Source organism: Streptomyces melanosporofaciens (assembly GCF_900105695.1).
GTDB lineage: Bacteria > Actinomycetota > Actinomycetes > Streptomycetales > Streptomycetaceae > Streptomyces > Streptomyces antimycoticus.
This window is the reverse complement of the sequence record NZ_FNST01000001.1, coordinates 1-56,952: the sequence shown is the minus strand read 5'-3', so window position 1 is coordinate 56,952 and position 56,952 is coordinate 1. Positions and strand designations below refer to the sequence as shown.

The following is a 56,952-nucleotide window of genomic DNA, read 5'->3' as shown; positions in this document are numbered from 1 at the left end:
ACGGGCTGATCGATCAGTGCCTGGACCAGGTCCATCGAGTCGGGGGCCTGTGCGTGGCCGCGCACCCTCATGCGCCCTATCCGTCGGGCGACTTCATGTTCCCCTTCCGGGGCTTCGACGTGGTGGAGGTCTGGAACGGCGCGTGGACTTCGGACCGACCATGGAACGCTGACAACGGGGCCGCCCTGGCGGAGTGGGGGCGGAGCCTCACAGCGGACATCCACACGGGCTCGTGGCGGCCTGCGATGGGCAACAGCGACACCCACTTGGAGGGACAGATCGGCATCCCTCACACCGTGGTCTTCGCCGAGGAGCTGAGCACCGAGGCGATCCTGGCCGGAATCCGTGCCGGCCGCAGCTGGATCGCCGAGTCGGCGGACGTGGACGTGTCGTTCACTGCCAATGCCGATGGTCGCGTTGCCGGGGTGGGAGAACAGCTCACAACTCATGGTGGGCAGGTCGAAGTACAGGCAACAGTGCGAGGTGCGCCGGTGGGGACCGTCAGCTTCCACACCGATCGAGGGAAGGTTCACCGGGCCTCTCTCCCCGGTGATGGGGCAGGTGTGGTGCAGTGGGACACAACGGCGGAGGACTCAGCGTTCGTCCGCATCGAGGTCCGCCACCCCAACGGGCACGTCGCCGCACTGACCAATCCGATTATCCTCGCCTGACCGCTCGTTTCACCGTACGGTGCGCAGGCGACGGAGGCAGATGAGGCTGCAGGCTAGCTCGAGCAGGCCCTGATGGAGGTCGGCGCGTCGTTCGTAGCGGATCCGGAGCCGTTTGAACTGGTGCAGCCAAGCGAAGGCCCGCTCTACCACCCAACGGACCTTGCCGAGCCCCGAGCCGTGGGCCACGCCACGTCGGGCGATCATCGGTTTGATGCCGCGCTTCCACAGCAGGCGGCGGTACTTGTCGAAGTCGTAGCCCCGGTCGGCATACAGGTGCCGCGGCTTGCGGCGAGGCCGTCCTCGCAGCCCCCGGATCGGCGGGACCGCGTCGAGCAGCGGCAGGAGCTGGGTGACGTCGTGGCGGTTGCCGCCGGTGAGCGTGACGGCAAGCGGGGTTCCGTGCCGGTCGACTATCAGGTGGTGCTTGGAACCGGGACGGGCGCGGTCGACCGGCGAGGGGCCGACGTGATCCCCCCTAATCCAGTGCGTAAGCAGACGGCCCCGGACCATGCAACGCCCCGGGGTAACTGCTCGCACAGGACAGCGAATGCCTGGATCCCCCCTGGCCTTCAAGGCCTCCTCAAAGAGCGGCATCGCTGTCCGTTGCGCGGCTCGCGGTGATGACGCGGGCGCCGGGCTGATGCCTCCGTTTCCCCGGGCCCTTGAGGCCTCTGTCAAGAGCGGCGCAGCCCGGCGCCTCCGTGGTCACCGCGAAACTCGCGGGGCCCGGTCGGACGTTGATCGTCACGGCGTGAGCCCGTTCCAGGGTCGACCTCTTGTTCATCCGCGAGCCCGTTAGCTCTGCAGAAAGATCGAGCCCCTGGAGTGCGCTGGTGTCGCGAACGGCTACTGAGATGGCGGACCGACGAGTCCTTGGATTAGGGCGCCGCGTGACCCGCATGTGCTCGTGACCTGCATAAACGGACGGATCTGGGAGGACAGCTTGACCGTGTTCTGTGGCATCGACTGGGCAGAGCGTCACCACGACGTCGCCCTCGTCGACGAAGCCGGCACTCTGCTCGCCAAAGCCCGTATCACCGACGACGCGGCCGGCTACCACCAGCTCCTGGACCTCCTTGCCGAGCACGGTGACAGCCCAGACGATCCGATACCGGTGGCCATCGAGACCAGCCACGGCCTCCTGGTCGCGAGCCTGCGCACCGGCAGCCGTCAGGTCTTCGCGATCAACCCGCTCGCCGCCGCCCGCTACCGCGACCGCCACGGCGTCAGCCGAAAGAAGTCCGACCGGGGCGACGCCCTGGTCCTGGCGAACATCCTGCGCACCGACATGCACGCCCACCGGCCCCTGCCGGCCGACTCCGAACTCGCCCAGGCCATCACGGTCCTGGCCCGAGCCCAGCAGGACGCTGTCTGGACTCGGCAGCAGGTCGCCAACCAGATCCGCTCGCTCCTGCGCGAGTACTACCCCGCTGCTCTGCTGGCCTTCCAGGGCAAGCAAGGCGGTCTGACCAGGGCTGACGCCCGCGTCATCCTCACTCTGGCCCCGACCACGGCCAAGGCCGCGAAGCTCACCCTCACCCAGCTGCGGAGCGCCCTCAAACGCAGTGGCCGCCTCCGCGGCTGCGACACGGAAGCCGAGCGGCTGCGGGCCGTCTTCCGCGCCGAGTACGCCCACCAGCTCCCCAGCGTCGAGAATGCCTTCGGCCACCAGCTCCTGGCCCTGCTCAAGCAGCTGGACGCCACCTGCCAGGCCGCGGACGATCTCGCGGAGGCGGCCACAGCCGCCTTTCACCAGCACGCCGACAGCGAGATCCTGCTCAGCTTCCCCGGCCTGGGGCCCATGCTCGGTGCCCGTGTGCTCGCAGAGCTGGGCGACGACCGGGCACGGTTCGCCGACGCCCGGGCGCTGAAGTCGTACGCCGGATCCGCACCCATCACCCGGGCCTCCGGCAAGAAGCGCTTCGTCGGCCGCCGGTTCGTCAAGAACAACCGCCTGATCAACGCCGGCTTCCTCTGGGCCTTCGCCGCCCTCACCGCCTCACCGGGAGCGAACGCGCACTACCGACGCCGACGCGAGCACGGAGACTGGCATGCCGCCGCACAACGGCACCTGCTGAACCGCTTCCTCGGACAGCTCCACCACTGTCTCAAGACCCAGCAGCCTTTCGACGAACAGCAGGCCTTCGCACCGCTCCTTCCAGCGCCTGCATGACCCGCCAACCCGACCGACTTCCTCGACGAGAACAACGGCACTTCGACAGAGCCACGCTGTCGAGCGCGAACTCAATCAGACGGCGTGACCGGAGCCCGCAGCCCGAGCCACTGATCAGCGTCCCAGGCCCGGAACCTCTCCGCTTCGGTGAACCCCAGCTTTGCCGCGAGGCGCATCGAACGGACGTTGGCGGTCTGGGTGGCGAGCACCACCGGCTCACCCGGAAGGACGTCTTCGAGCCAGCCCAGTGCCGCCGCGCACGCCTCGGCGGCATACCCGAATCCCCACGCCCGCGGCAGGAACAGGTAGCCGAGATCGACCTTCCCCACGGCAGTGGGGCAAAGGTGCTCCGTTGCTCTCCTGAGCAGGATCTGGCCGATCATCGCCCCTTCGAGATCGACGACGAAACTCCCGGGCCGCCGCCCGGGCACCTCGGGCATCTCGCGCTCAAGCTCATCACGCGGGCGGGGGCCACCGAGGTAGGTGTGCACCTCCGACGAGGCGTGCAGCTCGATGAACGCCGCACGGTCCCAGGCCTCGGGCTCACGCAGCACGAGCCTCTCGGTCTTGATCGGTGCAGGCGGCCACGCAACGGGTCCGAGATCATTCATGTTGGCCAGCCAATCAGCGGCCTCAGTGGTGATCAAGACTCGCGGTCCCTCTTGACTTCTTATCCCCCTGAGATGTCTTTGAGGGCCCGGACATGCGAGCCGTCAACAGCGCAGTGGTCAAGATCCAGCAGGTCGGCGCGGCGCAGCTCGGTCAGCAAGGCTGCGTGCAGGCGCGACCAGACGCCAGCCTCGGTCCAGTCCCGAAGCCGACGCCAGGCCGTCACCCCGGAGCAGCCGACCGTTTCGGCCGGGACATCGCGCCAGGCGACACCAGTGCGCAGCACGTACATGACCCCGGCGAGTGCCGCCCGGTCGGGAACGCACAGCCGCCCGGGGTAGCGGCGGCGGCGCTCAGGAGCGGGCGGCAGCAGCGGAGCCACGCGCTCCCACAGGTCATCCGGAACAAGATCAGCACGCACCCGGACACCCTGCCCACGAAGATCGCCGGACACAAAACTTACGACTCAACTCATTCTGAAACGATCAGTAAGCCGTGCTCCTTGCGGGTTCGGTGGAAGAACCCGCGGACGGCTGACGTTGCCTTGCCAGGGGCCGGGGCGGCATCGAACTCGGGGACGTAGTCCTTGCACCGACTCGTCTCGGCGTCCTGGGTTGGCGACGGCGCGCGGGCGAGAATCCCGCAAGCGACTATCTGAGAAGACCCAGCCCACCGACGTGAGGGTCAGCACTCTGAGGAGACCCTCATGTTCAGGCTTCTGGCAATCGGCGCCGAGATTCCCTGCCTCAGCCTCGTTGGCGGCGGCACTGTTGAGTGCAAGGTCATCGAACCAGCACCCCTTGTCGTGGCCGCCGGTTTCGTTCAAACGCTCGCGTCAGCATCCGTTTGAGGGGTCCGAGGCGGATCGTGCGGCAGCATCCCGGCCAGCCGCAGGATGATCACCTACGACGCAGTGTTTCTCAGCTGGTGGACCCGGTGGTCCTGCCTCTCGCTGCGGACTCCCATTCGCTGGATCCGGGGAAGGCGGTCGGCATTTCACTCCCCGAGTACAAGTGTGCCCGCTCGCCTTACGGGCGTCGGCCAGGAGGTGTCCTGGCTGCCTCCCTCGAGCCGGGGTTACCAGGGGCCAGAGACACCATCACCACTACCGAGGAGCACGGATGCACCTGATTCCGTCAGAGCAGGAAAAGCTGCTGTTGAGCGTGGCGGGGATGCTTGCCAGCTACCGCAAAGAACGCGGCATCAAGCTGAACTACCCCGAGGCCGTGGCATACATCAGCTGTTGGGTCATCGAGGAGGCCCGGGCGGGCAACTACACCGTCGACCAGATGATGAGCGACACGAGCCTTCCTCTGGAGGAGCGGAAGGGCGACACCCTGGGCGTGGGCGAGAGCGTCCTCACGACGGCCGACGTCATGGAGGGCGTCGCCGAGATGCTCGACACCCTCCAGATCGAGGCGACCTTCCCCGACGGCCGCAAGCTCGTCACCCTCTACGACCCGATCCGTGCCCCGAAGATCACCCCGAAGGCCACCCCGATCCGCTGAGGACGAACCCATGCCCTACTTCCAGCCGCTGGCAGCGAAGCCCACGCCGATCGTGTGTCCGGGCGCGCGGCCTGACGGCGCTGTTCCTCCCGAACTCCTGCCGCCCTCCGATCTGGATCCGGGCCAGGTCCACAGCTTCTCCCGGTACAAGGTGGGCGGAGTGTGGGTCAAGGACCCGAGCGCGGAGCACGTCCTCAACTCCGAAGCGGGCAGGGCCACTGTCTACGTGGTCAACGTCGGTGACCGCGACATCCAGATCGGTTCGCACATCCACCTGGCCGACGTCAACAAGGACCTGCTGTTCTTCACTGACATGGAGGCCGCCACCGCTGCCGAGGCCGCCCTGACCGACCCTGAGCGGACGCGGCCTGAACAGATCGCCGCTGCCCGCGAGTTGGCGCACAAGCGGTCCAAGACGCCGGGAGTGGCGCCCTGGGGCTACCGCCTTGATGTCGCTCCGGGGGACTCCATGCGGTTCAGCCCCGAGAACGCGCCCAGCGACGCGATCGAGGTCGTTCCGATCGGCGGGAGGCGACGTGTTCCGGGCCTGCGCAAGGACAAGCATGCCGGCGACGTCGATCTCGGCTGACAGGGCCCTCGAAAACCAGCTGGAGGAAAGCAATGGCGAACATCACCCGCGAGCAGTACGCGAAGTCCTATGGCCCGACCGTGGGCGACCAGGTCCGTCTGGGCGACACCAATCTCTGGATCGAGATCACCGAAGACCTGACCTTCGGTGGTGACGAGGCGATCTTCGGCGGTGGCAAAACCATCCGCGAGTCGATGCTGCAGGGCACCACCACCAGTTTGCAGGGCGCCCCCGACACCGTGATCACCAACGTGATCATCCTGGATGTCGCTCCCGCCCAGGAGCGGGGAAACAGTAACGCCGTCGTGCGTGCCGACATCGGAATCAAGGACGGCAGGGTCGTCGCGATCGGCAAGGCCGGCAACAGCGATGTCATGGACGGGGTCACGCCCGGGCTGGAGATCGGTCCCTCCACGGACGTGATCTCCGGCGCGGGCAAGATCCTCACCGCCGGTGCCGTCGACACCCATGTCCACATCATCTCCCCCTCGGCCGTCATGGAGGCCGTGGCCACCGGGACCACCACACTGATCGGCGGCGGTGTGGGCCCCTCCGAGGGGTCCAAGGCGACCACCGTGACCCCCGGCCCGCAGCACCTGGTGAACCTGCACCACAGTTTCGACGACCTGCCGGTCAACGTGATGCTGCTGGCCAAGGGCAACACTGTCAGCCAGGACGGCCTGGACGAGCAGGCGCTGGCGGGCGCCGGCGGTTACAAGATCCACGAGGACTGGGGAGCCACTCCAGCGGCTCTGGACGCCGCGCTGAAGGCCGGAGAGGAATGGGGCCTGCAGGTCACCCTGCACGCCGACTCCCTCAATGAGGCCGGCTTCGTCGAGACCACCCTCGATGCCATCGGGGGCGCAGCGTCCACGTCTTCCACGCCGAGGGCGCCGGCGGCGGGCACGCCCCCGACATCATGAAGGTGGCCGCCGAGGCAAACGTTCTGCCCGCCTCTACGAACCCGACGCTGCCGTACACCAGGAACACCGTGGCCGAGCACATCGACATGCTGGCCGCCGCCCACCACCTCGATCTCAGCAACAAGAACGACCAGGCGTTCGCCGACTCCCGCCTCCGCTCCACGACCATGTTCGCCGAGGACGTGCTGCACGACATGGGCGCGATGTCCATCACCTCCTCCGACGCCCAGGCCATGGGCCGCATCGGTGAGGTCGTGACCCGCACCTGGCAGGTCGCCCACGTCATGAAGGAGTGGAGTCACAAGACCTTCGAGGACGCGAACTTCTTCTACCGGACCGAGCAGGGGGCCGGCGACAACGCCCGTGCGCTGCGCTACGTGGCCAAGTACACGATCAACCCCGCCATCGCCCACGGTATCGACGAGTACGTCGGTTCGGTGAAGGTGGGCAAGCTGGCCGACCTGGTGCTGTGGGACCCGCGGTTCTTCGCAGTGCGGCCGGAGGTGGTCATCAAGGGCGGTGCCATGGTGCGAGGCAACCTGGGCGACCCCAACGGTTCGGTGTCGACGCCGCAGCCGACGTTCCTGCGCCCGGCGATGGCCGACGCGATCGCCTCCCAGCTGTCCTACTCGTTTGTTTCGGACAAGGTCCTCAACCCGCCCTCCGGCACCGACCCGTACAGCACGGTCAGCGGCCAGGGCGTGTTCAAGGACTCATTGAAGGCCACCCTTGGTCTGCGGCGTGAACTGAAGGGCGCCAAGCCCGTCAAGGACGTCAAGAAGGCGGACATGGTCTTCAACAGCGGGCAATACGGCATTGACATCGACCCGAGCACATTCAAGATCGCGGTGGAGATCCCGGATCTCGCCACGACGCGGAATCACCGCCTCACCAAGCACAGGAGCCGTGCCGGCTTCTGGTACCTCGACCAGTCGAATCCGCCCGAGAACCTGCCGCTCACCCAGCGTTACCTGCTGTTCTGAGGTGCCCGGTGAGTACCTCCTCGCTCCTGCTCGCCCTCCTGGGCGACGCCCGGCTCCCGTCCGGGGGACACACGCAGTCCGCCGGTCTGGAGCCGGCCCTGCGGGCCGGCACGACAGCAGCCCAGGTTCCCGCCTACCTGCGTGCCCGCCTCCGTACGGTCATCCGTGTCGAGGCGGGGACCGCTGTCGTTGCCCGTGCCGTGGCAGCGGGCGGCGGCGACCTGGCCGAGGTCGAGGCCGCCTGGGCCGCCCGGACCCCCAGCCAGGCACTCAGGGCTAACGGGCGGCGCCTGGGGCGCGGGTATCTGCGCATCCTGCAAACGCTCTGGCCCGGCCCCTCCGACGCCCGCGCACGCACCTGGTCGCGCCCGGTCGTGCTGGGCCTGCTCGCCCACCGCGCCGCGATGACCCCCGCCGACGTGGCCCGCCTGGTCGGGTACGACGACATCCAGAGCGTGACGGCGGCCCTGCTCAAACTCGAGCCGCAGGACCCGCTGCTCATCGCCGCGTGGGTGAAGGACCTGCTGCCCGACATCGACGAGATGGCCGCTCAGGTCGCCCACCTGCACACCCCCGAACAGATCCCGGCCCACGGCGCCCCTCTCATCGAGCGCTGGGCCGAGACCCACGACACCACCACAGAAAGACTCTTCAGTGCCTGAGAACACCACCGCCCCCACCCGTGCCATGCGTCTGGGCGTAGCCGGTCCCGTCGGCACCGGCAAGAGCTCGCTGATCGCGACACTGTGCCAGACACTCTCCGGCGAACTGCGCCTGGGTGTCATCACCAACGACATCTACACCGACGAGGACGCACGCTTCCTCAAGAGCGCCGGGGTGCTGGACCCCGAACGGATCCGCCCGGTGGAGACGGGCGCGTGCCCGCACACCGCGATCCGCGACGACGTGACCGCCAACCTGCTGGCAGCCGAGGACCTGGAAGCCGACTTCGGCCCGCTGGACCTGGTCATCATCGAGTCCGGCGGCGACAACCTCACCGCGACCTTCTCCCCGGCCCTGGTGGACGCCCAACTGTTCGTCCTGGACGTCGCCGGCGGCGGTGACGTCGTACGCAAGGGCGGCCCCGGCATCGCCCGCGCCGACCTGCTCGTGATCAACAAGACCGACCTGGGCCAGTACGTGGGCGTGGACGTCGAGCGCATGGCCCGCGAGGGCCGCGAAGCCCGCCAAGGCTCCCCGGTGGTGGCGCTGTCCCGGCACGACGCAGCGTCCATCCGGGTGCTGACCGGCTGGGTCCGCGACACCCTCACCCGCTACCGTACCGGCGAGCACACCCCCGTCGACCCCGGACCCATGGCCCCGCACTTCCACGCCGACCAGGACGGCGAGGGCGGTCACCCGCACACCCACGCCGACGGCACCAACCACGCCCACGACCACACACCAGCGCATGCGGAGCAGAGCGCGTGACCCGCCCGACCCGCCTGAGCGTCGCCCCCACGGGGAGCCGCAGCCGCGTCCACCACACGACCGGGCACCTCACGGTGCGGGTCATGGACCAGGACGCAGACGGAGCCAGGGTGGGCCTGCTCGCCACCCAGGCACTGCTGTTGTCCGGCGACGACGTCCGCATCGAGGTGGACGTCGCTCCCGGCGCCTGGCTCGACGTCGTGGAGACGACCGGCACGGTCGCCTACGAAGGCGAGGCACCGTCGTCCTGGACGGTCGACGCCACCGTAGGCGACGGAGCCGTCCTGACCTGGGCGGGCAAGCCGTTCGTGGTCTCGGACGATATCGCCACCCACCGCCGCACCCGGATCCGGCTGCACGGCACCGGCAAGGTGCTGATGCAGGAGAAGGTCGTACTGGGGCGTGCCGGGCAGTTGGGCGGGGACCTGACCATGTCCCTGAAGGCGAACGACGACACCGGGCCGCTGCAGGTGGAACACCTGAACCTGGGGCAGCAGGCCCGTCAGATGCCGGGCATCCTCGGAAACCTGCGTTCCATGGACACGGTCACCGCCCTGGGATGGACACCTAAACCAACCGGTGAACCAGAGGCCGGCACCACCGGGCCCGGGGAGACCTACTTCCCCCTGGACCGGTCCGGGGCCGCACTGCGCTGGATGGGAATCGGCCGATTCCGTGACCAGCTGTGCGACGCCACCTTCGCCGCCTGGCGCGAGGAAACCATGCGCGACTACCGGCACCGACACCTCGCACGGCACCCGGCTCACGCAGAGGAGGAGACCGGCCTCGGAGAAGCTGATCGTGGCCCGGTCGCGGACGCCGTGGCCGGGCGGTTCCGTGCCGGTACATGCTGCACTCCCTAACCGGATGGCAGATCGACCTACACACGGCCCCTCTCGGAGCGGATGAGATCGGCGCTGCCCTCGCAACGATGATGCGCGGCGGACGGCTCCCTGGGAGCCGATTGGGAGCCGACTCGCTCCTCGAAACCTCCCGGCCGAACGCGCGGGCGGTGCGCCGGGCCCGACCACGGCGGCGCACGGCGGGCTCTCCTCACCCCGCCGGTCAACCAGCCCGCCGCGGCGTTGCCATTGCGGTACTGCGGGCTGCTCGTGCTCTGGCCCCCTCATCGCGGCCGCCGTATCGGCTCGTCACTCGTTGAGGCGGCCAGAGATGTGAGTTGCTGAGGATTCCGCACAGGCCACCCCAAGATCACCTTGAGTGTCCGGGGAAGGCCCGGACCCGATTGACCATGATCATTCTCAGCGCCAACGGCTGTACCGATGTTCCCCGAGGTCGTGAGTGGCAGCTCACGGCACACATTGCCAGACGCTGGGGACGACTGTTCTCTGATAGGTGGCCTGACCGATAACCAAGCGATATTGACCGCCGCGGTCGAACGCACGTCTGTACGGTCAGCCCATGGAAGACCTGAAAGCGTGGACCGTCACATCTTGCATCAGCAGATAGTACCGGCACTCAAGGCGATCATGGACGCGCCCGGCTCCACGCTCCACGAGGCGATCGACGTCTTCGGAGTGCGGTACGAGGAGCTCCGCCACAAACGGCCTGACGACTTCCAGGGGTGAGCCGCGAGGCGTATGGCCGCAACGTCGATACATGACCTCCCGGCCTCCTCCTGGCCGGTCAAACTCACCTGGCAATCAGTCAAGATCATCTGTCAGAGGGCAGCTCCTCCACACCCAGCCGCAAGTCCACGAGCTGATCGCCAGCGCCGCGGTCCAAGCACGCATAGAGGCCCCCGCACCCGGGAGACGCTGTTGGCGGTCGCCAACGGTGTGTCATTTGGGGGTGTGGGGGCTCCGTGTAGTGAAGAAGGGTGGGCGCAGTCAGCTCCCGGTGGAGTCTTCTGTGTGGCTGTCGGTGCGACTGCGGCGTGCCACGGCGAGGGCGCCTCCGCCTGCCGCGATCAGCACGGCCGCTCCGCCGATCAGCCACGGTGTGGCGTTAGCGCCGGTGTGGCGAGGGTGCCCGTCGGCGTCTTCGGTGTGGCGTCGCCGACCGGGGTGGCGGCGATGGCGGAGGAGTCGGGTTCCGGTGTGTCGCTATCTGACGCGGACGGCGTGGCCTCTCCGGTTTTGCTCTTCGGCTTGCCTGGGCTGCAGGGGGTGTCGGTGGGTGTGTGCGTGGGCTTGCCCGAGGGTTCGGGCTTCGGGGTGGTGGTGGTCTTGGCATTGGTGACGGTCACGGTCACCGGGTCGCCGGGAGCCGCTGTGAACTTCTTGGTCGGCTTGTACGGGTCGTAGCCGGCAGGGGCTTTGATCTCCTTGACCCAGAACTGGCCTTGTGGCTCGACATAGGCAGCTCTCCGGAGACCGTGCCCTTGGCTCCCGTGGTCAGGGTGAGCAGTGTCGAGGTGCCGGTGCCGATGTTCACGGTTGCGCCGGGCAGGAGCTTGCCGGTCTTGTCGTCCTTGGCCTGCAGGAGGACCTTGGCGGCCCTGAACGGGTCGGTGATCGTCAGCCGTGTGGTCGCGCCCGGGGTGACGATGACGTCCTGGTCGGCGACGACCTCGTGGAGCGGGCTACCGGAAGCCGTCTCCTTGAGCCGGTAGACGCCGGGCGCGAGGTTGGAGAAGATCAGCTTCCCCTGAGCGTCGGTCGTCCCGCGTCCGGCCTCCTGGCCAGCGGAGTCGAGCAGCAAGAACACGGCGCCGGCAGGGCGTCTCCGGCCGTGTCCTTGGTGGTGATCTCGACGCTGCCCGCGTCCGGGGCCGGAGTCTCGGCGGAGGCCGAGGGGCTCGGTTCGGAGGGCTCGGCGCTCGCGGCCGGCGCCCAGGTGAGGGTTCCGGCTGCGGCGACGACGAGGGCGGCGGCGGATCGAACGAGACGTGCGTGCACGAGGAAGAAGACTCCTTGATCGGTCGGGGGTCAGCGGGTGCGGGCCCCGGCGGGGGCGGTCGGCGGGGCCGGAGTGCTGCGCGACGTGCGGCCGGCCGCTCGCTTGGGCGCGGAGGCGGCCCAGGCGCCGGGAAACCAGACGACCGTGTACCGCTGGATGGCATCGCGCAGCCCGGTGGTGACGGCCCCGTCCCACGGAGGGCGGCCGGGGCGGTGGTATTTGTCGAAGGTGCCGTACTGCTTGGTGTTCGGCCGGGTGTTGGCGGCTTCGTCGCGGCGGTGGAAGGTCCCGTGGTCCACGAAGCTGAGCGCCACCGCGTCGATCTCCCCGCGTTCCGGGTGGACGACTGCGACACGCAGCCCGCCATAGGTGTCCGCGTGGATGGTGCGGGTGAAGTCGATTCGCAGCCGAAGCGGCGTGCCCGGGACGGGAGCGGCGTAGTAGATGTTGCCCACGACGGCGTGGTCGTGGAAAGGGAGGCACAGCTCGGTGAAGAACGCGGGGGCCTGTAGCGACACGAGGGTAGGTCTCCGGTCGGGGTGGGTTGGGGTCAGCGGCGTGGGCCGGGCAGGGCAGGTCGGCTCGTGGTGCTCCACCGCGGGACGCTGGCCGCGGGAAGCGCGGCCGGGCGGCGGGACGCGGCGGCCCGCCGGACGTCGAGGGGGTGGGCGACGGCGGACTCGGCGGGAGGATCGGAGAGAGCTGGGCGTGATCCTTGACGTAGCTGTAGGTGTCGTCCCGCCAGCGAGGAAGGGGGGCGGGGTCGGTCACGGCTTCGGTCACGGCCCGCAGAAGGGCGGCTGGGGTGTCGGTGCTGGCCGTGGCGTACCAGAAGGGCCGGGCTGAGGAGGTGCCGGCCCACAGGTGCCAGCGGGCGTCGCGGGTTTCGAGTTCGATCGCTGGGTCGAGGTTGCCGGTGGTGTACTCCAGCGTGGCGAGGCCGTCGGGTGAGGTGATGGCGAAGGTGCTCGGGTGCGGGCGGTCGAGTTGCCAACCGTGGTTGATGAGGGGGGCGACCAAGAACGGGTTGTGGTCGGCGCTGTCGGCGACCGGCCGGGCGAGGTAGTGGTCCGGGCCCTGCCGGTACGCCTCGGCGAGGGCGGTGGTGAAGGCGGTGACGAACTCCGTGGGCGCGGCGTCGTTGAAGCAGACACCCCAGGCCGGCGGACCGAAGGCGTCCTTGTAGGCGTTGATGCGCCACAGTCCGTCGTCGTCGCCTTCGGGGAGGTACCCGAGGCGGACCTTGCCGTCGGGAGCCGTGAGGTAGGCGTTGCCGGTGTCGTCGTGGTGCAGATCCCAGCCGAGGTCGCGCAGCGGGTTAAGGCCGGGGTCACCGACTGCGGTGGATCGGGCCAGGTGGCTGGGGAGACGTAGACGTCGCCGTCGATGGTGTCGTGGTCGTCGTGAAGCACGGAATCCTGAGGAAGAAGGGGGTGGGTCAGTTCGGGGACTGCAGGGCGGCTGCGAGGTCGGTGGGCCGGCCGGTGTAGTGCAGGGTGCGCAGGCCCAGGTGGCGGGCGGCGTGGCAGTTGTCGGCCCGGTCGTCCACGAAGAGGACGCGGTCGGGGTCGGCGGCGCCGGTGGCGTTCATCGCGTGCTGGTAGGCGGCCGGGTCGGGTTTGCAGACCTGGAGCCGGGCCGAGTAGAAGGCGTGGGTGATCAGGCGGCGCCATATATGGCGGTCGAGGACGTCGCTGAGGTGGCGGGGTGCGTTCGACAGCAGGACCAGCGGCAGCCCGAACTCGTGGGCGTGAAGCAGGACGTCGACGACGCGGTCGTCGGTGGACGCCACATGTCGGTGTCGGCGTCGCGGAGTTCACGCAGTCGGCGGGCGCCGGGGTGGTGGCCGAGGACCGTGGCCCAGTACGCGAGGTCGCTGAGCTGGCCGGCGTCGTAGGCGGAGCGAACGTTCCAGAAGGCGTTCTGGAAGGCGGGAGGTCGTCTTCGGGCCAAAGGACGGTGTGGGCCAGGCGGAGCCACTGGTCGGTGGTGGGTTGCAGGCCGATGACGCCGTTGTAGTCGAGGATGACGGCGTCCAGGCCCGCCTGGGCGGTGGCGGGTGTCAAGGGGTGGTGTTCTCCAGGGCGCGGTGGGCGAGGGCGGCGACGGCGGCTGCGAGGAGGGCGGGCAGCAGCAGGGCCGTGGACAGGGTGGTGGCGCTGGCGAGGGCGCCGATGCGGGCCGGTCCGGCGAGGAGGCCGAGGTAGCCGGTGGCGGTGACCGTGGCCACGGCCTTGGCGCCACTGGCTCCGGCCGCGGTGATGAGTGAGGGCACGGTGGTAGACAGGCCGAGTCCGAAGACAGTCCAGCCCGTCAGCGCCAGCGGGGCACTCGACCGGCAACACCGATCGTGAGACCTGCGGCGGCGAGAACGGCACCGGCCCGTACGACCGTCGGGGCGCCGAAGGCTGCGGTGAGCCGGTCACCGGTCAGCCGTCCCACGGCCATGGCCGCGCTGTACAGCGCGAACGCGGTGGCGCTCGCGGCCGTCGGGGCGCCAAGGGTGTGCAGGTGCACGGCGGCCCAGTCGGCGGCGCGGCCCGCCGTTCAACTCGGTCGCGGACATCCGCCGGCCCCGGCTCGCTGCACTGGTCCGCCACGACTGCACGCGGCTACGGGTAGACCCCGAGCTCGTAGTGGCACACCCCGGCGTACACGGTCAAGGTGCCGTCGTCGTCGCCCCAGGGGTGCTCCGGGAGTGAGATGTCCAGGAAGCTGCGGGAGCAGCCCTCGCAGCAGTCGAAATGGTCCTGCTGCGCTGTCACGTCCGCTTCGGTGCGAGGGTTGCGCATCGTATGGACGTCGTGACCGTTGCACTCGTCCTTCGGGCACGCGAGCCTGACGGGGAAGACGCCCCCCGGTCAACGCCTGGACGTCCGGGACTTCGGGGACGCCCCGGCCTGACCCCGCCCGGCCCCCCGCGACCCACCGCCAACCGCTCTCCCCCGGCCTGCGGCCGCCCCTCCGACCGATCTAACGCACCCCACACGCGGAGCCACCGGGTTGACCACCACTCCGCCGCTCGCCGTCCAGCTGTGGCAGGGGCACGCACCCTAATACGGGCGCATGAGCGGGTGCGAACGCAAATCAGGCACCCGAAAGAGTCACAGACACATGGACCGCACGAGTCACCGACCGCATCGTGCGCGCCAGCGCGTTCGATCTCACAGAGAAGCCGCACCGGAGTGCTCCGATGCGGCTTCGCCGTCTCACGGATCCGCGCAGAGATCCCCTCAGGACGGACCTCGGTGGGGCCTCGCCGTATCACCCTCGTGTCACACCGCAATCACCAACTGGGCAGACCGTCCCGGATCAAGACGCTCTGACCTGCAATTTCCTGCCCGCGCTGGACTGCCGTAAGCGTCCCTGGACGGTCTCTACAACCTGACGGTGAAGGCCGTGGGCTGCACCCTCACGGTGACCGGCAGGCCCTCGGGCTCCCCCGCCCCGCCGACCGGGTTCACGTACCAGGATCCGGACTGTTCCTTCACCCGGGGCGCGATCGGGGTGCGTGACCAGGCCGGGACCGCGAGCTGGCGGCACCTGACCGTCACCGGGAGCGGCTGAGCGCTCGTGTGCCGAGGGACCGTCCTCCGTCTGGCGGTCCCTCGGCGCGGATCAGCGAAAGGTCGGTTCGGATCAGGGAAAGAGCTGTTGGCGCCCGCCGTTCGTGGATTCCCGGGCGTGCAGCCAGTGCGGAGCCGTATGCACCTCGAAGGGCAGGGGCACATCCGAGCGGATGCGGGCCGCCAGGCACTTCACGGCCAGTGAGGCGATGGCGGTCTTGTCGGGGGCCACGGAGGTGAGGGACGGCGTGCTGTAGAGCGCCTCGTCGGAGCCGTCGATGCTTGCCACGGCGACGTCGTCCGGGATGCTCAACCCCACTTCGAACAGGGCGCGTTGGGCGCCGACGGCCAGCAGATCGCTGAAGCAGAAGACCGCGTCGGGGCGTACACCGGCCGGCAGGGCGGCCAGGGCGCGCATCGCCAGCAGGCCGTTGCGCCGGTCGAACTCCTTGATGGCGGGCGCGAGCCGGGGGTCGTAGGTCACCCCGGCCTCGTGCAGGGCGAGCTGGAAACCCTCCAGGCGCTGCCGACTGGTCGCCGACGCCTGCTGGTCCACACCGATGGCGGCGATCCGCGTACGGCCGAGACCGGCCAGGTGCGCGGTGGCGTCGCGCGCCGCCGCGACGTTGTCGATCAGGACGTGGTCGGCCCCCACCTGGTCACGCTCGTAGCTGCGCTCACCGAGCAGAACCAGCGGGAACTCGTTGGCCACGGCGGCGAGTTCGTCGGGCGAGACACGCAGGGGCGACAGGATCACACCGTCCAGCAGTGACGCGCCGACGCCGGTGGCCAGGCGCAGTTCCTCCGTCGCGTCGCCCAGCGTCTCCTCGATCAGGACGGTCAGGCCCAACTGCGCGGCCTCGGCCCGGACGTGCTGGGCGAGTTCGGCGAAGTACGGCGTGGCCAGATCCGGGACGGCGAGGCCGATCAGGCCGCTGTGCCCGGTGCGCAGCCGGCGGGCCGACGGGTTGGGCCGGTAGCCGAGCTCGTGCACCGCCTTCAGTACGCGCTTCCGCGTGGCCTCGGATACGCGGGGAGCATCGCGTACAACGTTGGACACCGTCTTGATCGAGACCCCTGCCCGCTCCGCCACGTCCTTGAGTGTCACCGCGGCCACTGGCCGACCTCCTCACCTGTGTTTCTCCGCATTATGCAGGGCTTTCGGCGGGCTGTCAGGGCCGGGCGGCTCGGAATCCCGTTCCGGACGAGGGGTTGACCGTGGCGAGATTTCGCGGTTACAACGTTGGAACAGATCGATAGCAAGCGGTTGCTACCGGGGGCGTCACGGGGGCGGCCGAGGGCTGTCCGTCGGACGGTCCGGGCTGCCCCCCCGCGCCCACGACGCCGCGCTCACCGCACATCTCATGAGAGGCTCCGCATGTCTTCGCACCGCTCCACCACCCCACTGCGCACCACCGTGGTCGGCACCGGGGGCATCGCGCGCTCCAGCCATCTGCCCGCGCTGCGCACGCTCGCCGACGCGGGCGAGGTGGAGATCGTCGCCGCCGTCGACGTCGACACGGACGCGGTGCGCGCGTTCGCGGCCGGCGCCGGGATTCCGTACGCCTCGACGGACCTCGACGCGACTCTGGCCGAACTGCGCCCCGATCTCGTGGTGTTGTGCACGCCGCCCGCCGTGCACCGCGACCAGGCGGTGACCGCGCTGAAGGCGGGCGCCTGGGTGTGGTGCGAGAAGCCGCCGTGCCCGTCCCTCGCCGACTTCGACGCCATCGAGACCGCCGAGAAGCCCGGGGACGCGGGACCGTACGCCTCCATCGTCTTCCAGCACCGGTTCGGCTCCGGCGCGCGCCATGTGCGGCGACTGCTGCGGGAGGGGGCGTTCGGCCGCCCGCTCGTCGCCCACTGCCAGACCACCTGGTACCGGGACGCCGCCTACTACTCCGTTCCGTGGCGCGGGCGGTGGGCGACCGAGGGCGGCGGGCCCGCCATGGGGCATGGCATCCACCAGACGGATCTGCTCCTGGACCTGATGGGGCCCTGGAGCGAGGTGCGGGGGATGGCGGCGCGGCTCGTGCACGACGTCGAGACCGAGGACGTGTCCACGGCGCAGGTGCGGTTCGCGAGCGGCGCCGTGGCCACCGTGGTCAACAGCGTGCTGAGCCCCGACGAGGTGAGCCGGATCCGCATCGACTGCGAGCGCGCCACGATCGAACTGACCCACCTCTACGGCTACCGCAACGCGGATTGGCGCATCACCCCGGCCCCCGGTGTCCCCGAGGAGACCGTGGCCGCCTGGCGCGACTTCGGCACGGACGAGCCGAGCTCGCACCTGGCCCAGCTCCGTGCCCTGGTGGCCGATATCAGGGCGGGACGGCGCCATGCGACCAGCGGCGCGGGCGGCCGGCAGACGCTCGAGTTCATCACCGCCCTGTACAAGTCCGCGTTCACCGACACCCCGGTCCGCGCGGGGGAGATCGGCCCCGGCGACCCCTGTTACACCGAGCTGCACGGCGGCGCCCAGGGCTGGGCGCCGGACACCACCCGCAAGGAAGAGGCCTCCGCATGACGCTCGCACTGACCCATGCCCACGGCGACCGCATCACCGTGACCCACGAGGCGACCGGCACCGAGCTGCTCGCCTACGTGTACCGTCCCGAAGCCCCGTGGGAGGCCCCCAAACCGTATCTGCACCCGGTCAGGACCCTCTCCGGCGGACTCGTCACCGACTACCGCCCCAACGACCACCGCTGGCACAAGGGGCTCCAGCTGACGGCCTCCCACCTGTCGGGCCAGAACCTGTGGGGCGGGAACACCTACGTCCACGGCGAGGGGTATGTCGCGCTGCCCGAGCGGGTCGGCTCGATGGCGCACATCGCATTCGAGGAGGTCGCCGCCGCGGACGACCGGGCCGTGATCGCCGAGCGTCTGACCTGGCATCCGTACGACGGTGAACTGTGGGCCGAGGAGGAGCGCCGCATCGAGGTGCGCGACGTCGATCCGCGGGCCGGCAGCTGGTCGCTCACCTGGACCTCGGCGATCACCAACCGCCGGTCCGAACCGCTGCGCTTCGGCAGCCCCACCACCCACGGCCGCCCGGCCGCCGGATACACCGGCCTGTTCTGGCGGGGCCCGCGCGCCTTCCGCGACGGTCACGCCTTCACCGCCGAGGCGGACGGCGGCGACCTCATGGGCAGCCAGGCGCCCTGGCTGGCCTACGTCGGTGAGCACGACGGGCGCGACGGCCACGCCACGGTCGTCTTCGAGCACGCCCCGGCCAACGACCACGCGGGTGACAAGGGGACGCATCCGGCTCACTGGTTCGTGCGCAGCGACCCGTTCGCCGCGGTCGCGCCGTCCTTGGCGTTCCACGAGGAGCTCGTCCTCGCCCCCGGCGACACCCTCTCCCGCGGCTACCGGATGACCGTCGCCGACGGCGCCTGGGACCGCGAGCAGGTCGCCGCCCACCTGGGCAGGCACACATGGTGAGCGCGAGGTACGACGGCTTCCCCGCGGCGGTCGGCGTGGCCCGGTCGCGCGACCAGGACGGCCGGCTGCCACGCCCGAGCCGCCGGGCCGTCCTGGCCGTCGCCGCCATCGGCCTCAGCACCGCCCTGACCGGCACGCTCTCCGCGTGCTCCGCCGCGAGCGGCGACTCGTCCGGCGTCACCCTCCGGTTCTCCTGGTGGGGCAACGACGACCGTGCCGCGCGCACCGAGAAGGCGGTCCGCCTCTTCGAGAAGGAACACCCCGGCGTCACCGTGCGCACGTCGAACGGCGACTTCGGCTCGTATCTCCAGAAGCTGGCCACACAGGCCGCCGGCGGCGGTGTGCCCGACGTGGTCCAGCTCGACTACCGGCAGATCTCCCAGTACGCGGGCGGCAAGGCGATCATGCCGCTGGACGGTGTCATCAAGGACCGGACGATCCGCACGTCCGACATGGACCAGGACTTCCTGCGCACCGGCACCTACCAGGGCAGGCAGTTCGCCCTGCCCATGGGGCGCGGCATCACCGGATACGCCTACGACTCCGCCGTCTACAAGGAGGCGGGTATCCCCACGCCCCGGCCCAGTTGGACCTGGCAGGACTGGGCGAAGGCCAACAAGAAGATCGCCGCCCTGGGCATGAAGTCCCCCGACGGACGCCCCTTCACCGGCGCCAACGACGGCGGCGGCAACGAGGACGTCTTCGAGACCTGGCTGCGCGGCCGCGGCAAGAACCTCTACGCGGACCAGACGAAACTCGGCTTCACCGAGGACGACCTCACCGCCTTCTGGTCGTTCCTCAACACACTCCGCGAAGAAGGCGCCATCGCCCAGGCCCGGGACACCGTGCAGGCCAAGAGCACCGAGACCAGCCCCATCGGCCGCCGCCTCGGGGCCGCCGACTTCACCTGGGACGCGCCGTTCCCCGGATACACGGCCCTGCTCGGCGAGGACATCCACTTCGCGCCCGTGCCCACGACCGGCGGCCACCAGGGCGCGTACTTCAAGCCGAGCATGCTCCTCGGCATCGGCTCGCAGACCGAGCACCCCAAGGAGGCGGCCCAGTTGATCGACTTCCTCCTGAACGACCCACGGGCCGGCGACATCCTCGGCTTCTCCCGGTCCACCCCGCCGAACCGCAAGATCGCCGCCCGGGTCGCCAGGACGCTCGAGGGACCGGAGCGGGAGATCTACGACTACGCGCAGACGATGGAGAAGTACGGCCTGGACATCCCGCCGACCGCACCGCCGCCCGGCGATCTCGCGATCCAGACGGCGTTCAAGCGCAATCACCAGCGCATGATCTACGGGATGGCCACCCCGCGACAGGCGGCACGTGAACTCATCGACGAGGCGAACCGGGAGCTGGAGTCATGAGCACGGTGTCCACGACAACGGCGCCCGCACGCGCCGTCCGCACCACGGATCCGCGCCCGCGCAAGAGCAAGCGGCGCCAGGTGCGTGAACGGCAGTGGCCCGCCTATGTGTTCCTCTCCCCCTGGATGATCGGCGCGGTCGTGCTGACCCTCGTGCCGATGGCCGTATCCCTGTACCTGTCGTTCACGGACTACAACCTGTTCGATCCGCCGCACTGGGTGGGCCTGCGCAACTACCGGGAGATGCTGACCGAGGACCCCCGCTACTGGCGGTCGGTCGGCACCACGATGCTGTACGTCGTCGTGGCCGTCCCGCTGAAGCTGGGCCTGGCCCTCGGCGTGGCGATGCTGCTGAAGAACCTCGGCCGGGGCCGCGGCTTCTACCGCTCCGCGTTCTACGCGCCGTCCCTGCTCGGCGCGAGCATGTCCATCGCCCTGGTGTGGAAGGCGCTGTTCAACGACGGCGGCACCGTCGCAGGCGTCCTGGACACCGTCGGCGTCCACACCGGCGGCTGGGTCGGCAACCCTCATCTCGCGGTGTACGGGGTCGTCCTGCTGACGGTGTGGCAGTTCGGCGCGCCCATGGTGATCTTCCTGGCGGGCCTCCAGCAGATCTCGCCCGACCTCTACGAGGCCGCGGCGCTCGACGGCGCGGGCCGCCGGCGGCAGTTCATGTCCATCACCGTGCCGATGCTGTCCCCGGTCGTCTTCTTCAACCTGGTCCTGGAGGTCATCAACTCCTTCCAGGTCTTCACCCCGGCCTTCGCCATCAGCGGCGGCGACGGCGGACCCGCCGACTCCACGATGTTCTACACGCTGTACCTGTACGAGCGCGGCTTCACGGCCTCGCATATGGGATACGCGGCGGCGATGGCCTGGCTGCTGCTGATCGCCATCGGCGCGATCACCCTGATCCTGTTCCGGACCTCCCGGTCCTGGGTGTTCTACGCGGACGAGGAGGGCCGTTGACTTCTCCCCCTCCTGATGGAGGGGGTTCCGACGGCTCGCGCCGTAGAGGTTCCTGTTTCATCACCGACTGCCCGCCCGGAGTACTCCGTTGAGGTCTTACACCGGCTCCACAGGCCGACACCGCCAGCCCGGCGGCCAAAATGTTCCGCGCCGCGTTCACGTCGCGGTCGTGGGTGACGCCACAACTGCCGCAGGTCCAGGTGCGGACGCTGAGCGGCATCGTGTTCTGCAAGGTTCCGCAGTTCGAACACAGCTTGGAGGAGGGGAACCAGCGGTCGACCGCGATCACCTCGCGGCCGTACCACCGGGCCTTGTACTCCAGCATCGTGCGGAATTCCGACCAGGCCGCGTCCGAGATGGCGCGGGCCAGCCTGCCGTTCTTGAGCAGGTTCCGAACGGTGAGGTCCTCGATCACGATCGTTTGGTTGTCACGAACGAGCCGAGTAGTGATCTTGTGCAACGTGTCGCGCCGTCGGTCGGCGATCCGGGCGTGAACGCGGGCGACCCTCCGGCGGACCTTGGTCCGGTTGGCTCCCTCGCCCTTGGCTTTGCGGGCCAGTTCCCGCTGAGCCTTGGCGAGACGGTCGCGGTCGCGTCGTTCATGGCGGGGGTTGGTGATCTTTTCCCCGGTCGACAGGGTCAGCAGGTGGTCCAGCCCGGCGTCCACGCCGACCGCTGCGTCCGTTTTGGGCAGTGGCTGCACACCGGGGTCCTCGCACAGCAGGGAGACGAACCAGCGTCCGGCCGCGTCCTGGGAGACGGTCACCGTGGACGGTGCGGCTCCCTCTGGGAGGGGCGGGACCAGACGATGGCCAGCGGCTCGGTCATCTTGGCCAGGGTCAGCTTCCCGTCCTGGAACCGGAACGCGCTGGTGGTGTACTCCGCCGACTTGCGGGACTTCTTCCGCGACTTCAACCGCGGGTACCGGGCCCGCTGGGCGAAGAAGTGGGTGAATGCTGTCTGGAGGTGGCGCAGGGCCTGTTGCAGTGGGACGGAGGAAACCTCGTTCAGGTAGGCGAGTTCCTCGGTCTTCTTCCACTCGGTGAGCATGGCCGAGGTGGCGTTGTAGTTCACCCGCTCCTGCCGCAATACCCACGCCTGGGTGCGTGCTGCCAGGGCCAGGTTGTAGACCTTCCGCACGCACCCGAACGTGCGCGACAGCTCGGCCGCCTGCGCATCGGTCGGATAGAAACGGTACTTGAACGCCCGTCTCACGTGCGTGCTCCTCACGTCTCACATGCTAGCGCATCACCTTGTGACCCACTGCGGGTAGTTGGGGGTGGACGCCGGTCCGCCCTGGCGGCTAACCGGCGTCCCTTGCCCTGCTCCGCAGGAGCCCGATTCCTCCCCACCCTGAAGGGCGGGGCTTCCTCGGAGGAGATCAGATGAACATCGCCACCAAGCGGTGGCTGCCGCACACGATCTCGGCCGCCGCGCTGCTCGTCCTGCTGTATCCGCTGGCCTGGCTGCTCGCCACCTCGCTCAAGCCGGCCGACGAGGTGATGACGAGCCTCGACCTGTGGCCCAGCCATCTGGAGTGGTCGAACTACACGACCGCCCTGGACGGGGTCTCGGGTGTCACCGTCACCCACCTGCTCGGCAACACGCTGCTGATCGCGGGGGGTGCCGTCCTCGGCAACGTCCTGTCCTGCTCGCTGGCCGCCTACGCCTTCGCCCGGCTGCGCTTCCGGATGAGCAAGGTGATGTTCGCCTTCATGGTGGCGACGCTGATGCTGCCGCACCACGTCGTGCTGATCCCGCAGTACATCATCTTCAACCGGCTCGGTCTGGTGGACAGTTACTGGCCGCTGATTCTGCCGAAGTTCCTGGCCACCGAGGCGTTCTTCGTCTTCCTCATCGTCCAGTTCATGCGCGGTCTGCCGCGCGAGCTGGAGGAGTCCGCGCGGATCGACGGCTGCGGTCCCTTCCGTACGTACTGGTCGATCACGCTGCCGCTGGCCCGGCCCGCGCTGATCACCACGGCCATCTTCACCTTCATCTGGACGTGGAACGACTTCTTCACGCAGATGATCTATCTCTTCGCGCCGGAGAAGTACACCATTACCCTCGCCCTGAGCAGCTTCGTCGACCAGTCCAGCACCTCCGCGTACGGGCCCATGTTCGCCATGTCGGTGATCTCGGTGCTGCCGATCGTGCTGTTCTTCTTCGTCTTCCAGCGCTACCTGGTGCAGGGCATGGCCACGTCCGGGCTGAAGGGGTGAGGCACACCATGGCCCACGCACCGATCGCGCCCCGGCGCGAGCGCCGGGAACCCGGAGAGGTCTTCGGCTCCGGCTTCACGCTCTTCGCCGACATGCTGCTCATCGGCCTGCTCACCAGCCTCGCCTGCCTGCCGGTCGTCACGGCCCCGGCCGCGTTCGCCGCCGCGTCCGCGACGCTCCGGCAGGCCGCGGGCAGCGGCGTCCAGGTCAGGGCGGGTACGTACGGCGCTCAGCTGCGTGCCCGGCTGTCCACGCGGTCGGCGGCCCTCGGTCTGGTGCCGCCACTGCTCGCGATGGTCGTCCTGATCGATGCCGCGCTGTTGCGCGCCGCGCTGCCCGGAGCGGCCGTCATGGCGCCCGCTCTCGCGCTGCTCGTCCTGGGCGCCACGGTCGTGGCGCTGCGGGCGACCGCGCTGGAGACACCGCACGTGCTGTCCGCACGCGAGGCGCTGGTCCGCTCGGCCGCGGACCCGCGCGGCAGTCTCCTGCTGGCCGGTGCCGTGATCCTCAGCGGGCTGCTGGCCTGGTCGATTCCGCTGCTGGTCCCGCTGCTGCCGGGCCCGCTGGCGTTCGCCGCCACGGTCGTGGACCTCCGCTCCCCCGCGGACGCCCAGGAGAACTGAACCGCGGCGCGCCACCTTGCCATCCCCCACTCACGCACCACACACCGGAGTTCACGCATGCCCCACCCGCACCTGGACGCCGCAGGCCATCCGAGGCCGCAGCTGATCCGCGATCCCGACTGGCGCGACCTCGGCGGCCCCTGGCAGTTCGCCCACGACGACGAGGACCGCGGCCGCGCCGACCGCTGGATGGACCCGGCGACCTCCGCACCGTTCACCGGCACCGTCACCGTGCCCTATCCGCCCGAGTCCGCGGCCTCCGGGGTGGCGGACACCGCCTTCCACCCCGTGCTCTGGTACCGGCGCGCGATCGACGTGGCCCGGCCGACTGCCGGGCGGCGGCTCCTGCTGCATTTCGGTGCGGTCGACCACCGGGCCGAGGTCTGGCTCAACGGCCGCCTGGTGGGACAGCACGAGGGCGGACACACCGGCTTCACCTGCGATCTGACCGGCGCCGTCGACCGGGACGGTGAGCAGACCCTCGTCGTCCGCGCCGAGGACCAGCCGCTCGACGCCGCGCAGCCCCGCGGCAAACAGGACTGGCGCCGGGATCCCCATGTCATCTGGTACCACCGCACCTCCGGGATCTGGCAGCCGGTGTGGCTGGAAGAGGTCCCGGCCGAGCACATCACGCTCCTGCACTGGACGCCCGAGGTCGCCCACGCCCGCGTCCGCTGCCGGCTGCGTCTGGGCCACTGGCCGCGGCGCCCGCTCACCGTGACGGTCCGCCTCACACGGGGCGAGCGGGTGCTCGCCGAGCAGCGCACGCTGATCGAGGGCCAGGAGGCGGAGTTCGATGTCGCGGTGCCCGCCCTGCGCCACGGGCAGGACCTCGACGACCTGTTGTGGAGTCCGGAGCGTCCCCAACTCGTCGACGCGACGGTGGAGTTGCGGGATGCGGCCGAGGACACACCGGCCGACCGTGTGACGTCCTACCTGGGCCTGCGCGACATCGGCTGGGACGACGGAGTCTTCCTGCTCAACCACAAGCCGTACTTCCTCCGGTTCGCGCTCCAGCAGGGCTACTGGCCCGCGTCGCATCTGTCGGCCTCGGCCGACGCATTGCGCCGCGACGTCGAACTGGCGAAGGAGATCGGCCTCAACGGGCTGCGCATCCACCAGAAGATCGAGGACCCGCGCTTCCTGTACTGGGCCGACCGGCTCGGGCTGCTGCTGTGGGAGGAGATGCCGTCGGCGTACACGTTCGGCGCGCAGACCGTCGAGCGCGTGGTCGCCGAGTGGAGTGAAGCGATCTCCCGCGACCTCAGCCACCCCTCGATCGTCGCCTGGGTCCCGATCAACGAGTCCTGGTCCGTGCCGAACCCGGCGCTGGTCCCCGCGCAGCGCCACTTCATGGACGCCGTCTACCACCTGACCAAGGCCCTGGACCCCTCCCGCCCTGCCGTCTCCAACGACGGCTGGGAGATCTCCGCCGCCGACATCTGGGGCGTCCACGACTACACCCAGCACGGGGAGGTACTGCGCCAGCGCTACGGCCACGCCTCGCTGCGCCAGGGCGAGCTCGCCGAGCAGTGGCCCGGGGCCAAACGGCTGACCCTGGACGGCGTCCGCCATCAGGGGCAGCCCGTCGTCCTCAGCGAGTTCGGCGGCGCGACCTTCGAACCGGCCGAGGGCGCCGAGTGGTTCGGCTACGACACCGTGGCCACGAAGGAGGACTTCGCCGAACGCCTCGCCGACCTGGTGGCCGCCGCGGTGGACTCCGGACTCGCGGGCTTTTGCTACACCCAGTTCACCGACACGGAACAAGAGACCAACGGCCTGCTCACACCGGACCGCCAACCGAAGATCCCGCCGGCCGAACTGCGCGCGATTCTCAACCGAACCCGTGCCTGATGTGTCCCGCCATCTGAGGGCTCGGCGCAATTCCCTTCGTTCTTACGTAGAGGAGAAACCGCAATGGCCCGATCCGAGTACGAGTACAGCCGTCGCCGCGTGCTCCAGGCATCCGCTCTCGCCTTCGCCACCGTGCTGAGCCCGTGGGGCACGGCGGACGGCTTCGCCGCATCGGCGGGCAACCCCGACGAGGACGGCTACGACCTCTGGCTGCGCTACCACCCCACTGCCGATCCCCGGCGGCTCGCCGAGTACCGGAAGGCCCTGGCCGGCCTGGCACGTCAGGGCGAGGGCCGGGTCATGGAGAACGCCGAGCGGGAACTGCGGCGGGCCGCCCAGGGCCTCACCGGTAGCGCACCGGTCCGGGTTCCCGCCGATCGAGCCTCGGTGGTCATCGGCACGGTGGACGAGTCACCGGTCGTGCGATCCCAGGTGCGTCCCGATCGGCTGGCCCGGACCGGCCGGCAGGGGTTCGTGATCGAGATGACCGGCCCGCCGGGCAGGCGGCGGCTGGTCATCGGGGCCCGCAGTGATCGGGGCGTGCTGGCCGGGGTCTTCCATCTCATCCGTCTGCTTCAGCTCGAGCGGCCGCTGCACACGCTGTCCGTCCTGGAGAAGCCGCGCACCGCGCTGCGCATGATGAATCACTGGGACAACGTCGACGGGTCGATCGAGCGTGGCTACGCGGGCACTTCGCTCTTCGAGTGGGACAAGCTGCCGGACATCTCGGGCCGGGTGGTCGACTACGCGCGGTCCATGGCATCGATCGGCATCAACGCCTCGGTGCTCAACAATGTGAACGCCGACGCCGACTTCATCACCGGCGAGATGCTGAGGGGACTCAGACCCCTGGCCGCGCTTCTCCACTCGTGGGGCATATCCGCCTGGCTGTCCGTCAACTACGCCAGCCCGATGATCCTGACCGCGGACGACGCCGATCCGATCACGACGGCCGATCCCGCCGATCGACGGGTCCAGCAGTGGTGGCGGGACAAGAGCGCCGAAATCTTCACGAGCCTGCCCGGATTCGGTGGGTTCCTGGTGAAGGCGAACTCGGAGGGGCAGCCCGGCCCACTCGACTACGGACGCACCCATGCCGAGGGCGCGAACATGCTGGCCCGCACGGTGGCACCGCACGACGGGCAGATCGTCTGGCGCAGCTTCGTCCACGAGGATTTCAGCGACTGGGCGGAGTACCAGTACCGGGTGTTCGCCCCGCTGGACGGCACGTTCGACGACAACGTCATCCTCCAGACCAAGTACGGGCCGATCGACTTCCAGATCCGCGAGCCCGTACACCCCCTGTTCGGCGCGATGCGCCACACCCACCAGATGCTGGAGCTCCAGCTCACCCAGGAGTACACGGGCCACGAGATCCACACCACCTATCTGGCTCCGCTGTGGCGGGAGGTGCTGACCTTCCCGACGCGGGGGCCCGGCACCGGACCGACCGTCGCCGACATCCTCGCGGACGGCGATGCCCGTGTGCCGCGGGCGGGCATCGCCGGGGTCAGCAACTTCGGCAATGCCCGCAACTGGACCGGCTATCTGCTGGGAGCGGCGAACACCTACGCCTTCGGCAGGATGTGCTGGGACCCGGACGCCGATCCACGGGACCTGGCCGCGGAGTGGGCCGGACTGACCTTCGGCACCGATGAGGCGGTCACCGAGGTCGTGGCCGATATCCTGACGCGCTCGCGCCGGACGTACGAGGACTACACCTCGCCGCTGGGGGTGGGCTATCTCACCGACCCCGGCGGCGACCATCTCGACCCGAGCCCGCTGGGCACCCTTTTCCAGTCACACCACTCCACGACCGAGGGCACCGGCTTCGACCGCACCGAGGCGACCGGCAGCGGCTTCACCGGGCTCTACCCGCGGCCGTGGCAAAAGCATTACGAATCCGTGGCGACCTGTCCCGACGACCTGCTGCTGTTCATGCACTGGGTGCCGTACGAGCATCGGCTGCGCTCGGGCAAGACGGTCATTCAGCACATCTACGATACGCATTTCACCGGGGTCGACCGCATCGACCGGTTCCTCGCCGGGTGGAGCGAACTGTCCGGGGAGATCGACCGGCAGCGCCATGCCGCCGTCACGGCGGGCTTCGAGGCCCAGCGGGAGCACGCGAGGTTCTGGCGCGACACGGTGGTCGGATTCTTCTTCGACAAGAGCCGCATCGTCGACGCGCAGCGGGAATGGCTGCAAGCGGCGCTGGGCGGGCCGCGGGTGCTGCTCGGCGGCCGGCCGAACCTGCTGCCGGTCACCGTCACCAACGCCTCGGCGCGCGACCGCGACCTGACGGTCGCGCTGCGGACACCGTCGGCGGAGTGGCGCACCGAGCCCGCCGCACAGTCCGCGGCCGGCGCCGCGACCGCGGAGTTGGAGCTGCCGGTCACACCCCCCTTGCTCGGCACCGTCGCCGCCCTGGACCTGGAGGTGGCGCCGAAGCTCACCCGGCTCGACGGCCGGCCGCCGTCCCTGGTCGTCGCCCCCGAGGGCAGGCGTTGCCTCATGGCGCTCAACGCCGGTCCACGGGACGGGACTTCGATGCCCGGCTACGACGCGCTGACCCCCGAGTCGGCCTGGTCCGCGTCGGCCGGCCACGGCTGGGTCGGCGCCGCCCCGTCGGCCAGGGACCGCGGTGGCGAGCCCCTGCTGCGCGACCACCTGTGGCACAACTCGTCCCGGGTGCTGCGCGTCGCCCTGCCGGCCGGCCGGCACACCGGGTACGTGCTGGTCGGTGACACCGGTGCCACGGCCTCCCCGACCCGGGTCGCGGTGGACGGCGCCACGGTCGCCACCAGTCCGAAGCAGCCCAGCGGAACCTTCACCTGGCTGGAGCTCCCCCTCGACGGAGGCGCCACCGGCCGCACCACGGACATCACGTTCACGGGGGTCGGTGGCCCCTGGCGGCTGTCCGCCCTCGCCGTCACCGACCCCGGTGCCCCGGTGCCATCGCTCGTCGTCATGCGGGCGGCGGCGGATCCGGTGTGGTGGGCGGGCCGGGCCAACCCGGTCACGGTGCTGGTCCGCAACACCGGCGCCAAGGACCGCGATGTGGCCGCCCGCCTCGTCACCCCCGACGGCTGGTCGAGCACTGAGCGGACCGTGACGGTCGCCGCCGGAGCCGAGCGAGAGCTGACCGTCACCGGGACCCCGGTGTCCACTCCGGGATTCGCCACCGTCGAGATCCGGCTCACCAGCGGCGACGAGGAGATCGAGCGCGGCCGGTCGGTGTCCGTGGTCACCACGCCACACCCCGATGACGCTGCGGCCGCATTCGACGCCGGCCCGCCGTCCAGCCCGCTGCTGACCGGGTACACCAGGCTGTCGCCCGAGGACGACTACACCGACGACCGCGGCTTCGGCTGGATCGGCGCCCGGCCCAACACCCGTGACCGGGGCAACGCCGACGACCTGCGCCGCGACATCGTCATGCAGAAGGGCGAGCCCAGTGTCCTGCGCGTCCCGGTGCCGGCCGGCAAGCACACGGTGTGGGTGCTGACCGGCGACTCCCTCACCGATTCGGGTGTCACCACCCTCTCCGAGGACGGCACGGTCCTCGGACGCTCCGGCGACGACAGCCTGCCGAGCCGCGCCTTCGTCTGGTTCTCCTTCGAACTCGACGGTGGAGCGGACGGGCGCACCGCCGACCTGCAGATCACCGGTTCGAAGCTGAACGGCCTGTGGCGCATCGCGGCCCTGGTCATCGTCTGAACCCACCCCCGCGCCGTACACCTGTTCCTCCGGGCGCGGCCCGCGACCCGGCATCCGCGATATCTCCGGCATATCCGGTACCCACAAAGGAGAGCTCCCGACATGGCATCGACGTCAGCACGATTCCGCGCGGTCCGGGGCAGACCCGGCACCCTCCTCCTCGCCCTGCTCATGGTCCTGGGCCTGGGCAGTGCGCATCCCGGACCGGCCGCGGCCGATCCCGCCGATCCGCCCGGGACGTACCGGAACCCCGTGATGGACAACGTCGCGGACGCCTTCTCCGACCCGTCGATCATCCGGGCCAAGGACGGCTACTGGTACGCGTATGCCACCCAGACCAGCATGCGCCGGGAGAACCAGGGAGGCCCATGGGAGTCGCAGCACTTCATGCCGATCACACGCTCGGCCGACCTGGTCAACTGGACCTACGTCGGTGATGTCTTCGGGCCCGACAACCACCCGGAGTGGCGCGACTTCGCCACCACCTACTACTGGGCACCCGACATCCGCTACATCAACGGGAAGTACTACCTCTACTACTCGGTCGCCGGCGGCGACAAGAACACCATCGCGCTGGCCACGTCGGACCATCCGGCAGGCCCCTGGCAGGACATCGGCCACCCCGTGCTGCCGTACGGGACGACGGTCAATCAGATCGATCCGTCGGTGTTCGTCGACTCCGACGGCCAGAAGTACCTCTACTACGGCTCGTTCCGCGACGGCGGAATCCAGGCGGTGCGCCTGAACGAGGAGGGCACCGCGCCGGTCGGCGATCCGGTGCAGGTGGTCGGTGCCCGGCGCGGCGAAGCCGCGTACGTGGTGAAGCGCGACGGCTGGTACTACCTGTTCTACTCCGGCCTGGGCTGCTGTGCCCGGGACGAGGGCGCCTATCCGGTGTTCGTCGGGCGGGCCAAGGACCCGATGGGCCCGTTCAAGGACGCCGAGGGCGTCGGCCTGGCCGACCTGCACGTCGGCGGCACGATCGTCAACGCGCCGAACGGCAGCACATGGGTCGCGACCGGCCACTCGGCGAACGTCGTGGACAAGTCCGGCCAGGACTGGATCCTCACCAACGGATTCGACCGCCACGAGAGCGATCCCAACTGGGGTGGACGGCCGACCATGATGGACCGGCTCGACTGGATCGACGGCTGGCCGACGGTGCGCGCGGGCGCCTGGACCAGCGAGGAACGGCAGACCGCGCCGACGAGCACCTGGGACGCGGGCAGCACCTTCGACGACGGCCTCGGCGGCTTCGACACCGCCGGGCACGGGTCCTGGACCACGGGTTCGGATCCGGACTCGGGGCGGTACGCCCGCAGCCGGTCCCGGGCCGCGGTCCCGCGGCTGCTGCTGCCGCGACGGGCCCCGGACGGCGATGTGAGGATCGAGGCCGACGTCCGGCTGCGCGACGGCAAAGGCCGAGTCGGCCTTGTCCTGGCATCCGCAGGCCGGTTCAACCACACCGTGGTCTGGCTGGACTCCACTGGCACACTCTCCGTCGAGGTCACCCGGGACCGGAAGGTGGTGCAAAAGCGCACCGCTCGCCTGCACGCCAACGCCGACCTGCGGACCTGGCACTCGCTCACGGCCGAGATCCGCGACGGGGCGGCGCAGGTACACGTCAGCTCGGCCATGCTCGACATGCCGCTGGCCGAACTGACAGTGGACGTACCCAAGGACTGGCGCCGTGGCGGCGCCGCCTCGACGCGCGGCGCCGGCGAGGTGGACAACGTCGGCGTGACCCGGCTCTATACCCCGGTGACCGTCAAACAGCCGGACCCCGTGACCGGAGCCCGACTGCCGGAGTACGACGAGGACTTCGACGACGACCAGCTGGACGGGTGGACGTGGTTCGGCCCCGCCGACGGAAAGGTCGCCGACGGCCAGTACGTGTGGCCGACGCAGGATGCCGACTTCTCCGGCAAGGGGACCATGGCATCGGCGCTGCTTCGTGACGCTCCGACCGGCACCTATACGGTCGAGACCAAGTTGCACTTCCCGATCACCGACGCCCCCGACGGGCGCAGCCAGGCCGGCCTGATCGCCTTCCGGAGCCCGGAGGACTCGATCCATCTGGCTCCGACCCGGACCGGCCCGTCACGGCAGGCTTTTCTGTGGATCGGCCGGGACCGTGACAGCTGGCCGGAGATGCAGCTGGGCCCGTCGGCCGACACCATGTGGCTGCGGCTGCGCCACACCGTCGATCCGACGACCGGCGAGCACAGGTTCCAGTCGGCCACGAGCCGGGACGGGAAGCACTACATCTGGGGTGGGGTCTGGCATCTGCCCGCCGGCTCCGAACCGCGCATCGGCCTCGTCTCGCTGGCCGGTGAGGGAGTGACCGCACGCTTCGACTATGTGCGCTTCTCCTCCTGACACCGCTCCACTCCCCTGCACGGGCTTGTGCTCCACATCGATTGTCAGTGGTGGGTGAGAAGGTAGGAGCATCGAGAAGGAAAAAGGGGGAGCGTCCATGTCCGGAAACCAGAACTACATCAATCACGTTGCTCTTGTGCTGGATGCGAGTTCGTCCATGTCGCACTTGAGTGGCAAGGTCGTCGAAGTAGCCGACCAGCAGATTGCGTATCTGGCCCGACGCTCGAAGGAACTCGACCAGGAAACCCGCGTCACGGTCTACGTCTTCGCGGACAAGGTGGAGTGCGTCATCTACGACAAGGACGTGCTGCGTATGCCGTCCCTGAAGCAGCTTTACCGGGTCGGTGGAATGACGGCTCTGCTGGCGGCCACACTGAAGTCGCAGCGGGAGCTTGCCCAGACTGCTCAACTGTACGGCGACCACAGCTTCCTGACGTTCGTCCTGACGGACGGCCAGGAGAACGCGAGTCATCGCTGCCCGGATGCCCCTACCAAGAATCCACGCGAACTCGTGCAGGCCGTGGCCAAGCTGATGCAGACGCAGGAGGACAACTGGACACTGGCCGTCCTTGTGCCGGATCAGATGGGCAAGCGCGAGGCCATGCAGTGCGGTTTCCCGAAGGACAACATCGCCATCTGGGACGCCACGAGCACACAGGGCCTGGAAGAGGCCGGGCAGGTTATCCAGCAGGCCACTGAGAACTTTATGATGGGCCGGGCCCAGGGCATCCGGGGATCGCGGGCGGTGTTCTCCACAGGTGCGGAGGCGGTCAACAAGGACACCATCAAGGCAGCCGGTCTCACCCCGGTGAATCCGTCGGAATACCAGCTCATCCCGGTGGCTCGCGAAGCGGCGATCCGGGAATGGGTCATCGAATGCGGGCACACCTACCGTACCGGTGGCGCGTTCTATCAGCTGAGTAAATCGGAGAAGATCCAGGCGCGGAAGCAGATCGCGGTGCTGGAGAAGAAAACGGACCGGGTGTACACGGGGCCGGAGGCCCGATCCCTGCTCGGCCTGCCGGACACCGAAGTTCGCGTGAAGCCGGACCACAACGACGACTTCACCATATTCGTGCAGAGCACCAGCGTGAACCGGAAGCTGGTACCGCACACGCGGCTGCTGCTCATGATCTGAGGCGACGCGAACCGAGGGGCCGCGACCCGGTTGTCCGGGGTCGCGGCCCCTCCGAGTGACTACCGCTGTGCGGCGACCTGGTGCGCATGGCGGCTCACATCGCCGATCAGGTTGATGCGGACGCGTCGCTCCACAAAGCGCCACTGCCCCTCACGGCGCTCGAAGCGGTCATGGTACCGACCGGCGGCGATCGTTTGCAGCGGAAAGTCGGGCAGCGCCTGCAACACGGTGACGTACGAACGCGAGACCGCCGTGCCCGCCTGTTCGTCCACCTCGATGGCAACGTTGGTGGTGACATGCTGGGTTCGCGGCGTGCCGTCGGCGTAGACGATCAGAGTGTCGTGGAACATCTTCTCGATCGCGTCGCGCCCGCTGACCGGCTCGCCCACACCCGTGAAGGTGGCGTCGGCGAGAAGTGTTCCGAGTCCCGCGAAATCACCGTAGTCCACGAGTTCGGCGTAACGTGCGATCAAGTTCTCGATAGCCCGGTAGCTCAACGTCGGATCGGCGGGCATGCCGATGGATGTGGACATGGTCCCCTCCAAGCGAACAGCGGATGGCAGACAGAAGTTGATACGCATCAACCCCAGGTAGCCTGATCACACGAGATCGACTTCGCCCCTCCCGACGGGACTGGCCCGTTGTCGTCAATGTGTGAGGGTGACACTGATGTTGGACTACGGACTTGGCATGTCCAGCGTAGAGCACGGGCCGCGGGGACCCCGAGCCGAGACCGGCCTCACGGCGGTCGGCGAAGGTGCGCAGAAGTGGCTTGATATCGCTCGCGTTTTCCTCTGAGTTTTCCTCTGAAGGGGCAAGCGCATGTTCCCGGCTGCGTGATCAAGCGCAGGCGGAAGAAGCCAGTGCCTCTTTGGCGGATGCCGCGGGACGGGCACCGGCGCGGGCGGCACCGACGCTGGCCACGACCACGAGCACCAGGCCCAGTGTCGCGGCCGCCCCGGGGCGCTGGCCCAGAACGAGCAGACCGACCAAGAGGGCGATGGCGGGTTCAAGGCTCATCAGCGTGCCGAACGCGGACGCGGTCAGACGACGCAGGGCGAGAAACTCGAGAGCGAAGGGGATGACGGGGCTGAGCACCGCCAGAACAAGCATGGTCCACAGCGGTGACCACGTGAGGCGTTCGGTGAGGTCCGGGGCGGCGAGGGTGAGCCCCAGCAGCGCTGCGACCGGCATGGAGACAGCCAGTCCTTTCAGCCCGGTGACGCGATCACCGACCCGTTGGGTCAGCAGTATGTAGGCGGCCCAGCACCCCGCGGCGAGCAGCGCGCTCCCCACCCCCACCAGGTCGGCGCCGCCATGCCAGGGTTCGGTCAGCAGCACGACGCCCGTCGCCGCCGCGGCCGCCCAGAGAAGGCGTCCCTTCCTCGGGCCGAAGAGGGAGACGGTGAGCGGCCCCAGGAATTCCAGTGCGCTTGCGGTCCCCAGCGGGAGACGGGCGATCGCCAGCATGAAGAAGACCATCATTCCGGCGGTCACGAGACCGAGCACCGTGCAGGCGAGAAGATCCCGGGGGCTGAAGTCACGAGGCCGGGGGCGGATGGCGACCAGCAGAATCAGCCCCGCCCAGCCCAGGCGCAGCCCTGCGGTTCCCAGCGCGCCGAGCTGCCCGAACAGTGGAACGGTCAGAGCCGATCCGAGCTGCACGGTGGACATCGAGGTGGCAGCCATGAGCAAACCGGCCGCGGCGCCGGCATGGTGCGAGCGGTGGGAAGGAAGAGCCTCGGGTGGCTGGGGAGCGTTCATGGGCTCCAGTACAGATCCTCGGCACCGTTCACGTCCACGTGTCGATCCCAAACGATTCGTTCAGGATTCATGGACAATGGAGGGATGGAAACACGCCGCCTGCAGATGCTGGCCGAGCTGGCCCGGCGAGGCTCGATGCGCGCCGTGGCCGAGGCCACCGGCACCACCACCTCGACGGTTTCTCAGCAGGTCGCCGCTCTGGCTCAGGACATGGGCACGGCACTGATCGAGCCGCATGGACGCCGGGTCAGGCTCACCCCGGCGGGCCGCCGTCTGGCGGAACACGCCGTGACGATTCTTGCGGCAGTCGAGGCCGCACAGCGGGACTTGAGTCCCGACGCCCCGCCAACCGGCACAGTGCGCGTGGCAGGCTTCGCCACGGCCATCCGAGCCCAACTGCTGCCCATCATCAGCGGTTTGTCCACCAGCCATCCTGAGCTCAGCATCCTGGTCCGTGAGCACGAACCCGCCGAGGCCCTCCATCTGCTGGCCAACGACGAGGCCGACCTCGCGCTCACCTACGACTACAACCTGGCACCGGCCGAGCCGGACCCCGCGGTCACGATCACCCCGCTGTGGACCGCTCCCTGGGGTCTGGGCATTCCTGACCACGTCGCCCGTCCCTCGGCACCGGGCGCCCCGGAGGTCTTCCGCTGGTTCCGCACGGCGGATTGGATCGGCAACTCGCGCAACACCGGTGACGAGACCGTCATCCGGACACTCGCCTCCATGGCCGGCTTCACCCCCCACCTCACCCACCAGGCGGACAACCTCAACCTCGTACAGGGCATGATCGCGGCAGGAATGGGCGTGGGGCTGCTGCCGATGGGCACCGCCACGTTGCCCGGTGTCCACCTGATGCCGCTCACCGCACCGGACGTGGTCCTGCGCGCCTTCGCCGTCGCCCGCCGGGGTCGCGACGGCTGGCCTCCACTGGCCCTGCTGACCGACCTGATCATTCGGCAGTCAGCGCAGGGTGTATAGCCTCGACGTGCAGTTCCACGGCGACGCCTCGGCCCGGACCTTGGCCCCCAGCACCAGCGCAGGACGCGCTGGACACGACTTCCGAGGACATGCCATGCGGGTGGGACTGGCCGCCTGGGAAGGCCAAACGGCCGCGCCGGGAACAGCCGGTCCGGCCGACAATGTTGCATCGTTCGAGGGACCGGCGTCGCACGGGTGGGAACAAGGTCATCCGCCCCGATGGGATCCGGGCCCCGGGATCGCGGAACACCCGCCGCGCACTCGGATCAAGACATATTTCCGCAGGAGGACTTTTTCATGACTGACCGGCCCTTGACGCTCATGGCAGTACACGCCCACCCCGACGACGAGGCCACCGGAACCGGAGGGGTCCTCGCGCGGTACGCGGCGGAGGGCATCCGTACCGTTCTCGTGACGTGTACCGACGGCGGGTGCGGTGACGCAGCGGGGGGTGTCAAGCCGGGCGACCCCGGGCACGATCCGGCGGCCGTCGCCTTGATGCGCCGTCGAGAACTCGAGGCGAGTTGTGAGGTCCTGAAGGTCAGCGATCTGGAGATGCTGGACTATGCCGACTCCGGAATGATCGGCTGGCCGAGCAACGACGCCCCTGGATCCTTCTGGCAGACCCCCGTGGAGGAAGGCGCCGCCCGACTCGCGGAACTCATGCGGCACTACCGCCCCGATGTGGTCGTCACCTATGACGAGAACGGCTTCTACGGCCACCCCGACCACATCCAGGCCCATCGCATCACGATGGCGGCGCTGGAGATGATCGAGCTGACCCCGAAGGTGTACTGGACGACGATGCCCCACTCGGGGATGAAGCGGTTCGGCGAGGCCATGCGCGAGTTCCATGAGGACATGCCGGAGCCGGATCCTGCCGAGGCCGCCGCGATGGCCGAGATCGGCCTCCCCGACGATGAGATCACCACGTGGGTGGACACCACCGCATTCAGCGGTCAGAAGTTCGACGCACTGGCCGCGCACGCCAGTCAGGGCGAGAACATCTTCTTTCTCAAGATGGGCAAGGAGAGGTTCGGCGAGTTGATGGGCATGGAGACCTTCCTACGCGTCCAGGACGCCACCGGCGCGGCCGTACCGGAGAACGACCTCTTCGCCGGACTGCGCTGATCCGACCGGCGGCCCGCGACCACCTGGCAGCCGTACAGGTGGTCGCGGGCCGCCGACTCGGCAGGTACGCGACAGCCCGGGTCATCAGCCCTACGCCGCGCCGCTCCCGGCAGGGTGACCGCCATCACATACGTTCTTGTGTCGAGCATGTCGAGGCCCTCGTGCCGGCTCCGTCCCAGGGGCACGAGCGGACACGACGGGCCGCATGACATGGGAGCAATGATGATCTACCGGATGGATCACGTCGGCGTTGTGGTCGAGGATCTCGCGGCTGCTGTCGCGTTCTTCGTCGAACTGGGTCTGGAACTGGAGGGCGAGGCGGCAGTCGAGGGTGAATGGGTGGACCAGCTCGTCGGGCTGAACGGCGTCCGAGCGGACATCGCCTTCGTGCGGACGCCGGACGGCCACGGCCGGGTCGAACTGTCGACGTTCCACACGCCGGTGGCCACCAGCCCTGCGCCGAGGGAGCCGGTCAACACCCCGGGCATCCCTCGCCTGACGTTCGTCGTCGACGCCGTCGACGCCGTCCTCGATCGACTGCGCGCCCACGGCGCCGAACTCGTGGGCGAGGTGGCGCAGTACGGGGACACCTACCGGTACTGCTACGTCCGCGGCCCCGCCGGCGTCATCATCGGGCTGGTCGAGGAACTCAGCTGAAGCAGATCGCCAATCAGCAAGTTCCGTACCAGACTTCCGTTCCCGAAAGGACCGCCCGTCATGGCTGTCGCCGATGACCTTGACCACGCCACCGACTCGCGATCGGACTGGGTAGCCGAGCAGACTCGTACCTATCTGGCCTCGGGTGGCACCGAGGGGCACGAGTCGAACGGCAGCCCGCACCACCTCCGCGGCGACATTGTCTGGGGCGTAGGCGGCGCTTCACCTCCTGCGGCGCGCGCCAACGGCGATAGCGCACGTCCACCGCACGCCCGGTGAGCAGCGCATCGACGAACAAGGCCAGCCGCGGCGCCGGTTCGGGGTCCCGATACCAGCCGGGAGCGTCCAGGTGGAACACGGCCGCGGTCCGCGCCGCCTCCTCGCGCAGTTGCGTCGGCGGCGCGGCCAGGAGCTTCAGCCGTGCCGCCGTCACCTCCGCCGCGAGACCCAGGTCGGCGGCGGGCCCGGGGCAGTCCGGCGAAGAACAGCGCCCGTGCCTCGCCCTCGGTCATCCCGGTGAGACGGGTGCGATAGCCATCCAGCAGTTGATAGCCGCCCCCGCGGCCCGGCTCCGCGTAGACCGGGACCCCAGCAGCCTGCAGACGCGCCAGGTCACGGTGGGCGGTCCGCACGGATACCCCCAGCTCACCGGCGATCCGGGGTGCGGACATGCGGCCACGGGATTGCAACAACAACAGCAGCGACAGCAATCGGCCTGCGGACATGGGCGCAATTCTCCTCGGAAACCCTGACAGCAGGTGGCACACCGCTCCCCTAGCGTCAATCCATGTCCGGCCCGGGCCCCACCGGCCGGGGAGTCCGCGCCCGGAGAAGAGCGCCGAAGAGGAGTTGCGCCATGTCCCCCACCGACCCTGTCTGCCGCCCTGCTGTGATCGAGCTTCGCCAGTACACCATGCGTCCCGGCCGACGCGACGAGCTCATCGAACTTTTCGACCGGGAGTTCGTCGAAACGCAGGAGGGGACGGGGATGGTCGTGCTCGCCCAGTTTCGGGACCTCGACGATCCGAACCGCTTCGTCTGGTTGCGCGGGTTCGGAGACATGGCGGCACGGCACCGGATCGGTTCGTGTCCGCCACCGTGTGGTCCTTCCCTCCCGGACGGCCCGAGGGCATCGCGCTCATCCAGGACGGGCTCCTCCCCGTGCTCCGCGAGACGGGCCCCGCACCACTCGCCGTCCTGACCACCGAGACGGCGCACAACACCTTCACCAGTCTGCCGGTCCGCGCCGGAGAGAACGTCGCCGCCGTCTTCACGTCCTACCCCGACGAACGTGCGGGTCGCCGGCACCTTGCCGAGGTGCGGGCCCACCCCCTCAGCCGCGAGATCCTGCCGGACATCGGCAGAGAACAGACAGCGGCCCCCCGGACACTGAGACTGGCGCCCACAGGCCGCTCGCTCATCTCCTGACACGAGCACACAAGGCCCGGAAGACCTCAAACCGCTCCGCCGAACTCCTGGTGTCAGTACCGCAGCAGAGCTGCGACGCCGTCCGTGCAGCGGGTAGGGGGAAGGATCTCGGTGAACGAGGCGCCGCCGAGGACCGCCGAGCGCAGCAGAAGCGGCGCCGCCGGAGCGCTGAAAGCCGTCGGGTCCTCACCGAGCGCCGCCGAGTCGGTGCCCAGGACACGCGGGTCGCGGCGGGAGGCGTACAGGGTGGGGTCCCCACCACGGTCGGCGGCCAGCAGCAACGTCTCCACCCGCCCCTCGGCCAAGGCTTCCTTGACCGCTGGAATGCCCTGCAGCGCCCTGCCCCCGGCCAGCTCGGCCTCCAGACGCTCCAGCACGGCGCGGTGACGGACGGTCATCGCCTCGTGCATGGCGGCGTCCACACTCGCCCGCAGGCCCTCCCGGGCGGAGGCGTCGGTGCGGCCGCCCTCGACGTACACCACCTCCGCGTCCAGCGGACGTGCGGCCAGATGCTCGCGCAGCAGTCCCACCGCCTTGGGGTCCCCGGCAATCAGCACCACGGCGGCCTCGACGGCGGCCGCGGCGGCCCGTACGTCGTCAACCGCCTGGCCGGTGTTCTCCGTCCACACGTTGACGGTGCGCCGGTGGTAGGAGGCCTGTGCCTCAGCGCCCGCGCGCACACGGGTGATGTGCAGCGTGCTGCCGTTGAACGTGCGACGCAGAGTCGGCTCGTGCCCGGTGGCCGGGTAGGCCTCCACGTCCGCCCCCTCCCGGTCCACGGCCACGACCACATGCGGCAGCTGGTGGTCACGATCGATGGCCACACCCAGCGGATCAGGCACCGGCAGCACCTGTGCGCTGTCCGCCGCGGGTGGCTCCACGAGGGTGAAGGCCCCCAGCAGCCGACCGGCCGAGACGAACAGCGCCTCGCCCTTCGGGCCGGGCAGTTCCGGGGCGCCTCCCACGATGTCGTCCAGCACGGCGAGGTCCGCCTCCGGTGCGCCCTGCTCGCTCAAGGACCGCCGGGCCGCCCGCCGGCGCAGCTCGATCTGCTTGTCGGCGTCGTGCGCCCCACGTGAGGTGTCCAGGTGGACGGAGACGACGGAGGCGTCGCCCGCGTACAGAGGCTGGAGGAAGGCAAGATCCATGGTAGTTCCGGGCAGAGCCGCCCTGCCGCCTTTCCTTGGGGTTCACCGCACCGGACAGCACGATAAGCCCTGCCGTTGCGGATGCGGACATTTCGCCCGTCGGTAGGCGGGTTGCCTCACGGTGGGCCCGGCGTCGTCAGCCGCGGTACGGGCACTGCCGTCTTCGCCGCTCCTCGCCGAGCGGTCTCCAGGGTTTCGGTGTGCTGCGGCTGCCCGCCAGGGTCTATGCCAGCGCGACGTGGGTGCCGAAGGCCCGGGCGTGGTAGGTGAGCGGGGCGCACGTGGCGGCTTGGGCCGCCAGGACGTTGCCCAGGGCGATCACGTGGTCTCCTCCCTCGACCACATCCGCCACCTCGCAGACCAGCCAGCCGGGGGCGGCGGATAGCCGGGGGACGCCCCCGTCCACCTCCCAGGACACGCCGGTGAACCTTCCGGCGCCCCCCTTGCGCGCAAAGGCCAGCGCCAGCGCGGATTGCCCGTGGCCCAGGACATTGACTCCGAATCGCAGCGACGACTTGATCAGCGCCAAGAGTTCCGAACGACGGTCGAGGGCGACCAGGACCATGGGCGGTTGCATCGAGAGCGACGCGAAGGCACTGACCGTGGTGCCGTGCGGCCGCCGTCCGTCCATCGCGGTGACGACGGTCACCGGCGTGGCCACACCGGCCATCACCTCGCGGAAGGCAGAGGTCAGCGACTCATTCTCGGATTCGGCCATCGCAGCTCCCTGGATGGAAAATGGCGGTGTGGCACAGAGGTGCCGGGCGGCATGTTCTGTCCGCTGAACAGCCCCCGTCCTGCGTGCCGTTCGTCGGGGCGGCTGGGGCCGGTCCTACAGCTGAAGGATCAGCTTTCCGGTGTTGGCGCCGGTGAACAGGCCGCGAAGCAGGCTCGGAAAGTCCCTGAGGCCGCCTTCCACCACGTGCTCGGCCGAGGTCAACTTGCCTTCCGCGAGCCACTGGGCGAGTTGCCGGGTCGCCTCGGGGTAGCGGTCCTCGTAGTCGAAAACGACCATGCCGGTCATCGATGCCCGGTTCACCAGCAGCGACATGTAGTTCGCCGGGCCTTTCGGGCGCTGGTCGTTGTACTGGGACATCGCACCGCTGATGACGACGCGTGCCCCGCGCGCGAGCCTGGTCAGCACCGCGTCCAGGATCGGGCCGCCGACGTTGTCGAAGTACACGTCCACGCCGCCCGGGGCGTATTCGCGCAAGGCCTTCCGCACGTCGTCGCTCTTGTAGTCGATGGCCGCGTCGAAGCCGATCGTTTCGACCAGGGTCCGGCACTTCTCCGGGCCGCCCGCGATACCGATGGCGCGGCAGCCGCTGATCTTGGCGATCTGACCCACCATGCTGCCGACGGCGCCCCCCGCGCCCGACACCACGACGGTGTCGCCCCGCTGTATACGGGCGACGTCGAAGAGGCCGAAGTAGGCGGTGAGGCCGGTGATGCCGAGCGCACCGAGGTAGGTCGTCTTCGGCGCGATCGAGGTGTCGATCTTGTGGAGGCCTGTGCCGTCGGACAGCGCGTACTCCTGAACGCCGAAGGCTCCGTAGAGCTCGTCGCCGACCGCGTAGTCGGGATGCCGGGACGCGATGACCGTGCCGATCCCGCCGGCCCTCATGACGGCGCCGAGATCCACGGGGGTACGTAGGACGCGCCCGGGTTCATCCAGCTCCGCATCGCCGGGTCGATGGAGATGAGATCGACCTTGACGACGACCTGCCCCTCGCCTGGTGCGGGTGTCTCAGCGGTGGTGAGGGTGAAGTCGGAGTCCTTCACATCGCCTTCGGGGCGTGCGGCGAGCACCAGCTGGTGATTGATGTCCATGGTTTCCCTTTTCCGTTGCGTGTCGCCTGCCCGGCGCGCGGCAGCGCCACAGCACACACAAGCCTCCGGTGCCCGCACCTACGGCCACGAGCTCGGCCTCATGCGCAGCTCGGTGATGGTCTGTCACATCCCCGACCGCATGATGCCCCCTTCGACTTGACTGCTGCGGCACGGAGCGAAAGTATAACGGCTGAACTAGTAAAGCAAATGAACCACTTAGTCCTGAGCACCTGCACCGAGGAGAGGTCTCCCATGCCCCACACGCTTCACGAGACGGACGCGCATCAGGGAAGCCTCAGGGAAGCGGCGGACCGTATCCGTCTCCAGGCGCAGGCCGCGGCCGCGGACAGTGAACGGGAGCGCCGGCTGAGCCCGGAGCTGGTCGATGCGCTCCGTGACTCCGGGCTGATGCGCTGCGGAGCTCCCGAGACTCTCGGAGCCGCGCAGGCCCCGCCCGCCGTCTCCCTCGAATGCGCCGAGACGATCGCGCGCGGCGACGCCGCCACCGGCTGGTGCGCCTCGATCGCTCTCACCAGCAGCCTGCTCGCGGCGTACCTTCCGGAGAAGGGAGCCGCCGAGATTTTCGGTGACCCGCGGGCAATCGCGGCGGGCGTGTGGGCGCCGCGGGCTAAGGCCCGCCCGGTCGACGGAGGCGTGGTCGTCTCCGGCCGCTGGTCGTTCTGCAGCGGGATCACGCACGCGGACTACTTCTTCGGCGGCTGCGTCCTGGACGACGGCCGTGCCGACAAGGACGGTGCGCCGACGCTCCGCGCGGTCGGGATCCCGGCCGAACAGCTACGGATACTCGACACCTGGCACACGTCCGGCCTGCGCGCGACAGGCAGCCATGACGCCGTCGCCGAGGAGGTGTTCGTCCCCGACCACCGCGTACTGGCCCTGGACGACGGTCCGCTGATCGACGCTCCGCTGTACCGCTTTCCGATCTACGGGTACTTCGCGCTGTCCATCGCCGCGGCCGCGCTGGGCAACGCACGCGGGGCGATCGATGACCTCATGGACCTCGCGGGCCACAAGGTGGCCACCCGCTCGCGGCGAACCCTGGCGGAGAAGGCGACCACGCAGGCCGCCGTGGGACAGGCGGAGGCCGCCTTGCGCGCCGCGCGCGCCTTCTTCTACTCCGCCATCGACGACGCCTGGCAGGCGGCGTGCACCGCCGACACAGTGGAGCTCGGCCTTCGCACCGGGTTGCGGCTGGCAGCGGCCCACGCCGCTCGCACGTCGGCGGAGGTCGTCCGCGCCATGTACGACCTCGGCGGCGGATCGGCGGTCTACGACAGCTCGCCGCTCCAGCGCCGCTTCCGGGACGCGACCACCGCCACCGCCCACCTCCAGGTGAGCCCGGCCACCTGGGAGACGACCGGCCGCATCCTGCTCGGCCTTCCGACGCACGTGGCGCAGCTGTGAGGCGGCGATCGCTCGGCGTGGTGCTTCCGTACTGGCTGGACCGGCCCGACCTGGAAGCGCTCGGGATCGCCCGCCAGGCGGGTGAATGCGGCTTCGAGCGGCTGTGGCTCGGCGAGATGGCGACTTTCGACGTGTTCGCCCTCGCCACCGCCGTCGCCAACCGCACCTCGATCCCCCGGCTGACGGTCGGCCCCCTCGCCGTCGGTGTGCGCTCCCCCGTCGCCATCGCCATGGGGGCCGCCAGCGTCGCAACGCTGACGGGCACCCACGTGGACGTGGCACTGGGAGCCTCCAGCCCGCACATCGTCTCCGACTGGCACGACCGCAGCTGGAGCGGCAACCCGCAGCGCACCAGGGAATCGGTCGCGGTGCTGCGGGAACTCCTCGGTGGAGGGCGGGCCGCCTTCTCCGGACGGCACATCCGCACACGGGGCTTCCGGCTCCGCCGGCCCCAGCCGGACTCTACGATCAGCGTCGCGGCGTTCGGGCCACGTATGACGCGCGTGGCGGCGGAGACCGCGGACGAGGTCGTGCTGAACCTGGTGGCGCCGGAACACATCGCCCAGGTCCGTGCGTCGATCGACGCCTTCGCCGAAGCCCGCGGGCTGCCCGCACCACGGCTCGCGGTGTGGGTCACCTGTTCCGTCGAGCCGCACCCGGCCACTTACCACCAGCTCGCCTCACAACTGGCCGTCTACCTCCGCCCACCGGGATACGGCGAGATGTTCACCGAACTGGGCTTCGGCAGCCTCGTCCGCAGGGCACGTTCCACCGCTGGCCGCCATGCGCTCGTCCCAGACATTCCCCCCGAGCTTCCGGCCGCCGTCGGCGCGATCGGCTCAGGACCTGAAGTACTGCGACGTATCGAGAGCTACTTCAACGCCGGCGCCGACCACATCGGGCTGGTGCCCACGACGGCGGACGACTCCGAGGGCGCTCGGACCCTGGCTTTCATCCGGGAACACCTCCCGGACCTCGTCCCGGGGCCGATCGGGGCGAAGCGGCCGGCCGACGGAGACGGGATACGATCACTCGGTGACGGACACCCCTGAGGCGCAGCCCCCGGATTCGCGCGGCGACGACTCGGTCACGCGGACCCTCAACCTGGTCGGCGAGCGATGGACGATGCTGATCCTCCGTGAAGCGTTCTTCGGTGTGCACCGCTACGGACAATTCGCCCAGAATCTGGGCATTTCGCGCCCCACTCTGTCGAACCGGCTCGGCAAACTCGTGGACGTCGGCCTGCTGATCCGGGAGCGCTACGCGGGTGGTCCGATCCGCAGCGACTACGAATACCGCCTCACCCAGGCCGGCCTCGATCTCTTCCCTGCCATCCAGATCTTGATGGAATGGGGCAATACCTACCTCCCGGACGAGCCGGCGGGCAGCGGATCCAAGGTGGCCTGGACACACGACGTGTGCGGATCGCCCACACATCCGAGGCTGACCTGCGACCAATGCGGGGAACCGGTCACCGCGCACAATGTGCGCCTCACGGGCGATACGCCGTGAGGTGACCTCGCCGGCCGGAGTGTGCACGTCAGGCGCCGCCGCTGCCCAGGTGCCGGGCCGCGAGCGCGGTGACCTGGGCAGCCAGGTCCGACAAGGAGGAATCGCGCAGCGCGGCGGCGTGTGCCAACCGGGCCACGTCGCCCGCCCAGGCACCCGTGGCCCGATCACCCTCGCCGATCCGGGCAAGCGGCGGCGGTCGGAGCGGCGGAAGTCCGGGTCACTGCGGACGCTGTCGACCGGCTGGACCTCTCCCAGTGCCCCGACCGCGCGGGCCAGGCAATCCGGGAAGCGCGCGTCCGGTACCACCCACGCGATATCGATATCGCTGAAGACGTCCGCAGCACCTGACGCCAGCGAGCCGGTCAACTCCGCGGCCGAGCCCGGACAGCACCTCTCCAACGCGATGCACACCTCGGCGGCCAAGGCGGCACGATCGGTCTCTCTCACCACGGAACACTCCCTTGGTCCCCGGCCCTGCGGCACACCGATCAGCGCAGCGCCCGCGCTCCTATGACGGACAGCAGCTGCAACTTTTCGTAGCTCTCACTGCCGGGAACGGCGGTGTAGACGATCAGGAAGTGCGGCTGGTTCGGGTCGAGCAGCGTCTGGCAGGTCAGCTCCAATGCGCCGAGTTCGGGGTGGATGAAGTGTTTCACCTCGTTGGGCCGGATGCCGACCTCGTGGTCGTTCCACACCCGGCGGAACTCTTCGCTCTGGGCGAGCAGCAGGTCGGCGTAGTGGGCCGCGCGGGAACCAGGGCCCCGTAGCGTGGCCACCCCGCGCAGGCCCGAGACGAACATGCGGGTCAGGAACGGATGGTCGGCAGGGGCGTAGAGCTGTCGCGTGGCGGGGTCGGTGAACCAGCGGTAGCCGAGGCTGCGGGCCGGGCCGCTGTAGACGGTCAGGTCGCCGGTGAGCGCGACGCCGAGCGGCGTCTGCCGCAGCGTCTCGCCGAGCTCGGTGACGATCTCCGCGGGAGTGTCGTGCAGGCGGTCGAGGATGCGCAGCAGGCCGGGGCTGATGTGCTCATTGTCGGCGCCCCGCGGCGGCGGAATCTGTCCGGCGAGCCGGAACAGATGGTCGCGCTCGTCGAGGGAGAGGTGGAGTCCTTGTGCGATGGAGGCGATCATCTGCCCGGACGGCTGGGGTCCGCGCTCCCGCTCGAGCCTCGCGTAGTAGTCGGTCGACATATGGCACAGCGCGGCCACTTCCTCCCGCCGCAGCCCGGTTGTCCTGCGGCGCGGTCCACGCGGGAGGCCGACGTCTTCGGGTTGCAGCGACTCCCGGCGGCGGCGGAGGAACTCCGCCAGTCCGGTCCGATCGATCACCATGCGCCCCTCCGTCACCGTGCGTGCCTCCTTCGGGGCTCATTTCTACCGCCCGCGCATCTCGACATCCACGGATCGTCAATCCCCCCTTCACGAGTTGCCGCCGCCACGGCGCCGTCCGATCGCCGGCCAGGCCCCCCATACACCGCCGGGGATCCGCGGATCCTGCCGGAGCCTGGACTTCCTGATCAGTGGATCGAGCCGCCCTGAATAGTGCCGCCGCCTTCCACGACGGTGGGGGCAACGACACACAACCCAGGAGTGGGCCCATGCCACGCAAGACCATCGACATCACCGTCCCCGACCTGTCCGGCAGGCGCGCCGTCGTCACCGGAGCGAGCGACGGCATCGGGATCGGCATCGCCATGAGGCTCGCCGCGGCCGGGGCCGAAGTGCTCCTGCCCGTTCGCAACCCGCGCAAGGGCGAGGCCGCGCTCACCACGATCCGTCGGACGATCCCCCACGCGAACGTGTCGCTCCGCGAACTCGACCTGTCCTCGCTCGCCTCCGTCGCAGCCCTCGGCAAGACCCTGCGAGAGGAGGGCCGGCCGATCCACCTCCTCATCAACAACGCCGGCGTCATGACCCCGCCCGACCGGCAGACGACCGCCGACGGGTTCGAGCTTCAATTCGGCACCAACCATCTTGGCCATTTCGCCCTGGTGGCCCACCTGCTGCCGCTGTTGCGCGCCGGCCACGCACGGGTGACCTCACAGGTCAGCGTCGCGGCCAAGCAGGGCGCCATCAACTGGGACGACCTGAACTGGGAACGCTCGTACGACGGCATGAAGGCCTACAGCCAGTCGAAGATCGCGTTCGGGCTCTTCGGCCTCGAGCTCGACCGGCGCAGTCAGGCCCATGGCTGGGGCATCACGAGCAACCTCTCCCATCCCGGGGTCGCTCCGACGAACCTGCTCGCCGCCCGCCCCGAGGTCGGACGCGACCAGGACACCCGGAACGTGCGCATGATCCGGGCTCTGTCCGCCCGAGGCATCCTCGTCGGGACCGTCCACACCGCGCGACTTCCCGCCCTCTACGCCGCCACCTCCCCCGAGGCCGTGCGCGGCGGGTTCTATGGGCCGCGCGGACCCGGGCACCTGGGCGGCCCTCCCGGAGAACAGAAGCTCTACTCGCGCCTTCGCGGCACCGAGGAGGCCCAGCGCGTCTGGCAGATCTCCGAAGAACTCACGCAGGTTCCCTTCCTCGGCAGCTGAGCGTTCAGGACCGCGGCGGCCAGGCCCAGCGGCCGGGGCCCGCGCGGTAGCCGCCGCCCTCCTGGCCCTTCACGCGTTCCTGGCCGACCGATCGGGTGTTGACCACCTCCGCCATGTCGCTTAGCTTAACCCAACCGCATTCCATCTGACGGAACGGAGGTGTTGTTCAATGGAACGAATTTATCAGGGGCGCACGGTGGACCGCGGCCGTCCCACCCGACGCGGCGTGCTGCGGACCGGTGGTCTGCTGCTCGGGGCCCTCAGCGCTCCGGCGCTCCTGAGCGCGTGCGGCACGAACGCCGCCGCGGACGGGGCCGGCAACGTCCTGCGGGTCTCCCAGCCCGGCGACCCCAAGACGCTGGACCCGCAGAAGCAGGGCGACATGGTGTCCATGAACGTCTTGATCAACATGTTCGACACGCTCACCACCCGGGGCCGCGACAACCAGCTGCACCCCAGGCTCGCCCTCTCCTGGAAGGCCACCGACGCGCGCACCTGGCGCTTCGCCCTCCGCCCCGGGGTGACGTTCCACAACGGTGAGGCGTGCGACGCGCGGGCCGTCGCGTTCAGCATCGAGCGGCTGCTGGATCCCGCCACCAAGTCACCGATCGTCGAACTGCGCTACGTCAAGGGCGTCACCGTGGTCGACCGGCTCACCGTGGACGTGCACACCACCGTGCACGACCCGATCCTGCCCGCCAAGCTCTCCCTGTTCGGCGGCGTGATCCTGCCGCCCCGCCACCTCTCGGAGGCGGGCGACGCCGCGTTCGCCGAACACCCCGTCGGCACCGGCCCCTTCACCTTCGTCAGCTGGCGGCGCGACCACGAACTGCGCATGCGGGCCTACGCCGACCACTGGAACGGACGGCCGAGCGTCGACGGCCTCGTCTTCAGCCCCGCGCCCAACGCCTCGTCCTCCCTCGCCGCCCTCCAGAGCGGAGGCGTCGACCTCGTCGCCGGACTCACCCCGGACGCCGCTCAGCAGCTCGACGGCTACTCCGGTGTCACGCTGGACGGCTATACGGGGATCCGCACGTCGTATCTGTCCCTGAACACCCTGGAGCGGGGCCCGCTCCAGGACCGTCGCGTGCGCCAGGCGCTCAACCACGCGATCGACGTCCCCCTGCTGATCAAGGCCGTGCTCGGCGGCAAGGCCACCGAGACACCCGCCCTCGTGCCGCGCGGCGCGTTCGGCTTCGACCCCACGGTGAAGCCCTTCACCCGCTCCCTGGAGACCGCGCGCACCCTCCTCGCCGAGGCCGGCCACCCGCACGGCTTCTCCACGACCCTCACCGCGTCCAACGTCGACTCCAACGTCGCCGAGGCCCTGTCGGGGCTGCTGGCCAGAGTAGGGGTGCGGGCCCGGGTCAACCTGCTCGACCCCGGTACGTACGCCGCCCGGCTCACCTCCGACAACCGGGGAGCGCTCGGCCCGATCTACCTGGCGGCCAGCACCGTCTGGACGATGGACGGCCAGAGCATCGTCCAGTCCAACGTACGCAGCGACCGGCGCCAGAGCCGCTGGCACTCCAAGGAAGCCGACCGCCTCATCGACATCGAAGAGCTCTCCGAAAGCCCCACGAAGCGCAAACAGGCCTTCTCGGACCTGCAACGGCTGATGCGCCAGGAAGCGCCCTTCGTCTTCCTCTACCAGCTCGACAACATCTTCGCTCGCAACGACCGCCCCCGCTGGACGCCGGGATCCGCAGGCGTCCTCGCCATGGAGAGCGCGGAGGTCTCCTGTTGACGCTCTCCCGCGTAAAGGCTGGAGATTCCACGGGTCGCCCCGTGGAGTTCCTGCTTCGTCGCCGACTGCCCGCCCGGAGTTCTCCGTTGAGGTCTTACACCGGCTCCACAGGCCGATACTGCCCGTCCGGCAGCCAGAAGGTTCTTCGCCGCGTTCACGTCACGGTCATGGGTGACGCCGCAACCACACGTCCATGTGCGGACGTGCAGCGGCATCGCCTCGGCGAGGGCGCCGCAGGCGGAGCACAACCTGGAGGAGGGGAAGAAGCGGTCGACCGCGATCACTTCCCGTCCGTACCAGGCGGCTTTGTACTCCAGCATGCTCCGGAAGTCCGACCATGCCGCATCGCTGATGGCGCGGGCCAGGCTCCGGTTCCTGACCATGTTCCGCACGGTCAGGTCCTCGATCACGAGCGTTTGGTTTTCACGCACGAGACGAGTGGTCAGCTTGTGCAGCCCGTCACGCCGACGGTCGGCGATCCGGGCGTGGATCCTGGCGACCTCACGCCGGGCCCTCGCCCGGTTCGCGGACCCCTCGGCCTTCTTCGCAAGGCGCCGCTGGGCCAGGGCAAGCCGGGCACGGTCACGGCGCTCATGCCTGGGGTTGGCGATCTTCTCCCCGGTGGAGAGGGTCAGCAAGTGGTCCAGGCCGACGTCGATACCGACCGCCGCACTCGTCGCGGCCAGGTGCCTGACACCGGGGTCCTCGCACAGCATCGAGACGAACCAGCGGCCTGCCGCGTCCTGGGACACCGTCACCGTGGACGGCTTCGCTCCCGAGGGCAGAGGGCGGGACCACACGATGTCCAGTGGCTCCGCCATCTTCGCCAGCGTCAGCTTCCCGTCACGGAAGCGGAAGCCGCTGGTGGTGTACTCGGCGGACATTCGGGACTTCTTCCGCGACTTGAAGCGCGGGTACTTCGCCCGCTTGGCGAAGAAGTTGGTGAACGCCGTCTGCAGGTGCCGCAGCGTCTGCTGGAGCGGGACCGAGGAGACCTCGTTGAGATAGGCCAGTTCCTCAGTCCTCTTCCACGCCGTCAGCATCGCCGACGTGACGTTGTAGTTGACCCGCTCCTGCCCGGCCCACGCCTCGGTCCGGGCCACGAGCGCCATGTTGTAGACCTTCCGGACACACCCGAACGTGCGCGACAGCTCGGCCGCCTGTGCACTGGTCGGATAGAAGCGGTACTTGAACGCCCGCTTCACCCATGCCGTGGTCACACTCACACGCTAGCGGGACGGCAAGTGAAGACCAAAGCTGCGGGTCAGGGCACGGTCTTTCGCCCTGGCAGCGAAATCCCGCACCTCACCCTGCTCCGCAGGAGTCCGTTTCCTCTCCGCCGCGAACGGCGGAGTATCCACGGAGGAACCTGATGAGCGCCCTCACCCTCGACAAGCCACCCACCCCGGCGGACTCCCCGTCGCGCCACCGGGACACGGCACGGCTGCTGCGCACCGTACTGAGGCGCGTGGGCACGGCACTGTTCGTCCTGCTGTGCACCGCGACCGTCTCGTTCTTCCTCGTCCGGCTCTCGGGCGACCCCGTGAAGATCCTGCTGCCGCCCGACGCCACGGCCCACCAGGAGAGCGTGCTCCGCGCGTCCCTCGGACTCGACCGGCCGCTGTTCACGCAATACCTCGACTACCTCTGGGGACTGCCCCGCCTCGACCTCGGCGACTCCCTGGTCTACGGCCAGCCGGTCAGCGAAATCCTCGCCGACCGGCTGCCCGCCACGATCGAACTGGCCGCCGCCGCCCTCGCGGTGACCCTCGTCATCGCCATCCCGGCGGGCATCTTCGCCGCGATGCGCCGCGGCCGCCGCTCCGACCACACCGTGATGACCGGCGTCCTGCTCGGCCAGTCCACCCCGCCGTTCTGGGTCGGCATCCTGCTCATCCTGGTCTTCGCCGTCTGGCTGCAGGCCCTGCCCGCCTCCGGCTACGGCACCTTCGCCAACCTGGTCCTGCCGGCCGTCACCCTCGCCGTCTACTCCGTGGCCGTCGTCGCGCGGCTGCTGCGCTCCTCGCTGATCGACGTGCTGTCCTCCGACCACATCCGCAGCTCCCGCGCCAAGGGCTTCGGGCCGCTGAAGGTGGTGCTCCGGCACGGGCTGCGCAACGCCTCACTGCCGGTGGTGACCGTCATCGGTCTGGAAGTCGGCAATCTGCTCGGCGGGGCAATCCTCACCGAACGGGTCTTCTCCTGGCCCGGAGTCGGACAGCTGACCGTCGAGGCGATCTCCAATCGCGACTTCCCGCTCGTCCAGGCCACCGTCCTGTTCTTCGCCGCCACCTTCGTCGTGGTGAACCTGCTCGTCGACCTCTCCTACAGCTTCCTCGACCCGAGGGTGAGGACGTCCCGATGACCCTCATGTCCCCTGCCGCGACCGGCCATGCCCCGGCGACGGCACCGGCCGGCGGCTCCCGGTCCGTCGTCCTGCGCGCGCTCCTGCGTAACAAACTCGCCGTCCTGGCGCTCGCCGTACTCGCCCTACTGCTGATCGCCGCCCTGTTCGCACCGCTCGTCGCCCCCTACGACCCCAACGCGCAGAACCTCCTCCTGCGGCTGCGGCCCCCCGCCTGGCAGGACGGCGGCAGCGGCGCCCACCTCCTCGGCACCGACCAACTGGGCCGCGACATGCTCTCGCGTGTCATCTACGGCGCCCGGGTCTCGCTGCTCGTCGGCGCGGGGGCCGCGCTGCTCGCCGGTGTCATCGGCACCGTCGTGGGACTGGCCTCCGGCTATTTCGGCGGCTGGGCGGACCGGGTGCTCATGCGGCTCGCCGACGTCCAGCTCGCCTTCCCCTCACTGCTCCTGGCCCTCGCCATCGTCGGCTTCCTCGGCTCGGGTCTGTGGTACGTGATCCTGGTGCTCGGCTTCACCGGCTGGGTCTCCTACGCCCGCGTCGTGCGGTCCGAGGTGATGTCGCTGCGCACCCGCGACTTCATCACCGAGGCCCGGGCGATCGGCGTCACCGACGTCACCATCATGCGCCGCCATCTGCTGCCCAATGTGATGGCGCCGCTGGCCACCATCGGAACCCTGCACGTGGCCGCCGCGATCGTGGCCGAGGCGTCCCTGAGCTATCTGGGCCTGGGCGTGCCCAAGGAGACGGTCACCTGGGGTGCCATGCTCTCCGACGGCCAGCTCTATCTGGGCACCTCCTGGTGGGTCGCCGTGTTCCCCGGCATCGCGCTGATGCTGACCTCTCTCGCCATCAACATCACGGGCGACGCCCTGCGGGACGTCGCGGACCCGAAGGCCTACCGCCGATGACCATCGACCGACCGACAACCGACCCGTCCCAGCGGCCGGCGGACGAGCAGCCGCTGCTGGAAATCAACGGCCTCAGCGTCGACTTCAGGCTCGAGACCTCCGTCGTGCACGCGGTCCAGGACGTCTCCCTCCATGTCCGGGCCGGTGAGACGCTCGCCGTCGTGGGCGAGTCGGGCAGCGGGAAGACCGCCACCGCACTGTCCGTTCCGCGTCTGAACCCGAGCCCTCCGTGCGTCTACGCGAGCGGCGAGATCCTCTTCGACGGACGTGACCTGCTGAGGCTCTCCGAGAAGGAACTCGGCCGGATCCGGGGCCGCGACATCGCCATGGTGTTCCAGGACCCGATGACCTGCCTCGATCCGCTGCAGCGCGTCGGGGCGCAGGTGGCCGAGGTGCTCAGGCATCACACCGGCATCTCCCGCGCCGAGGCCAGGGACGCCGCGCTGGACGCGCTGGAGGAGGTCGGCATCCCCGACCCGGCCCTGCGCTACCGGCAGTACCCGCACGAACTCTCCGGCGGCCTGCGCCAGCGCGTGATGATCGCGACCGCGCTGGTGGGTCGGCCCCGCCTGCTCATCGCCGACGAGCCGACCACCGCCCTGGACGTCACCGTGCAGAGCCAGATCCTCGACCTGCTCGTCACCCTCCAGCACAAGCACGGGATGGCGGTCGTGCTGATCACCCACGACCTCGCGGTCGTGGCGGAGACCGCCGACCGCGTCGTGGTCATGAACCAGGGCAAGGTCGTCGAGACCGGCGATGTGCTCGACGTCTTCGACCGTCCGGCCGACGACTACACCCGCAAACTGCTCGCCGCCACCCCGCGATTGGAGGCGGCATGACCACCGAAGCCGCTGCGCCCGCGCCCCCGGGCGGAAAGGTCCTCCTGGAACTCGTCGGCCTGCGCAAGGAGTTCGGCACCAGGACGGTGAACGTGGCCGTCGACGACGTCTCGCTCGAAGTCCACGAAGGCGAGACGCTCGCCCTGGTCGGCGAGTCCGGCTGTGGCAAGACCACCCTCACCCGGCTGCTGCTCAAGCTCGTCGAACCCACCGCCGGAAACGTGCGCTTCGACGGACAGGACCTCGCCACCCTCTCCCCCGCCGGACTGCGTGCCGTACGGCGCCAGATGCAGGTCGTCCTCCAGGACCCGTACTCCAGCATGAACCCGCGGATGCGCATCACCGACATCGTCGCCGAACCGCTGGTCACCCACGATCCCGAGGCCCGCGGGCGGCGCGCCCGGGCCCGCACCAGGGAACGGGTCGGGGAACTCCTGGAGGCCGTGGGCCTGGACGCCTCCATCCAGGACCGCTACCCGCACGAGTTCTCCGGCGGCCAGCGCCAACGCGTCTCGATCGCACGGGCCCTGGCGCTCCGGCCCCGCCTGCTCGTGCTCGACGAGCCCACCAGCGCACTGGATGTCTCCGTGCAGGCCACCGTCCTCGACCTGCTGGCGGATCTCCAGAGCCGGCTGGGCCTCACCTATGTGTTCGTCTCGCACAACCTCGCCGTCGTACGGCAGGTGGCCGACCGGGTCGCGGTGATGCGCCGGGGGCGCCTGGTCGAGGTGGGCGAGACGGCCGCGGTACTGCGCACCCCCCAGCACCCCTATACGCGGCAACTGCTCGACGCGGTGCCGGTCCTCGACCCGCGCAGGGGCCGCCGTGCCGCGGACCGCCTGTCCCTGACGAGCGAAGAGAGCCGATGACCGCCCGCGCGCTACAGATGCGAGACGACGAGACCGGCGCCGCCGAGCAGCGCGACATCGTCGACGGCGGCCGTGCCGACGAGCACCCGCGGCTGCTCGGCGCCCGAGAAGGCGACGGCGTCCCGCAGCCTCTCCTCCACCACGGTGCGAAAGCGCTCACCGCCCTCGCGCGCCTCACCGTGCAGGATGAAGAGGCCGGGTGCGAAGAGCTGCTGCACGTTCACCAGCCCCAGGGCGAGGTTGTGCGCGTACTCCTCCACCACCTGCCCGGCGAGCGCGCCCCCGCGGTTCACCAGTGCCTCCAGGGACGTCTGGCCCCCCAGTCCCACGGCGCGGGCCCGGGCCCGCAGCCAGCCGGTGGTGGCCACGGTCTTCCAGCAGCCGCGGCTCCCGCAGGTGCACCGCTCGCCGCTGGCCGACACGGTCATATGGGCGCCGCTGCGCCCGCCGGGCGGGGCCATCACCTCGCCGTCGTAGAGGAGCCCCACGCCGAGCACCTCACCCGTGGAGACCGAGGCGAAGGTGCGCCGTCCACGGCCGGCGCCGAACCAGCGGTCGCCGAGCACCTGCAGTCGGGCCCGGTGCTCCACCCGCACGCTCGCCCCGGTGAGCGCGCCGAGCCGCTCCGTGACGGATAGCCGTGCAGTCCGGGCGCGTCGTTCACTTCCATGATCAGGCCCGTGACGGGGTCCACGAGCCCGGCGGCGGCCACCCCGATCCCCTGGAGTTCATGGCCGGCGAAGACCCCGGCCGCCGCGGCCAGCGCCGTGTCGATGTCCGCGGGGGTGGCGGTGGCCGCGTCGTACGACGACTCGGTGCGGTCCAGGATCCGGCCCGCCATGGACAGTACGGCCGCCCCGACCCGACCGGGGACCAGCTCGACGGCCCCCAGCCGCCGAGGCGCCTGGGGAGCGGCCGGTTGCGGCGCGGCCTCGGGGACCAGTCGCAACGGAGAACGTTTGTGGGCCATGCGCCGACTCTGCCATGGCCCCGTTTCGGAGAGGTAGCACCGTGAGCCAATCGAGACTGACCGAACTCACCTGGCGGGAGGTGCGCCGGGCCGGCGAGGAGGGCATCGCTCTGCTGCCCATCGGTTCGCAGGAGCAGCACGCCTCGCACCTCCCGATGGGCACCGACACCCTCCTGGTCGAGGAGGTGGTGGACCGCGCGCTGGACATGCTCGCCCGGGAGGCCGGGCCGGGTGTGGTGCGGTTGCCGGCGCTGCCCTTCGGGCACAGTCCGCACCACTTGTTCGCGGCCGCCGTCTCGCTCTCCGCGGCGACCTTGGGCGCGGTCCTGGACGACATCCTCGACTCGCTGGTGACCAGCGGATACCGCCGCATCATGGTCGTGAACGGCCATGGCGGCAACGACGAGATCATGCGGCTCGCCGTGAAGCGGTTCGCGCTGCGTTCCCCGGTGACGGTCGCCGCCTGCTCGTACTGGACCCTCACCGCGGGTGAGGAAGGAGCGGGGCGGCCGGATGTCACCCCGGGCATGCCGGATGGTTCGAGACGTCACTCATGCTGGCGGCCCACCCGGACCTGGTGCGGACACCCGTGCCGGCCCGCGCTCCGGTCGAACCGCCGCCCCTGTTCGACGCCCCGCCCTACCCGGGCCTGACCGTGGAACGCCACGGGGAATGGGAGCGGGTCGGCGGCTCCACGGACGACGCCGCCGACGCCGACGCCACCCGGGGCGACCGGCTGCTGGAGGACCGGGCGCGAGGACTGGCCCGGGCGATCCAGGCCTTCGACGCGGCGAGCCGGTCACCCCGATGATGCGAGGAGTAGCAATGAAGATCACTGACGTCGACGTATGGGTGGTCAACCTCCCCCTCGTCAACCCCTTCACCAGCTCGTTCGAGACCAAGACGGGCGAGACGCGCACCGTGGTGCGCATTCGCACCGACGAGGCTGTCGAGGGCTGGGGCGAGACGATGTGGGGTGCGCCGGTCGCCGCGATCGTCCGGTCGATGGCCCCCGACCTGATCGGGACCAGCCCGTTCGCGCTGGAGAGCTTCCATCGCAAGCAGCACATGGTGCCGTTCTTCTACGGCTACCTCGGCTACGCGGCGATCGCCGCCCTCGATGTCGCCTGCTGGGACGCGATGGGCAAGGCCACCGATCAGTCCGTCACGACCTGCTGGGCGGTGCCGTCCGGGACGAGGTCCCGATCACCGCGCTCATCACCCGCGCCGACGCGCCGGGCGCGCGGGGCCCGGGCCTGCCCGAGGCGATGGCGGAGCACGCGGTACGCGTTGTGGCGGAGGGCGGCTTCGAGGCCGTCAAGCTCAAGGGCACGAAGGACTGCGCGGGCGATGTCGCCATCCTGCGCGCCGTGCGCGAGGCGCTGCCCGAGGTGAACCTGCGTGTCGACCCGAACGCGGCCTGGTCGGTGCCCGACTCGATACGCGCCGGCATAGCCCTGGAGGAACTCGATCTGGAGTACCTGGAGGACCCCTGCGTCGGCATCGAGGGCATGAGCCAGGTGAAGGCGAAGGTGCGCATCCCGCTGTGCACCAACATGTGCGTCGTGCGCTTCGAGGAGTTCGCCCCCGCCATGCGGCTGAACGCCGTCGACGTCATCCACGGTGACGTCTACAAGTGGGGCGGGATCGCGGCGACCAAGGCGCTCGCCGCGCACTGCGAGACCTTCGGTCTGGCATGAACCTGCAACAGCGGAGGCGAGCTCGGCATCGCCACGGCGGCGCATCTGGGCGTCGTCTCCAGCACCCCCGTGCTCTCGCGCGCCA

At 69.6% G+C, this 56,952-nt stretch carries 44 protein-coding genes and 13 pseudogenes (1 of these 57 only partly in view); 36 read left to right on the top strand and 21 right to left on the bottom strand.

The window, feature by feature from the left end; all coding sequences use genetic code 11:
- Positions 1-671: the 3' portion of a CehA/McbA family metallohydrolase gene (locus BLV72_RS00280; RefSeq protein ID WP_342030631.1), read on the top strand. Its footprint begins 358 nt before the window's first position; only the last 671 of its 1,029 coding nucleotides appear in the window; its start codon lies beyond the left edge, outside the window; it ends in the stop codon at positions 669-671.
- A 9-nt stretch (positions 672-680) separates the two neighbouring features.
- Here BLV72_RS00280 and BLV72_RS00275 read toward each other — a convergent pair.
- Positions 681-1,145, bottom strand: a pseudogene (locus tag BLV72_RS00275) (IS5 family transposase); the annotation flags it as partial.
- A 454-nt stretch (positions 1,146-1,599) separates the two neighbouring features.
- Between BLV72_RS00275 and BLV72_RS00270 the strand changes: the two are divergent.
- Entirely contained in the window at positions 1,600-2,844 is a 1,245-nt protein-coding gene (locus tag BLV72_RS00270; RefSeq protein ID WP_093459977.1) for an IS110 family RNA-guided transposase, read from the top strand.
- 71 nt (positions 2,845-2,915) lie between these two features.
- Here BLV72_RS00270 and BLV72_RS00265 read toward each other — a convergent pair whose 3' ends face one another.
- Positions 2,916-3,455: a GNAT family N-acetyltransferase gene (locus BLV72_RS00265; protein WP_093459975.1), complete on the bottom strand. Its 540-nt coding sequence runs from the start codon at positions 3,453-3,455 to the stop codon at positions 2,916-2,918.
- 77 nt (positions 3,456-3,532) lie between these two features.
- Positions 3,533-3,874: pseudogene (locus BLV72_RS00260) on the bottom strand (transposase); the annotation flags it as partial.
- 285 nt (positions 3,875-4,159) lie between these two features.
- Here BLV72_RS00260 and BLV72_RS47625 point away from each other — a divergent pair.
- The 8 genes and pseudogenes from BLV72_RS47625 to BLV72_RS50950 all read left to right on the top strand — a co-directional run bounded on the left by BLV72_RS47625 (position 4,160) and on the right by BLV72_RS50950 (position 10,476).
- Positions 4,160-4,303: a hypothetical protein gene (locus tag BLV72_RS47625; protein WP_167746222.1), complete on the top strand. Its 144-nt coding sequence runs from the start codon at positions 4,160-4,162 to the stop codon at positions 4,301-4,303.
- Positions 4,304-4,574: 271 nt separating this feature from the next.
- Complete coding sequence (ureA, locus tag BLV72_RS00255) at positions 4,575-4,961, top strand: urease subunit gamma (protein ID WP_093459460.1); 387 nt, start codon at positions 4,575-4,577, stop codon at positions 4,959-4,961.
- Between the two features lie 10 nt (positions 4,962-4,971).
- Positions 4,972-5,550: an urease subunit beta gene (locus tag BLV72_RS00250; RefSeq protein ID WP_244320523.1), complete on the top strand. Its 579-nt coding sequence runs from the start codon at positions 4,972-4,974 to the stop codon at positions 5,548-5,550.
- Positions 5,551-5,582: 32 nt separating this feature from the next.
- Positions 5,583-7,456 (top strand): annotated as a pseudogene (gene ureC / locus BLV72_RS00245) (urease subunit alpha).
- A gap of 8 nt (positions 7,457-7,464) precedes the next feature.
- A complete protein-coding gene (locus BLV72_RS00240) occupies positions 7,465-8,118 on the top strand; it encodes an urease accessory protein UreF (RefSeq protein ID WP_093459459.1) in 654 nt (217 codons plus the stop codon).
- 25 nt (positions 8,119-8,143) lie between these two features.
- On the top strand, positions 8,144-8,887 hold the full coding sequence (gene ureG, locus BLV72_RS00235) for an urease accessory protein UreG (protein ID WP_208905482.1): 744 nt from the start codon (positions 8,144-8,146) through the stop codon (positions 8,885-8,887).
- Positions 8,888-8,970: 83 nt separating this feature from the next.
- Entirely contained in the window at positions 8,971-9,750 is a 780-nt protein-coding gene (locus BLV72_RS00230; protein WP_244320522.1) for an urease accessory protein UreD, read from the top strand.
- A 591-nt stretch (positions 9,751-10,341) separates the two neighbouring features.
- Positions 10,342-10,476 carry a hypothetical protein gene (locus tag BLV72_RS50950; RefSeq protein WP_280142992.1) on the top strand — a complete coding sequence of 45 codons (135 nt, stop codon included), beginning with the start codon at positions 10,342-10,344 and terminating at the stop codon, positions 10,474-10,476.
- Between the two features lie 261 nt (positions 10,477-10,737).
- On the opposite strand, the pseudogene BLV72_RS00220 reads toward BLV72_RS50950, so the two are convergent.
- From BLV72_RS00220 to BLV72_RS47620, 6 genes and pseudogenes are all read right to left on the bottom strand, one after another.
- Positions 10,738-11,748, bottom strand: a pseudogene (locus BLV72_RS00220) (MSCRAMM family protein).
- Between the two features lie 30 nt (positions 11,749-11,778).
- Positions 11,779-12,267, bottom strand: coding sequence for a hypothetical protein (locus BLV72_RS00215; protein WP_093459456.1), 489 nt, complete (start codon positions 12,265-12,267; stop codon positions 11,779-11,781).
- 32 nt (positions 12,268-12,299) lie between these two features.
- A pseudogene (locus BLV72_RS00210) lies at positions 12,300-13,161 on the bottom strand (SPDY domain-containing protein).
- Between the two features lie 26 nt (positions 13,162-13,187).
- A pseudogene (locus BLV72_RS00205) lies at positions 13,188-13,815 on the bottom strand (HAD family hydrolase).
- A pseudogene (locus BLV72_RS00200) lies at positions 13,812-14,290 on the bottom strand (MFS transporter); the annotation flags it as partial. The pseudogenes BLV72_RS00200 and BLV72_RS00205, both read right to left, overlap by 4 nt.
- A 71-nt stretch (positions 14,291-14,361) precedes the next feature.
- Positions 14,362-14,514: a hypothetical protein gene (locus tag BLV72_RS47620; protein WP_167746221.1), complete on the bottom strand. Its 153-nt coding sequence runs from the start codon at positions 14,512-14,514 to the stop codon at positions 14,362-14,364.
- Between the two features lie 625 nt (positions 14,515-15,139).
- Here BLV72_RS47620 and BLV72_RS47615 point away from each other — a divergent pair.
- Positions 15,140-15,316, top strand: a complete 177-nt coding sequence (locus BLV72_RS47615; protein WP_167746220.1) for a hypothetical protein — start codon at positions 15,140-15,142, stop codon at positions 15,314-15,316.
- Between the two features lie 72 nt (positions 15,317-15,388).
- Here BLV72_RS47615 and BLV72_RS00190 read toward each other — a convergent pair whose 3' ends face one another.
- Positions 15,389-16,432 (bottom strand): LacI family DNA-binding transcriptional regulator, encoded by a 1,044-nt coding sequence (locus BLV72_RS00190; RefSeq protein ID WP_093459454.1) that lies wholly within the window; start codon positions 16,430-16,432, stop codon positions 15,389-15,391.
- A 261-nt stretch (positions 16,433-16,693) separates the two neighbouring features.
- Here BLV72_RS00190 and BLV72_RS00185 point away from each other — a divergent pair, with 261 nt between their 5' ends.
- The 4 genes from BLV72_RS00185 to BLV72_RS00170 are packed head-to-tail and all read left to right on the top strand — an operon-like array spanning position 16,694 to position 21,106.
- The gene (locus BLV72_RS00185) at positions 16,694-17,842 is read left to right on the top strand and encodes a Gfo/Idh/MocA family protein (RefSeq protein ID WP_093459453.1); all 1,149 of its coding nucleotides are present in this window, start codon (positions 16,694-16,696) and stop codon (positions 17,840-17,842) included.
- On the top strand, positions 17,839-18,762 hold the full coding sequence (locus BLV72_RS00180) for a DUF6807 domain-containing protein (protein ID WP_093459452.1): 924 nt from the start codon (positions 17,839-17,841) through the stop codon (positions 18,760-18,762). Before BLV72_RS00185 ends, BLV72_RS00180 begins: the two co-directional genes overlap by 4 nt.
- Entirely contained in the window at positions 18,756-20,138 is a 1,383-nt protein-coding gene (locus BLV72_RS00175; RefSeq protein WP_093459450.1) for an ABC transporter substrate-binding protein, read from the top strand. The genes BLV72_RS00180 and BLV72_RS00175 overlap by 7 nt, the downstream gene beginning before the upstream one ends.
- Complete coding sequence (locus BLV72_RS00170; protein WP_093459449.1) at positions 20,135-21,106, top strand: carbohydrate ABC transporter permease; 972 nt, start codon at positions 20,135-20,137, stop codon at positions 21,104-21,106. Before BLV72_RS00175 ends, BLV72_RS00170 begins: the two co-directional genes overlap by 4 nt.
- Here the strand turns inward: BLV72_RS00170 and BLV72_RS00165 are convergent.
- A pseudogene (locus BLV72_RS00165) lies at positions 21,042-22,321 on the bottom strand (RNA-guided endonuclease InsQ/TnpB family protein). The gene BLV72_RS00170 and the pseudogene BLV72_RS00165 overlap by 65 nt on opposite strands.
- Positions 22,322-22,491: 170 nt before the next feature.
- Between BLV72_RS00165 and BLV72_RS00160 the strand changes: the two are divergent.
- The 6 genes from BLV72_RS00160 to BLV72_RS00135 all read left to right on the top strand — a co-directional run bounded on the left by BLV72_RS00160 (position 22,492) and on the right by BLV72_RS00135 (position 33,042).
- Positions 22,492-23,328, top strand: a complete 837-nt coding sequence (locus BLV72_RS00160; RefSeq protein WP_078638168.1) for a carbohydrate ABC transporter permease — start codon at positions 22,492-22,494, stop codon at positions 23,326-23,328.
- A gap of 8 nt (positions 23,329-23,336) precedes the next feature.
- Entirely contained in the window at positions 23,337-23,951 is a 615-nt protein-coding gene (locus tag BLV72_RS00155) for a hypothetical protein (RefSeq protein WP_093459447.1), read from the top strand.
- A 57-nt stretch (positions 23,952-24,008) separates the two neighbouring features.
- Positions 24,009-25,805: a sugar-binding domain-containing protein gene (locus BLV72_RS00150; RefSeq protein ID WP_093459445.1), complete on the top strand. Its 1,797-nt coding sequence runs from the start codon at positions 24,009-24,011 to the stop codon at positions 25,803-25,805.
- A gap of 63 nt (positions 25,806-25,868) precedes the next feature.
- Positions 25,869-29,525 (top strand): alpha-glucuronidase family glycosyl hydrolase, encoded by a 3,657-nt coding sequence (locus BLV72_RS00145; RefSeq protein ID WP_093459443.1) that lies wholly within the window; start codon positions 25,869-25,871, stop codon positions 29,523-29,525.
- A 102-nt stretch (positions 29,526-29,627) separates the two neighbouring features.
- A complete protein-coding gene (locus tag BLV72_RS00140; protein WP_093459442.1) occupies positions 29,628-31,904 on the top strand; it encodes a glycoside hydrolase family 43 protein in 2,277 nt (758 codons plus the stop codon).
- A gap of 97 nt (positions 31,905-32,001) precedes the next feature.
- Positions 32,002-33,042 (top strand): vWA domain-containing protein, encoded by a 1,041-nt coding sequence (locus tag BLV72_RS00135; RefSeq protein ID WP_059144004.1) that lies wholly within the window; start codon positions 32,002-32,004, stop codon positions 33,040-33,042.
- Positions 33,043-33,101: 59 nt separating this feature from the next.
- On the opposite strand, the gene BLV72_RS00130 is transcribed toward BLV72_RS00135, so the two are convergent.
- Positions 33,102-33,575: a nuclear transport factor 2 family protein gene (locus BLV72_RS00130; RefSeq protein ID WP_093459441.1), complete on the bottom strand. Its 474-nt coding sequence runs from the start codon at positions 33,573-33,575 to the stop codon at positions 33,102-33,104.
- A gap of 307 nt (positions 33,576-33,882) precedes the next feature.
- Positions 33,883-34,806, bottom strand: coding sequence for an EamA family transporter (locus BLV72_RS00125; protein WP_244320521.1), 924 nt, complete (start codon positions 34,804-34,806; stop codon positions 33,883-33,885).
- Positions 34,807-34,890: 84 nt separating this feature from the next.
- On the opposite strand from BLV72_RS00125, the gene BLV72_RS00120 reads away from it, so the two are divergent.
- The 3 genes from BLV72_RS00120 (at position 34,891) to BLV72_RS00110 (ending at position 37,578) form a co-directional block, all read left to right on the top strand.
- Positions 34,891-35,790 (top strand): LysR family transcriptional regulator, encoded by a 900-nt coding sequence (locus BLV72_RS00120; protein ID WP_093459440.1) that lies wholly within the window; start codon positions 34,891-34,893, stop codon positions 35,788-35,790.
- Between the two features lie 297 nt (positions 35,791-36,087).
- On the top strand, positions 36,088-36,921 hold the full coding sequence (locus tag BLV72_RS00115) for a PIG-L family deacetylase (RefSeq protein ID WP_093459438.1): 834 nt from the start codon (positions 36,088-36,090) through the stop codon (positions 36,919-36,921).
- A 219-nt stretch (positions 36,922-37,140) separates the two neighbouring features.
- Positions 37,141-37,578, top strand: a complete 438-nt coding sequence (locus BLV72_RS00110; RefSeq protein ID WP_093459436.1) for a VOC family protein — start codon at positions 37,141-37,143, stop codon at positions 37,576-37,578.
- Positions 37,579-37,709: 131 nt separating this feature from the next.
- On the opposite strand, the gene BLV72_RS00100 is transcribed toward BLV72_RS00110, so the two are convergent.
- Complete coding sequence (locus tag BLV72_RS00100; protein ID WP_483153914.1) at positions 37,710-38,249, bottom strand: helix-turn-helix transcriptional regulator; 540 nt, start codon at positions 38,247-38,249, stop codon at positions 37,710-37,712.
- A gap of 185 nt (positions 38,250-38,434) precedes the next feature.
- Here BLV72_RS00100 and BLV72_RS52450 point away from each other — a divergent pair.
- A pseudogene (locus tag BLV72_RS52450) lies at positions 38,435-39,006 on the top strand (NIPSNAP family protein).
- A gap of 53 nt (positions 39,007-39,059) precedes the next feature.
- Here the strand turns inward: BLV72_RS52450 and BLV72_RS00090 are convergent.
- From BLV72_RS00090 to BLV72_RS51735, 4 genes and pseudogenes are all read right to left on the bottom strand, one after another.
- Positions 39,060-40,154 carry a baeRF2 domain-containing protein gene (locus tag BLV72_RS00090; protein ID WP_093459435.1) on the bottom strand — a complete coding sequence of 365 codons (1,095 nt, stop codon included), beginning with the start codon at positions 40,152-40,154 and terminating at the stop codon, positions 39,060-39,062.
- A 223-nt stretch (positions 40,155-40,377) separates the two neighbouring features.
- Positions 40,378-40,872 carry a flavin reductase family protein gene (locus tag BLV72_RS00085; RefSeq protein ID WP_093459434.1) on the bottom strand — a complete coding sequence of 165 codons (495 nt, stop codon included), beginning with the start codon at positions 40,870-40,872 and terminating at the stop codon, positions 40,378-40,380.
- A 114-nt stretch (positions 40,873-40,986) separates the two neighbouring features.
- Positions 40,987-41,505, bottom strand: coding sequence for a zinc-binding dehydrogenase (locus BLV72_RS51740; protein ID WP_425288343.1), 519 nt, complete (start codon positions 41,503-41,505; stop codon positions 40,987-40,989).
- 204 nt (positions 41,506-41,709) lie between these two features.
- Positions 41,710-41,984, bottom strand: a pseudogene (locus BLV72_RS51735) (NADP-dependent oxidoreductase); the annotation flags it as partial.
- 252 nt (positions 41,985-42,236) lie between these two features.
- Between BLV72_RS51735 and BLV72_RS00075 the strand changes: the two are divergent.
- Genes BLV72_RS00075 through BLV72_RS00065 form a run of 3 tightly spaced genes read left to right on the top strand, consistent with a single transcriptional unit; the run spans position 42,237 to position 44,921 of the window.
- On the top strand, positions 42,237-43,409 hold the full coding sequence (locus tag BLV72_RS00075; protein ID WP_093459433.1) for an acyl-CoA dehydrogenase family protein: 1,173 nt from the start codon (positions 42,237-42,239) through the stop codon (positions 43,407-43,409).
- Positions 43,406-44,461, top strand: a complete 1,056-nt coding sequence (locus tag BLV72_RS00070) for an LLM class F420-dependent oxidoreductase (protein WP_093459432.1) — start codon at positions 43,406-43,408, stop codon at positions 44,459-44,461. Before BLV72_RS00075 ends, BLV72_RS00070 begins: the two co-directional genes overlap by 4 nt.
- On the top strand, positions 44,445-44,921 hold the full coding sequence (locus tag BLV72_RS00065) for a winged helix-turn-helix transcriptional regulator (protein ID WP_093459428.1): 477 nt from the start codon (positions 44,445-44,447) through the stop codon (positions 44,919-44,921). Before BLV72_RS00070 ends, BLV72_RS00065 begins: the two co-directional genes overlap by 17 nt.
- Before the next feature lie 488 nt (positions 44,922-45,409).
- On the opposite strand, the gene BLV72_RS00055 is transcribed toward BLV72_RS00065, so the two are convergent.
- Positions 45,410-46,252, bottom strand: a complete 843-nt coding sequence (locus BLV72_RS00055; protein ID WP_208905420.1) for a helix-turn-helix transcriptional regulator — start codon at positions 46,250-46,252, stop codon at positions 45,410-45,412.
- Positions 46,253-46,518: 266 nt separating this feature from the next.
- Between BLV72_RS00055 and BLV72_RS00050 the strand changes: the two genes are divergently transcribed.
- The gene (locus BLV72_RS00050) at positions 46,519-47,463 is read left to right on the top strand and encodes an SDR family oxidoreductase (RefSeq protein ID WP_093459427.1); all 945 of its coding nucleotides are present in this window, start codon (positions 46,519-46,521) and stop codon (positions 47,461-47,463) included.
- A gap of 169 nt (positions 47,464-47,632) precedes the next feature.
- A complete protein-coding gene (locus BLV72_RS00045) occupies positions 47,633-49,210 on the top strand; it encodes an ABC transporter substrate-binding protein (RefSeq protein WP_167746219.1) in 1,578 nt (525 codons plus the stop codon).
- On the opposite strand, the gene BLV72_RS00040 is transcribed toward BLV72_RS00045, so the two are convergent.
- Positions 49,111-50,430, bottom strand: a complete 1,320-nt coding sequence (locus BLV72_RS00040; protein ID WP_244320519.1) for an RNA-guided endonuclease InsQ/TnpB family protein — start codon at positions 50,428-50,430, stop codon at positions 49,111-49,113. The genes BLV72_RS00045 and BLV72_RS00040 overlap by 100 nt on opposite strands.
- A gap of 152 nt (positions 50,431-50,582) precedes the next feature.
- Between BLV72_RS00040 and BLV72_RS00035 the strand changes: the two genes are divergently transcribed.
- From BLV72_RS00035 to BLV72_RS00020, 4 genes are read left to right on the top strand one after another with little or no spacing between them, the layout of a single operon-like run.
- Positions 50,583-51,575: an ABC transporter permease gene (locus tag BLV72_RS00035; protein WP_093459425.1), complete on the top strand. Its 993-nt coding sequence runs from the start codon at positions 50,583-50,585 to the stop codon at positions 51,573-51,575.
- A complete protein-coding gene (locus tag BLV72_RS00030; protein ID WP_093459424.1) occupies positions 51,572-52,486 on the top strand; it encodes an ABC transporter permease in 915 nt (304 codons plus the stop codon). Before BLV72_RS00035 ends, BLV72_RS00030 begins: the two co-directional genes overlap by 4 nt.
- Positions 52,483-53,328, top strand: a complete 846-nt coding sequence (locus BLV72_RS00025; protein WP_093459423.1) for an ATP-binding cassette domain-containing protein — start codon at positions 52,483-52,485, stop codon at positions 53,326-53,328. The genes BLV72_RS00030 and BLV72_RS00025 overlap by 4 nt, the downstream gene beginning before the upstream one ends.
- Positions 53,325-54,197 carry an ATP-binding cassette domain-containing protein gene (locus BLV72_RS00020; RefSeq protein WP_093459422.1) on the top strand — a complete coding sequence of 291 codons (873 nt, stop codon included), beginning with the start codon at positions 53,325-53,327 and terminating at the stop codon, positions 54,195-54,197. The genes BLV72_RS00025 and BLV72_RS00020 overlap by 4 nt, the downstream gene beginning before the upstream one ends.
- Positions 54,198-54,208: 11 nt before the next feature.
- On the opposite strand, the pseudogene BLV72_RS00015 reads toward BLV72_RS00020, so the two are convergent.
- Positions 54,209-55,146 (bottom strand): annotated as a pseudogene (locus BLV72_RS00015) (ROK family protein).
- Positions 55,147-55,208: 62 nt separating this feature from the next.
- On the opposite strand from BLV72_RS00015, the pseudogene BLV72_RS00010 reads away from it, so the two are divergent.
- Positions 55,209-55,978, top strand: a pseudogene (locus BLV72_RS00010) (creatininase family protein).
- Positions 55,979-55,992: 14 nt separating this feature from the next.
- Positions 55,993-56,952, top strand: a pseudogene (locus tag BLV72_RS00005) (mandelate racemase/muconate lactonizing enzyme family protein); the annotation flags it as partial.

Excerpts from the sequence above, each read along its gene's own strand:
- BLV72_RS00090 (WP_093459435.1), bottom strand. The coding sequence starts at position 40,154 with ATGGATCTTGCCTTCCTCCAGCCTCTGTACGCGGGCGACGCCTCCGTC.
- BLV72_RS00160 (WP_078638168.1), top strand. The coding sequence starts at position 22,492 with ATGAACATCGCCACCAAGCGGTGGCTGCCGCACACGATCTCGGCCGCC.
- BLV72_RS00185 (WP_093459453.1), top strand. The coding sequence starts at position 16,694 with ATGTCTTCGCACCGCTCCACCACCCCACTGCGCACCACCGTGGTCGGC.
- BLV72_RS00170 (WP_093459449.1), top strand. The coding sequence starts at position 20,135 with ATGAGCACGGTGTCCACGACAACGGCGCCCGCACGCGCCGTCCGCACC.
- BLV72_RS00115 (WP_093459438.1), top strand. The coding sequence starts at position 36,088 with ATGACTGACCGGCCCTTGACGCTCATGGCAGTACACGCCCACCCCGAC.
- BLV72_RS00175 (WP_093459450.1), top strand. The coding sequence starts at position 18,756 with ATGGTGAGCGCGAGGTACGACGGCTTCCCCGCGGCGGTCGGCGTGGCC.
- BLV72_RS00075 (WP_093459433.1), top strand. The coding sequence starts at position 42,237 with ATGCCCCACACGCTTCACGAGACGGACGCGCATCAGGGAAGCCTCAGG.
- BLV72_RS00155 (WP_093459447.1), top strand. The coding sequence starts at position 23,337 with ATGGCCCACGCACCGATCGCGCCCCGGCGCGAGCGCCGGGAACCCGGA.
- ureG (WP_208905482.1), top strand. The coding sequence starts at position 8,144 with ATGCGTCTGGGCGTAGCCGGTCCCGTCGGCACCGGCAAGAGCTCGCTG.
- BLV72_RS47625 (WP_167746222.1), top strand. The coding sequence starts at position 4,160 with ATGTTCAGGCTTCTGGCAATCGGCGCCGAGATTCCCTGCCTCAGCCTC.
- BLV72_RS00045 (WP_167746219.1), top strand. The coding sequence starts at position 47,633 with ATGGAACGAATTTATCAGGGGCGCACGGTGGACCGCGGCCGTCCCACC.
- BLV72_RS00020 (WP_093459422.1), top strand. The coding sequence starts at position 53,325 with ATGACCACCGAAGCCGCTGCGCCCGCGCCCCCGGGCGGAAAGGTCCTC.
- BLV72_RS00265 (WP_093459975.1), bottom strand. The coding sequence starts at position 3,455 with ATGAATGATCTCGGACCCGTTGCGTGGCCGCCTGCACCGATCAAGACC.
- BLV72_RS00180 (WP_093459452.1), top strand. The coding sequence starts at position 17,839 with ATGACGCTCGCACTGACCCATGCCCACGGCGACCGCATCACCGTGACC.
- BLV72_RS00135 (WP_059144004.1), top strand. The coding sequence starts at position 32,002 with ATGTCCGGAAACCAGAACTACATCAATCACGTTGCTCTTGTGCTGGAT.
- BLV72_RS00100 (WP_483153914.1), bottom strand. The coding sequence starts at position 38,249 with ATGTCCGCACCCCGGATCGCCGGTGAGCTGGGGGTATCCGTGCGGACC.
- BLV72_RS00140 (WP_093459442.1), top strand. The coding sequence starts at position 29,628 with ATGGCATCGACGTCAGCACGATTCCGCGCGGTCCGGGGCAGACCCGGC.
- BLV72_RS51740 (WP_425288343.1), bottom strand. The coding sequence starts at position 41,505 with ATGGTGGGTCAGATCGCCAAGATCAGCGGCTGCCGCGCCATCGGTATC.
- BLV72_RS00035 (WP_093459425.1), top strand. The coding sequence starts at position 50,583 with ATGAGCGCCCTCACCCTCGACAAGCCACCCACCCCGGCGGACTCCCCG.
- BLV72_RS00085 (WP_093459434.1), bottom strand. The coding sequence starts at position 40,872 with ATGGCCGAATCCGAGAATGAGTCGCTGACCTCTGCCTTCCGCGAGGTG.
- BLV72_RS00050 (WP_093459427.1), top strand. The coding sequence starts at position 46,519 with ATGCCACGCAAGACCATCGACATCACCGTCCCCGACCTGTCCGGCAGG.
- BLV72_RS00110 (WP_093459436.1), top strand. The coding sequence starts at position 37,141 with ATGATGATCTACCGGATGGATCACGTCGGCGTTGTGGTCGAGGATCTC.
- BLV72_RS00150 (WP_093459445.1), top strand. The coding sequence starts at position 24,009 with ATGCCCCACCCGCACCTGGACGCCGCAGGCCATCCGAGGCCGCAGCTG.
- BLV72_RS00030 (WP_093459424.1), top strand. The coding sequence starts at position 51,572 with ATGACCCTCATGTCCCCTGCCGCGACCGGCCATGCCCCGGCGACGGCA.
- BLV72_RS00145 (WP_093459443.1), top strand. The coding sequence starts at position 25,869 with ATGGCCCGATCCGAGTACGAGTACAGCCGTCGCCGCGTGCTCCAGGCA.
- BLV72_RS00120 (WP_093459440.1), top strand. The coding sequence starts at position 34,891 with ATGGAAACACGCCGCCTGCAGATGCTGGCCGAGCTGGCCCGGCGAGGC.
- ureA (WP_093459460.1), top strand. The coding sequence starts at position 4,575 with ATGCACCTGATTCCGTCAGAGCAGGAAAAGCTGCTGTTGAGCGTGGCG.
- BLV72_RS00025 (WP_093459423.1), top strand. The coding sequence starts at position 52,483 with ATGACCATCGACCGACCGACAACCGACCCGTCCCAGCGGCCGGCGGAC.
- BLV72_RS00130 (WP_093459441.1), bottom strand. The coding sequence starts at position 33,575 with ATGTCCACATCCATCGGCATGCCCGCCGATCCGACGTTGAGCTACCGG.
- BLV72_RS00055 (WP_208905420.1), bottom strand. The coding sequence starts at position 46,252 with ATGGTGATCGATCGGACCGGACTGGCGGAGTTCCTCCGCCGCCGCCGG.
- BLV72_RS00250 (WP_244320523.1), top strand. The coding sequence starts at position 4,972 with ATGCCCTACTTCCAGCCGCTGGCAGCGAAGCCCACGCCGATCGTGTGT.
- BLV72_RS00125 (WP_244320521.1), bottom strand. The coding sequence starts at position 34,806 with ATGAACGCTCCCCAGCCACCCGAGGCTCTTCCTTCCCACCGCTCGCAC.
- BLV72_RS00230 (WP_244320522.1), top strand. The coding sequence starts at position 8,971 with ATGGACCAGGACGCAGACGGAGCCAGGGTGGGCCTGCTCGCCACCCAG.